At 68.8% G+C, this 55,770-nt stretch carries 57 protein-coding genes (1 of these 57 running past the window's edge); 34 read left to right on the top strand and 23 right to left on the bottom strand.

Features of this window, described 5'->3' with window-relative positions:
- Nucleotides 1–295: 295 nt before the first annotated feature.
- From BJ988_RS13195 to BJ988_RS13180, 4 genes are all read left to right on the top strand, one after another.
- Entirely contained in the window at nt 296–1,450 is a 1,155-nt protein-coding gene (locus BJ988_RS13195) for a 13E12 repeat family protein (RefSeq protein ID WP_179658413.1), read from the top strand.
- A 214-nt stretch (nt 1,451–1,664) separates the two neighbouring features.
- A complete protein-coding gene (locus tag BJ988_RS13190) occupies nt 1,665–2,750 on the top strand; it encodes an IS110 family RNA-guided transposase (RefSeq protein WP_179656809.1) in 1,086 nt (361 codons plus the stop codon).
- A 408-nt stretch (nt 2,751–3,158) separates the two neighbouring features.
- On the top strand, nt 3,159–3,914 hold the full coding sequence (locus BJ988_RS13185) for a methyltransferase domain-containing protein (RefSeq protein WP_179658412.1): 756 nt from the start codon (nt 3,159–3,161) through the stop codon (nt 3,912–3,914).
- A 61-nt stretch (nt 3,915–3,975) separates the two neighbouring features.
- Nucleotides 3,976–4,683, top strand: a complete 708-nt coding sequence (locus BJ988_RS13180; RefSeq protein WP_179658411.1) for an aspartate/glutamate racemase family protein — start codon at nt 3,976–3,978, stop codon at nt 4,681–4,683.
- On the opposite strand, the gene BJ988_RS13175 is transcribed toward BJ988_RS13180, so the two are convergent.
- Nucleotides 4,673–5,263, bottom strand: a complete 591-nt coding sequence (locus BJ988_RS13175) for a GNAT family N-acetyltransferase (protein WP_179658410.1) — start codon at nt 5,261–5,263, stop codon at nt 4,673–4,675. The genes BJ988_RS13180 and BJ988_RS13175 overlap by 11 nt on opposite strands.
- Entirely contained in the window at nt 5,260–7,359 is a 2,100-nt protein-coding gene (locus BJ988_RS13170) for a HelD family protein (protein WP_179658409.1), read from the bottom strand. The genes BJ988_RS13175 and BJ988_RS13170 overlap by 4 nt, the downstream gene beginning before the upstream one ends.
- Before the next feature lie 140 nt (nt 7,360–7,499).
- Here BJ988_RS13170 and BJ988_RS13165 point away from each other — a divergent pair, with 140 nt between their 5' ends.
- The 7 genes from BJ988_RS13165 to BJ988_RS13135 all read left to right on the top strand — a co-directional run bounded on the left by BJ988_RS13165 (nt 7,500) and on the right by BJ988_RS13135 (nt 13,209).
- Nucleotides 7,500–7,874: a hypothetical protein gene (locus BJ988_RS13165; RefSeq protein WP_343051598.1), complete on the top strand. Its 375-nt coding sequence runs from the start codon at nt 7,500–7,502 to the stop codon at nt 7,872–7,874.
- 56 nt (nt 7,875–7,930) lie between these two features.
- Nucleotides 7,931–8,860 carry an ABC transporter ATP-binding protein gene (locus BJ988_RS13160; protein WP_425490848.1) on the top strand — a complete coding sequence of 310 codons (930 nt, stop codon included), beginning with the start codon at nt 7,931–7,933 and terminating at the stop codon, nt 8,858–8,860.
- Nucleotides 8,860–9,690, top strand: coding sequence for an ABC transporter permease (locus tag BJ988_RS13155; RefSeq protein ID WP_179658408.1), 831 nt, complete (start codon nt 8,860–8,862; stop codon nt 9,688–9,690). Before BJ988_RS13160 ends, BJ988_RS13155 begins: the two co-directional genes overlap by 1 nt.
- 1 nt (nt 9,691) lies before the next feature.
- The gene (locus BJ988_RS13150) at nt 9,692–10,504 is read left to right on the top strand and encodes an ABC transporter permease (RefSeq protein WP_179658407.1); all 813 of its coding nucleotides are present in this window, start codon (nt 9,692–9,694) and stop codon (nt 10,502–10,504) included.
- A gap of 72 nt (nt 10,505–10,576) precedes the next feature.
- Nucleotides 10,577–11,743 carry a DinB family protein gene (locus tag BJ988_RS13145; RefSeq protein ID WP_179658406.1) on the top strand — a complete coding sequence of 389 codons (1,167 nt, stop codon included), beginning with the start codon at nt 10,577–10,579 and terminating at the stop codon, nt 11,741–11,743.
- A gap of 25 nt (nt 11,744–11,768) precedes the next feature.
- Complete coding sequence (locus BJ988_RS13140) at nt 11,769–11,963, top strand: DUF3046 domain-containing protein (protein WP_179658405.1); 195 nt, start codon at nt 11,769–11,771, stop codon at nt 11,961–11,963.
- A gap of 1 nt (nt 11,964) precedes the next feature.
- Nucleotides 11,965–13,209, top strand: coding sequence for an MFS transporter (locus BJ988_RS13135; protein ID WP_179658404.1), 1,245 nt, complete (start codon nt 11,965–11,967; stop codon nt 13,207–13,209).
- 50 nt (nt 13,210–13,259) lie between these two features.
- Here BJ988_RS13135 and BJ988_RS13130 read toward each other — a convergent pair whose 3' ends face one another.
- Both BJ988_RS13130 and BJ988_RS13125 read right to left on the bottom strand, forming a co-directional pair.
- The gene (locus BJ988_RS13130; RefSeq protein ID WP_179658403.1) at nt 13,260–13,901 is read right to left on the bottom strand and encodes a DUF305 domain-containing protein; all 642 of its coding nucleotides are present in this window, start codon (nt 13,899–13,901) and stop codon (nt 13,260–13,262) included.
- A gap of 94 nt (nt 13,902–13,995) precedes the next feature.
- Nucleotides 13,996–14,457, bottom strand: a complete 462-nt coding sequence (locus tag BJ988_RS13125; protein WP_179658402.1) for a DUF6153 family protein — start codon at nt 14,455–14,457, stop codon at nt 13,996–13,998.
- Between the two features lie 130 nt (nt 14,458–14,587).
- Here BJ988_RS13125 and BJ988_RS13120 point away from each other — a divergent pair, with 130 nt between their 5' ends.
- From BJ988_RS13120 to BJ988_RS13085, 8 genes are all read left to right on the top strand, one after another.
- Nucleotides 14,588–15,313, top strand: a complete 726-nt coding sequence (locus tag BJ988_RS13120) for a DUF4396 domain-containing protein (protein WP_246321472.1) — start codon at nt 14,588–14,590, stop codon at nt 15,311–15,313.
- Between the two features lie 249 nt (nt 15,314–15,562).
- Entirely contained in the window at nt 15,563–16,621 is a 1,059-nt protein-coding gene (gene recA, locus BJ988_RS13115; protein WP_179661481.1) for a recombinase RecA, read from the top strand.
- Between the two features lie 67 nt (nt 16,622–16,688).
- Nucleotides 16,689–17,393, top strand: a complete 705-nt coding sequence (locus BJ988_RS13110; protein WP_179658401.1) for a RecX family transcriptional regulator — start codon at nt 16,689–16,691, stop codon at nt 17,391–17,393.
- Nucleotides 17,390–17,890: a phosphoribosyltransferase family protein gene (locus BJ988_RS13105; RefSeq protein WP_179658400.1), complete on the top strand. Its 501-nt coding sequence runs from the start codon at nt 17,390–17,392 to the stop codon at nt 17,888–17,890. Before BJ988_RS13110 ends, BJ988_RS13105 begins: the two co-directional genes overlap by 4 nt.
- Nucleotides 17,891–17,914: 24 nt before the next feature.
- Complete coding sequence (locus tag BJ988_RS13100) at nt 17,915–18,610, top strand: GNAT family N-acetyltransferase (protein WP_179658399.1); 696 nt, start codon at nt 17,915–17,917, stop codon at nt 18,608–18,610.
- A 39-nt stretch (nt 18,611–18,649) separates the two neighbouring features.
- On the top strand, nt 18,650–19,492 hold the full coding sequence (locus tag BJ988_RS13095; protein ID WP_179658398.1) for a PPK2 family polyphosphate kinase: 843 nt from the start codon (nt 18,650–18,652) through the stop codon (nt 19,490–19,492).
- Nucleotides 19,493–19,571: 79 nt separating this feature from the next.
- A complete protein-coding gene (locus BJ988_RS13090) occupies nt 19,572–20,354 on the top strand; it encodes a HipA family kinase (protein ID WP_179658397.1) in 783 nt (260 codons plus the stop codon).
- Nucleotides 20,354–20,764 carry a DUF3037 domain-containing protein gene (locus BJ988_RS13085; RefSeq protein ID WP_179658396.1) on the top strand — a complete coding sequence of 137 codons (411 nt, stop codon included), beginning with the start codon at nt 20,354–20,356 and terminating at the stop codon, nt 20,762–20,764. The genes BJ988_RS13090 and BJ988_RS13085 overlap by 1 nt, the downstream gene beginning before the upstream one ends.
- A 119-nt stretch (nt 20,765–20,883) precedes the next feature.
- Here the strand turns inward: BJ988_RS13085 and BJ988_RS13080 are convergent, their stop codons facing one another.
- From BJ988_RS13080 to BJ988_RS13065, 4 genes are all read right to left on the bottom strand, one after another.
- Entirely contained in the window at nt 20,884–21,627 is a 744-nt protein-coding gene (locus tag BJ988_RS13080; protein WP_179658395.1) for a sirohydrochlorin chelatase, read from the bottom strand.
- A gap of 68 nt (nt 21,628–21,695) precedes the next feature.
- Nucleotides 21,696–22,439: a phosphoadenylyl-sulfate reductase gene (locus BJ988_RS13075; RefSeq protein WP_179658394.1), complete on the bottom strand. Its 744-nt coding sequence runs from the start codon at nt 22,437–22,439 to the stop codon at nt 21,696–21,698.
- On the bottom strand, nt 22,436–22,618 hold the full coding sequence (locus BJ988_RS13070; protein WP_179658393.1) for a hypothetical protein: 183 nt from the start codon (nt 22,616–22,618) through the stop codon (nt 22,436–22,438). The genes BJ988_RS13075 and BJ988_RS13070 overlap by 4 nt, the downstream gene beginning before the upstream one ends.
- Nucleotides 22,615–24,339, bottom strand: a complete 1,725-nt coding sequence (locus BJ988_RS13065; RefSeq protein ID WP_179658392.1) for a nitrite/sulfite reductase — start codon at nt 24,337–24,339, stop codon at nt 22,615–22,617. The genes BJ988_RS13070 and BJ988_RS13065 overlap by 4 nt, the downstream gene beginning before the upstream one ends.
- A gap of 463 nt (nt 24,340–24,802) precedes the next feature.
- Between BJ988_RS13065 and BJ988_RS13060 the strand changes: the two genes are divergently transcribed.
- Together BJ988_RS13060 and BJ988_RS31345 are read left to right on the top strand one after the other, a co-directional pair.
- The gene (locus BJ988_RS13060) at nt 24,803–26,260 is read left to right on the top strand and encodes a glycine hydroxymethyltransferase (protein WP_179658391.1); all 1,458 of its coding nucleotides are present in this window, start codon (nt 24,803–24,805) and stop codon (nt 26,258–26,260) included.
- 4 nt (nt 26,261–26,264) lie between these two features.
- Nucleotides 26,265–26,801: a GNAT family N-acetyltransferase gene (locus tag BJ988_RS31345; protein WP_179658390.1), complete on the top strand. Its 537-nt coding sequence runs from the start codon at nt 26,265–26,267 to the stop codon at nt 26,799–26,801.
- A gap of 15 nt (nt 26,802–26,816) precedes the next feature.
- Here BJ988_RS31345 and BJ988_RS13050 read toward each other — a convergent pair whose 3' ends face one another.
- Genes BJ988_RS13050 through BJ988_RS13040 form a run of 3 tightly spaced genes read right to left on the bottom strand, consistent with a single transcriptional unit; the run spans nt 26,817 to nt 29,897 of the window.
- Nucleotides 26,817–27,560 carry a class I SAM-dependent DNA methyltransferase gene (locus tag BJ988_RS13050; protein ID WP_179658389.1) on the bottom strand — a complete coding sequence of 248 codons (744 nt, stop codon included), beginning with the start codon at nt 27,558–27,560 and terminating at the stop codon, nt 26,817–26,819.
- Between the two features lie 43 nt (nt 27,561–27,603).
- Nucleotides 27,604–28,296 (bottom strand): response regulator, encoded by a 693-nt coding sequence (locus BJ988_RS13045; protein WP_179658388.1) that lies wholly within the window; start codon nt 28,294–28,296, stop codon nt 27,604–27,606.
- Complete coding sequence (locus tag BJ988_RS13040) at nt 28,293–29,897, bottom strand: sensor histidine kinase (RefSeq protein ID WP_179658387.1); 1,605 nt, start codon at nt 29,895–29,897, stop codon at nt 28,293–28,295. Before BJ988_RS13040 ends, BJ988_RS13045 begins: the two co-directional genes overlap by 4 nt.
- Before the next feature lie 143 nt (nt 29,898–30,040).
- Here BJ988_RS13040 and BJ988_RS13035 point away from each other — a divergent pair, with 143 nt between their 5' ends.
- Nucleotides 30,041–31,393 (top strand): cation:dicarboxylate symporter family transporter, encoded by a 1,353-nt coding sequence (locus BJ988_RS13035; protein ID WP_179658386.1) that lies wholly within the window; start codon nt 30,041–30,043, stop codon nt 31,391–31,393.
- A gap of 66 nt (nt 31,394–31,459) precedes the next feature.
- On the opposite strand, the gene BJ988_RS13030 is transcribed toward BJ988_RS13035, so the two are convergent.
- On the bottom strand, nt 31,460–31,795 hold the full coding sequence (locus tag BJ988_RS13030) for a hypothetical protein (protein WP_179658385.1): 336 nt from the start codon (nt 31,793–31,795) through the stop codon (nt 31,460–31,462).
- Between the two features lie 250 nt (nt 31,796–32,045).
- Here BJ988_RS13030 and BJ988_RS13025 point away from each other — a divergent pair, with 250 nt between their 5' ends.
- The 5 genes from BJ988_RS13025 (at nt 32,046) to BJ988_RS13005 (ending at nt 36,932) form a co-directional block, all read left to right on the top strand.
- On the top strand, nt 32,046–33,353 hold the full coding sequence (locus tag BJ988_RS13025) for an ABC transporter substrate-binding protein (protein ID WP_179658384.1): 1,308 nt from the start codon (nt 32,046–32,048) through the stop codon (nt 33,351–33,353).
- Complete coding sequence (locus BJ988_RS13020; protein ID WP_179658383.1) at nt 33,350–34,345, top strand: carbohydrate ABC transporter permease; 996 nt, start codon at nt 33,350–33,352, stop codon at nt 34,343–34,345. Before BJ988_RS13025 ends, BJ988_RS13020 begins: the two co-directional genes overlap by 4 nt.
- Nucleotides 34,345–35,190, top strand: a complete 846-nt coding sequence (locus BJ988_RS13015; RefSeq protein WP_179658382.1) for a carbohydrate ABC transporter permease — start codon at nt 34,345–34,347, stop codon at nt 35,188–35,190. Before BJ988_RS13020 ends, BJ988_RS13015 begins: the two co-directional genes overlap by 1 nt.
- 159 nt (nt 35,191–35,349) lie before the next feature.
- The gene (locus BJ988_RS13010; RefSeq protein WP_179658381.1) at nt 35,350–36,444 is read left to right on the top strand and encodes an NAD-binding protein; all 1,095 of its coding nucleotides are present in this window, start codon (nt 35,350–35,352) and stop codon (nt 36,442–36,444) included.
- 203 nt (nt 36,445–36,647) lie between these two features.
- On the top strand, nt 36,648–36,932 hold the full coding sequence (locus BJ988_RS13005; RefSeq protein WP_179658380.1) for a DUF3263 domain-containing protein: 285 nt from the start codon (nt 36,648–36,650) through the stop codon (nt 36,930–36,932).
- Between the two features lie 287 nt (nt 36,933–37,219).
- On the opposite strand, the gene map is transcribed toward BJ988_RS13005, so the two are convergent.
- From map to BJ988_RS12990, 3 genes are all read right to left on the bottom strand, one after another.
- Nucleotides 37,220–37,987, bottom strand: a complete 768-nt coding sequence (map, locus tag BJ988_RS13000; RefSeq protein ID WP_179658379.1) for a type I methionyl aminopeptidase — start codon at nt 37,985–37,987, stop codon at nt 37,220–37,222.
- Nucleotides 37,988–38,055: 68 nt separating this feature from the next.
- Nucleotides 38,056–39,336, bottom strand: coding sequence for an RNA polymerase sigma factor (locus tag BJ988_RS12995; RefSeq protein ID WP_343051596.1), 1,281 nt, complete (start codon nt 39,334–39,336; stop codon nt 38,056–38,058).
- Nucleotides 39,333–39,776: a YciI family protein gene (locus BJ988_RS12990; protein WP_218860833.1), complete on the bottom strand. Its 444-nt coding sequence runs from the start codon at nt 39,774–39,776 to the stop codon at nt 39,333–39,335. Before BJ988_RS12990 ends, BJ988_RS12995 begins: the two co-directional genes overlap by 4 nt.
- A 113-nt stretch (nt 39,777–39,889) precedes the next feature.
- On the opposite strand from BJ988_RS12990, the gene BJ988_RS12985 reads away from it, so the two are divergent.
- Complete coding sequence (locus tag BJ988_RS12985; RefSeq protein ID WP_343051595.1) at nt 39,890–40,663, top strand: GNAT family N-acetyltransferase; 774 nt, start codon at nt 39,890–39,892, stop codon at nt 40,661–40,663.
- On the opposite strand, the gene BJ988_RS12980 is transcribed toward BJ988_RS12985, so the two are convergent.
- Together BJ988_RS12980 and BJ988_RS12975 are read right to left on the bottom strand one after the other, a co-directional pair.
- Nucleotides 40,664–41,374 carry a transporter substrate-binding domain-containing protein gene (locus BJ988_RS12980; RefSeq protein WP_179658376.1) on the bottom strand — a complete coding sequence of 237 codons (711 nt, stop codon included), beginning with the start codon at nt 41,372–41,374 and terminating at the stop codon, nt 40,664–40,666. It lies immediately after the preceding gene.
- The gene (locus BJ988_RS12975) at nt 41,367–42,317 is read right to left on the bottom strand and encodes an NAD(P)-dependent oxidoreductase (RefSeq protein WP_179658375.1); all 951 of its coding nucleotides are present in this window, start codon (nt 42,315–42,317) and stop codon (nt 41,367–41,369) included. The genes BJ988_RS12980 and BJ988_RS12975 overlap by 8 nt, the downstream gene beginning before the upstream one ends.
- A gap of 99 nt (nt 42,318–42,416) precedes the next feature.
- On the opposite strand from BJ988_RS12975, the gene BJ988_RS12970 reads away from it, so the two are divergent.
- Together BJ988_RS12970 and BJ988_RS12965 are read left to right on the top strand one after the other, a co-directional pair.
- On the top strand, nt 42,417–43,049 hold the full coding sequence (locus tag BJ988_RS12970; protein WP_179658374.1) for a ClpP family protease: 633 nt from the start codon (nt 42,417–42,419) through the stop codon (nt 43,047–43,049).
- A 79-nt stretch (nt 43,050–43,128) separates the two neighbouring features.
- Nucleotides 43,129–43,734 carry a ClpP family protease gene (locus BJ988_RS12965; RefSeq protein ID WP_179658373.1) on the top strand — a complete coding sequence of 202 codons (606 nt, stop codon included), beginning with the start codon at nt 43,129–43,131 and terminating at the stop codon, nt 43,732–43,734.
- A 15-nt stretch (nt 43,735–43,749) separates the two neighbouring features.
- On the opposite strand, the gene BJ988_RS12960 is transcribed toward BJ988_RS12965, so the two are convergent.
- From BJ988_RS12960 to BJ988_RS12950, 3 genes are all read right to left on the bottom strand, one after another.
- On the bottom strand, nt 43,750–44,070 hold the full coding sequence (locus tag BJ988_RS12960; protein ID WP_179658372.1) for a helix-turn-helix domain-containing protein: 321 nt from the start codon (nt 44,068–44,070) through the stop codon (nt 43,750–43,752).
- A gap of 328 nt (nt 44,071–44,398) precedes the next feature.
- Nucleotides 44,399–44,611, bottom strand: coding sequence for a hypothetical protein (locus BJ988_RS12955; RefSeq protein WP_179658371.1), 213 nt, complete (start codon nt 44,609–44,611; stop codon nt 44,399–44,401).
- Entirely contained in the window at nt 44,612–44,788 is a 177-nt protein-coding gene (locus BJ988_RS12950) for a hypothetical protein (protein ID WP_179658370.1), read from the bottom strand.
- Between the two features lie 145 nt (nt 44,789–44,933).
- Between BJ988_RS12950 and BJ988_RS12945 the strand changes: the two genes are divergently transcribed.
- Complete coding sequence (locus BJ988_RS12945) at nt 44,934–45,443, top strand: hypothetical protein (protein ID WP_179658369.1); 510 nt, start codon at nt 44,934–44,936, stop codon at nt 45,441–45,443.
- Between the two features lie 25 nt (nt 45,444–45,468).
- On the opposite strand, the gene BJ988_RS12940 is transcribed toward BJ988_RS12945, so the two are convergent.
- Complete coding sequence (locus tag BJ988_RS12940; RefSeq protein ID WP_179658368.1) at nt 45,469–46,149, bottom strand: MBL fold metallo-hydrolase; 681 nt, start codon at nt 46,147–46,149, stop codon at nt 45,469–45,471.
- A 149-nt stretch (nt 46,150–46,298) separates the two neighbouring features.
- Here BJ988_RS12940 and uvrA point away from each other — a divergent pair, with 149 nt between their 5' ends.
- A complete protein-coding gene (gene uvrA, locus BJ988_RS12935) occupies nt 46,299–49,283 on the top strand; it encodes an excinuclease ABC subunit UvrA (protein ID WP_179658367.1) in 2,985 nt (994 codons plus the stop codon).
- Between the two features lie 77 nt (nt 49,284–49,360).
- Nucleotides 49,361–49,789, top strand: a complete 429-nt coding sequence (locus tag BJ988_RS12930; protein ID WP_179658366.1) for a Rieske (2Fe-2S) protein — start codon at nt 49,361–49,363, stop codon at nt 49,787–49,789.
- A gap of 41 nt (nt 49,790–49,830) precedes the next feature.
- On the opposite strand, the gene BJ988_RS12925 is transcribed toward BJ988_RS12930, so the two are convergent.
- Both BJ988_RS12925 and BJ988_RS12920 read right to left on the bottom strand, forming a co-directional pair.
- Nucleotides 49,831–51,114 (bottom strand): tetratricopeptide repeat protein, encoded by a 1,284-nt coding sequence (locus BJ988_RS12925; RefSeq protein ID WP_179658365.1) that lies wholly within the window; start codon nt 51,112–51,114, stop codon nt 49,831–49,833.
- A gap of 61 nt (nt 51,115–51,175) precedes the next feature.
- Entirely contained in the window at nt 51,176–52,222 is a 1,047-nt protein-coding gene (locus tag BJ988_RS12920) for a substrate-binding domain-containing protein (protein WP_179658364.1), read from the bottom strand.
- Between the two features lie 178 nt (nt 52,223–52,400).
- Here BJ988_RS12920 and BJ988_RS12915 point away from each other — a divergent pair, with 178 nt between their 5' ends.
- On the top strand, nt 52,401–55,770 hold the 5' portion of the coding sequence (locus tag BJ988_RS12915) for a GH92 family glycosyl hydrolase (protein WP_179658363.1). Its footprint extends 617 nt past the window's final position; only the first 3,370 of its 3,987 coding nucleotides appear in the window; its start codon is at nt 52,401–52,403; the stop codon falls past the right edge of the window.

Raw genomic sequence — 55,770 nt, 5'->3', positions numbered from 1 at the left:
GGGCGCCGGCTACGCCGGTCGCCTTCGGCGATCCTGGACACCGGACCACGTCGAGAAAAAATTTGGCTGGCTATCGGGGCGGCGGCCCGGGTGTGGCGCGGAGGGGTTCTTGCTTCGGAACGATGGTGCTTGTGGGGCGGGAGGGTGGCCCTCCGGGCCACTTACCATCCACAGGATCGAGGTCGTTCGCTAACCGCGAAAACATCTGTTGACCTGCATAAATAGGTGTTGAAGAAGGCTGGGTCGGAGTAGAATCGGAGGCACTACGACACACCTTTGAAGGGAGGTGGCAGCCATGAGCATCGACCACTGGGGCACCAACCCCGCCGACGTCATCGAGTCGGCTCTTGCTGCCATCGAAACCTCCCTGGAAGAGCTGCTCGCGATGGACCCGACCTACTGGCGCACCAGCCAGAAGAAGGACTTCCTGGCGAAGGTGGAGAAGCTTCAGGCCCAACAAGCGGCGTTGACGCTGCGGGTGCTGGCTGTCTCGGGTGATATCGCCGCAGAGACCGGTGACAAGGACGCCTCGGCCTGGATGCGTGCCGAGCTGCTGGTCGACAAAGGTGCCGCGAGGTCGCAGATCAAGCTCGCCAACGCGGTGACGAAGTACGAGTTGGTTGCCGCTGGCCTCGCTGAGGGTGTCGTCTCTGAGGCGAAGGCCCGAGTGATCACCAAGGCCCTCGACAAGGTCGAGACCGATCCCGTGGCCACTCCCGAGGACTTGGTTCTGGCTGAGAAGCTGTTGGTCGAGTACGCGACCCAGTTCACGGCCAAGGAACTGCGGGTCGTCGGCAGGCGGATCCTGGTCGAGGTCGACCCGGCCCGGTTCGAGGAAGCCGAAGCCAAAGCGTTGTTGGCTGAAGAGGAACGTGCTCAGCAGAAGACCGCGTTGCGTGTGTGGGACAACCACGACGGCACCATCGGCTTCGACGGAGTGCTGCCGACATCGATCGGGATGCGTTTCAAGAAGCAGGTCGAGGCCTGGGCTCAGCCCCGCAAACAGCAGCTCGTCGACAAAGGCGCCCCGCTCCCGCCGTGGGAACGACTCATGGGACAAGGCTTCGCCCGCCTGATCGAGACCATCGACCCGACTGTGCTGCCCCGACACGGTGGCGACGCGACCGTCGTGAATGTGGTGATCTCGCTCGAGGAGCTCCGCAAAGAGCTCGGCACCGCGACCCTGGGCTACGACGAGATCAACGGGACCACCATCACCGCAGCCGAAGCCCGCAAGATGGCATGCAACGCCACCACCATCCCCTGGGTCCTCGGCGGAAACAGCGAGATCCTCGACGCCGGCCGGGCCAGCAGATTCTTCCAGCCCGTCCAACGCAAAGCACTCCGGCTGCAGCAGAAGTGTTGCCAAGCCGAAGGCTGTGACATGCCACCGGAGTGGTGTGACGCCCATAGAGAGGATGTCGGTGCGTCATCTCGTGTGGCGGCCTGACTCTGAGCGCTCATTGACGGCGCGAGCATGAAGCGCGCCTGTCCTGAAATGGATTGGTCGACCGTTGCACGAGGTGGCGTGCTGTCAGACCACCGGCACGCTGGGCGTGACTTGATAGGAGCCTGCTAGGAACACGCCCATCTCTGTGTTGTCCGCCCTGGCGATGCCGGTGGTCTGTCCATCCACCCGACGAGGAGAGGACGGCATCACCAGCATGACGAATCGAAGCGAGGATCGCGAGGTGATCGGCGGCGTCGATACCCACGGCGCCACTCACCACTGCGCTGCGCTCGACGCGCGAACAGGGAAGTTGCTGGGCGACAGCGAGTTCCCAGCAACTGCGAAGGGCTACGCCCAAGCCCTCAAGTGGCTGCAGCGGTACGGGAGGGTCGAAGCGGTCGGGGTCGAGGGAACCGGGTCTTACGGAGCAGGGCTCACCCGGTACCTCACCAGCCGCGACGTGGTCGTCATCGAGGTCGTCCGCGCGAACCGTCAGGCCCGGTATCTGCAGGGCAAGTCGGACCCTCTAGACGCGATCAATGCTGCGCGCGCCGTGCTGGCCGGCATGGCCACCACGGTCCCCAAGACACGCAACGGGAACGTAGAAGCGATCCGAATGATCCAAACCACCAGGCGCAGCGCCTCGAAAGCACGCAAGGCCGCGATCAACCAGATGCACGGCCTGATCTACTCCGCTCCCGAACCACTGCGCGAACAGCTGCGAGGGCTCAACCGCGCCGCACTGGTTGCCCGCTGCTTACGCCTGCGACCAACGACCTCAACCCAGTCCGGGGAGCTGACAGTCATCGCCAAGACGATGCTGCGCCGACTCGCACGGCGCGTTCAAGCTCTCGATGAAGAGATCGAGGAAGCCAACCAGCAACTCACAGAACTCGTTCAACACGCAGCGCCCGCCCTGCTCCAGGTCTTCGGCGCCGGACCTGAAGCAGCTGCGCAACTCCTGACCACCGCAGGAGAGAACCGCGACAGGATCTCAACCGAGGCCTCACTCGCACGCCTCTGCGGTGTCGCCCCGATCCCAGCCAGCAGCGGCAACACAACCCGGCATCGACTCCACCGCGGCGGCGACCGGAGAGCCAACTCCGCGATTCACATGATCATCATCAACCGGCTCCGATGGCACGAACCCACCAAGGCCTACGTCACCCGCCGCACCGCCGAAGGAAAGACCAAAAGCGAGATCATCCGATGCCTCAAGCGCGCGGCCGTCCGCGAGCTCTACCGCGCTCTCCTGACAGACCTCAACAAACCAGCCGCAGAGCACGAACCCGCCGCTTGACATGCATAGGAGCATCCATCTAGATCCATGGGCTGCAGGTGGGAGAACGGATCTGAAGGACGGGGTCTTGCTCTGTCCGCACCATCACCGACTGGCGCACAACCCTGCCTATGTTCATGAGCGGTTGCCCGACGGCACGGTCCGGTTCACTCGTCGGCCCTAAACCGCCAGCGTGAGACCCACCCGTCAAGGCCCCGCCCACGCGGGCACCTTCCCCTGCCCTCGACCAAGCCGCTCCGCTCGGGCCGTCCCTTTCCACGCTCCGGAGGGTGGGGATGCCCTGTCTCAGGGCATCGGTGACGCTTGTGGGGAGTGTCGGCGTCTTGCGAAAACCATTGGTGAACCGACTTGTGCCGCTGATGTACTGATGTGCGACCGTGAGTCTGCCGCGCGACGGAGGTAGTAGCTGTGACGGGTTACAACGAGCTTGCCGAGGTGTACGAGTGGCTCATCTCGGATGCAAAGCTGGCTCCGGCCGAGTTCGCTGCGACGTTCGATGACGTCCTCAGTCTCCTGCCGTCGAATGCTCAGGTGCTCGATTGTTCGTGTGGAACCGGACAGCTGGCGGTTGGCCTCGCCGGTCGTGGCATGCGGGTGGCCGCGACTGACGCCAGCGAAGCGATGGTTCGTCGGACTGCGGAGCTGTCGGAGGAGTTCAGTGCATCTGTCCGGACGGTGCGGGCGGACTGGCAAGAGCTGCCCGACCATTTCGCTGACGACAGCTTCGACATGGTGTTCTGCGTCGGCAACTCGCTGCACCATGCCGAAGGCGCGCGAGGCAGGGTTGCTGCTCTGGAGTCGATGTCACGGCTTCTGCGCCGTGGTGGGCGCTTGGTACTCACTTCCCGGACCTGGGAGCTCGTGAGGGCCAGGGGTTCTCGGCTGGACATCAGTGACCGACTCGTCCGCCGGAACGGTCGCGATGCCGTTGTGGTCTACCGCTGGGAGATCGCGCCGAACTGGGAGGACGAGCACCATATCGAGATCGCGATCGCGCAAGTGGATACGACTGGGTCGGTCCTTGCCCGCTCGGAGCTGCTGTCGTGCTGGCCGTACCGACACGACGAGCTCGAAGCCGAGTTGCACCGGGTCGGGCTCCGGACGGAGACGAGCACGTTCAACCCTGATGCCGAGAACTACATGGTGGTGGCGAGCAAGATATAGGCAACGGGCGCTGGGGAAAGCGTCACTCACAAGAGTTGGTGGCACAGGGAGACTGAGTGACATGCGACGTATCGGCGTGCTGGGCGGGATGAGCTGGGAGTCGACGGCGGAGTACTACCGCCTGCTCAACGAGATCGCCTCGAAGCGGCTCGGTGGGCTGCACTCGGCGGACCTGCTCGTACGGTCGGTGGACTTCGCGGAGATCGAGGAGATGCAGGCCGGCGGGGCGTGGGAGCGGGCTGGGGCTCGCCTCGCCGCGGAGGCCGCCACGCTCAGCGACGCCGGGGCGGAGGTGATCGTGCTGGCGACCAACACGATGCACAAGGTGGCCGGGGCGTTGGAGGAGACGTACGGGGAACGGTTCCTGCACCTCGGCGACACGACGGCGGCAGCGGTCGGTGCGGCGGGGGTCGGGCGCGTCGGACTGCTCGGCACCGGGTTCACGATGTCGCAGCCGTTCTACGCCGACCGGCTCCGCGGCCACGGGCTCGAGGTCGTCGTCCCCGAGGAGCAGGACCAGGCGACTGTGCATCGGATCATCTACCAGGAATTGTGCCTGGGGACGTTCCTGGACAGCTCTCGGCAGGCGTACCTCGAGGTCATCGACCGGCTCGTCACCGAGGGGTGCGAGGGCGTGGTCCTCGGGTGCACCGAGATCGAGCTGCTGCTGCCGATGGAGACGTACGCGGAGGTGCCGCTGTTCCCGACGACCCGGCTGCACTGCGAGGCAGCGATCGCGGCTGCCCTCGGCCCTGGGATCAGCGAGTAGGCGCGGCCCACTCCTCGGCGAGGATCGCGTAGGAGAGGCCGTCGAGCCAGCCGCGGGTGCGGTGCAGCGAGTCCTTGATCGTGTGGGACTCGCGGCGCATCCCGAGGCGCTCCATGAGCCGCCAGGAGGCCTCGTTCTCGGCGAAGCACTCCGCGACGACCCGACGCAGACCGAGAGGGCCGAAGCAGGCGTCCAGCACGGTGCGTACGGCCTCGGTGGCGTAGCCGTTGCCCTGATGGGCGGGTGCGATGGTCCAGCCGAGCTCGGCCTGGGTGCCGTTGCCCTGCTCGCGCACCTCGGTCTGTGACCAGGGGTCGGTGATCCGCAGCATGAGGTCGCCGACGATGAAGCCGTGGTGCTCGATCACCAGGGAGGACTCGAGGATGTCGGGGCGCTCGAAGATCTTGCGGTAGGCGTCGAGGTCCGAGAACGCGGTCGTCACCCACTCGGCCACCTCGGGGAGACTGCGGAAGGCCCAGGTCGGCTCGATGTCGGCGAGCCCCATCCGGCGGATCACGAGACGTTCGGTACGCAGCGGCCAGTCGGCCTTCACCAGTGGGTCAGGACGGGTGTCGATCATGCGCTCACCTTGGCATCAACCGGCTCGGGGACGCCACCGAGTTCTTCGGGACCCAGCTCGTCGGGCAGGCCGTCGTGGCGTACGACCAGCGAGGTGACCGCGCGAGTGAGGCAGACGTAGAGGCGGCGCAATCCGGTGCCGCGGTCCGGCTCACCCGCGACGATCGCCGTCGGGTCGGAGACGACCACGTGGTCGAACTCGAGTCCCTTCGCCAGCGAGGCGGGGACCAGGTCGAGATGGGCGTCGAACTCGGTCTCCTCGTCGGCCACCCCGATCTCGGCGTAGGCGAGCCCGGCCTCGGTCAGCTCGGCGCGCACCTCCGGGAGCGAGGCGTCGGGCACGATCAGCCCCACCGACCCGGGGCGTTCCAGGGCGGCGGCGAGCGCCTCCACCACCGGCGAGGTGGTGAAGGTGAGGTCGCCTCGCGCCCGGCGTACCGCGACCGGCGGCTCCAGGTCGGGAGCGATGTGGGGGAGGAGCCGGGCGGCGTACGCGATCACGTCGGCCGGCACCCGGAAGCCGCGGGTCAGCTGCTCGACATGACCATCAGGCTTGCCCAGATGCGCCAGCGCGTCGGCCCAGGAGGACGAGGCCCACGGGGTGGTCGCCTGGGCGAGGTCACCGAGGATCGTCAGCGACCCCGTGGTCGAGCGGCGGCCGAGGGCGCGCAGCATCATCGCGGAGAGGTCCTGGGCCTCGTCGGCGACGATGTGGGCCACCGACGGCGTGCGGTCGAGCAGGTCGGTGATCTCGTCGAGGAGCACCAGGTCGGCCAGCGACCAGCGAGCAGCACCGGCCGAGCGGGGCGGCTTCGCCCACAGCAGCATCTCCTGCTCCGCGTCCGAGAGCAGCCCGTCGGCGATCTCCGCCAGCCAGGTCGCGTCGGTGAACAACCGGAAGAGCACCTTCGCCGGTTTGAGGTCCGGCCACAGCGCGGCCGCGTAGTCCTTGACCGGCTTGGCCCGCGCCACCGCGTCGTGCACCCGGTCGTCGGGTGAGTCGCCGGACCGCTCCATCTGCACCAGCACCCGGTGGGCCAGGGCGCGCGGCAGGAGCGCCCGGGCCGCGGCGTACCGAAGATCGTTGGCGCGCAACCCCGCCAGCGCCTCGTGCGCCTCTGAGGTCGGCACCCGCCACCGCCGCGAGCCGCGCGGGACGACCAGGGTCTCGTCCGGCTCACCGACGTGGGACCAGACCGCCCGGTGGAGCAGCTCGGCCATGCGTACGTCACCCTTCAGCGTCGCCACCGGAGCGGGCTCCTCGGCGCGGAGGGCGCCGTGGCTCTGCCCATTTCTGGTGACCAGCTCCGCGATCGTCGCCTGCTTGGCCTCGATCTCGCCGAGCGCGGGGAGCACGTCGCGGATGTAGCGCAGGAACGAGGCGTTGGGGCCGACGATCAGGACCCCGCGCCGGGTCAGCTGGTCGCGGTGCGCGTAGAGGAGGTACGCCGCGCGGTGCAGCCCCACCGCGGTCTTCCCGGTCCCGGGCGCACCCTGCACGACGATCGTCTGCGACAGGTCGGCGCGCACCAGGACGTCCTGCTCGGGCTGGATGGTGGCGACGATGTCGCGCATCGGTCCCACGCGGGGACGCTCGATCTCGGCCTCGAGGAGCGCCGAGTGCTCCTGCTCCGGTCCGCCGCCGGTCAGCGACTCGTCCTCGAACCCCGTCAGTTCGCCGTGGGAGAACCCGTAGCGACGCCTCCGCGCCAGGCCCATCGGCTCGGTCCGTGACGCCCGGTAGAACGGGACGCTGACCGGAGCGCGCCAGTCGACCACCATCGGGTCGCCCGCGCTGTCGGAGATGTGCCGCCGGCCGATGTGGAACGATTCGCCACCTACGGCGGCGGCCCGGTCGATGCGACCGAAGAAGAGCGGCACGTCCGGATCGTCGGCGAGCTGCTCGAGCCGACGGGCGAGGGTGGCGTCCAGGATCTCGGCGCTGACCCAGTTGCCGGCCGTGGACGAGTCCAGCGACTCCACCCGCTGCCGCATCCGGGCCAGATCCTGCCGGGACGCGGCCAGATGCGCCCGCTCCGCGTCGAGGTCGTCGGGGTCGTCGCGGTCGTCGGGGGAGTGGGTCCCGTCTATGGACATGGCTGGTTCATCGCTTCTCCGTCGGCGGCAGGGTTCGATGGGGGCGCGGGGTCAAAGGCTCCAACATAGGCGACCGTGGATCCGCTGCCCAACAGGTTTATCCGGACCTGCGACGGGCACCGGGATGCAACAATTGGTGCGTGAGCCTGTTCGATCGCTTCCGACGCCGCAAGACGCGCATGAGCCGTCCGACGGGCGAGAGCTACACCGGATCCACAAGGGTGCGCGCCGCGGACTCCACCGACCAGAAGCATCTCGTGCAGTTCGTGACGACCCGACGCGGTGTCGAGGGGTTCGTCGAGCCGCGCACCGTCGTCAGCGAGGTGACCCTGCTGCTGGTCGCCCACGATGGCGAGTGGACCAGGCGGCGCGTGCCGTCGGCGCAGTGGGCGCACAAGTTCGCCAACCAGCACCAGGTCCCGTCCTACGACGCCGCGGTGGTCGGCGTGCCGCAGCGGATGCGCGACTACAACCGGCGCCAGAAGCAACAGGGCCAGAAGCAACAGGATCAGTAGGCCCGGAGCCCGACCTCGGTCGAAACTGTCTGCGCTGCCATCTAGTCTTTGCCGACGTGGGTGAAGAGCTGATGATCTCGGCGCACGGGCTGCGCAAGTCCTTCGGCGACTTCGAGGCCGTGCGCGGCATCGATGTGACCGTACGGCCCGGTGTGGCCTTCGGCTTCCTGGGGCCCAACGGCGCCGGCAAGTCCTCGACGATGCGGATGATCTGCTGCGTCTCGCCGCCGAGCGCGGGCGAGCTGCGGGTCTTCGGGATGGATCCGGCCAAGGACGGCCCGAAGATCAAGGCGCGCCTCGGAGTGTGTCCGCAGGAGGACACCCTCGACGTCGAGCTCAACGTCTACGACAACCTCTACGTCTACGGCCGCTACTTCGGCCTGCCGAGAGCCGAGGTGAAGGGCCGGATCGAGGAGCTGCTCGACTTCGTCCAGCTCACCGACAAGGCCAAGGCGAAGGTCGACGACCTCTCCGGCGGGATGAAGCGACGCCTCACCATCGCCCGGAGCCTGATCAACCGGCCCGAGATCCTGGTCCTCGACGAGCCGACCACGGGGCTGGACCCGCAGGCCCGCCACGTCATCTGGGACCGGCTGTTCCGGCTCAAGCAGGCGGGCGTGACCCTGCTGCTGACCACCCATTACATGGACGAGGCCGAGCAGCTGTGCGACGAGCTCGTGGTCATGGACCAGGGCCGGATCGTCGCCCACGGCACGCCTCTGGGGCTGATCCAGGAGCACTCCACCCGGGAGGTCGCCGAGCTGCGCTTCGGCGTCGGCGAGCACGAGGCGCTGGCCGCCAAGGTCGATGACCTCGCCGAGCGGATCGAGGTGCTGCCCGATCGGCTGCTGCTCTACAGCGACGACGGCGAGGCGGTCATCGAGGCCGTCCACAGCCGCGGCCTGGCGCCGGTGGCCACCCTCGTGCGGCGCGCGTCGCTGGAGGACGTCTTCCTGCACCTCACCGGCCGGACGCTGGTGGACTGATGGTCGACTACGCCGGTTCGGGGCCGGCCACCCCGCCGACCGCGCCCTCGGGGCTGGTCTCCGGCGCGCTGCGGATGGGCGACTACTGGCTCACCGTCCTGGCGCGCACCTGGAAGGGCGGGGTGATCACGACCTTCGTGACGCCGTTCTTCTACGTGCTGGCGCTGGGTGTGCTGCTCGGTGGCTTCGTCGAGGCCGACCCGGCCACGCTCGAAGGCGCCGACTCCTACCTGGCGTTCGTCGCGCCGGGCATGGTCGCGGCCCATGCGATGACGATCGCCTTCTCCGAGATGACCTATCCCGTCTACGGGATGGTCAAGTGGCAGCGGATCTACTTCTCGATGATCGCCTCGCCGCTGACCGCCTCCCACATCGTGCTGGCCCAGCTGGGCTTCCTGATGCTGCGTACGCTGTTCGCCTGCGGCGTCTTCCTGCTGGTCCTGACCCCCTTCGGGGTCTTCGAGACGTGGTGGGGCGTGCTCGTGGCGTGGCTGGTCCAGGGGCTGGTGGTGCTGGCCTTCGGCACGCCGGTGATGCTGTTCTCGCTCTCGATCAAGGGCGAGGAGTCCTTCGCGCTGATCTTTCGGCTCGGGATGATCCCGCTGACTCTCTTCTCCGGCACGTTCTTCCCCGTCGCCAACCTCGGTCCGGTGCTGGAGAAGATCGCGATGGCCTCGCCGCTGTGGCAGGGCGTGAACCTGACCCGGATGCTCGCGCTGGGTGAGATCGACTGGGCCCTGGCCGCGATCCACGTCGCCTATCTCGGCGTGCTCGCGGGCGTGTGCTGGTGGCTCGCGGTGCGCCGGCTGGGCGAGAGGCTGGTGTCCTGACATGGCGCTCTTCAACGCTGCCCTGGGGGCCACGGTCGCCCGCCCGCTGCGCGGCGGCGAGGCCGCCCGGATGCTGCTGTGGCGCAACATCCTGGTCTACCGACGCGCCTGGCTCGTCTTCATCACCGGGTTCCTCGAGCCGGTCTTCTACCTGTTCTCGATCGGCATCGGCGTGGGCGCGATGGTGGTCGGCTTCGAGTACGCCGGGAAGCCGGTCGACTACCGCGAGTTCGTCGCTCCGGGAATGATCGCGGCCTCGGCGATGAACGGGGCGCTGCTGGATGCGACCTTCAACTTCTTCTTCAAGCTGAAGTACAACAAGCTCTACGACCAGATGCTGGCCACACCGCTGCGCACCGCCGACATCGCGATCGGCGAGATCCTCTGGAACCAGCTGCGCAGCGGGATCTACGTCACGGCCTTCCTGCTGATCATGGTGGCGATGGACCTGGTCCACTCCTGGTGGGCGCTCCTGGTGGTGCCGGCCGCGCTGCTCATCGGGTCGGCCTTCGGAGCCGTTGGCATGGCCCTGACGACCTACATGAGCTCCTGGCAGGACTTCGAGAAGGTCACCCTCGCGATGATGCCGATGTTCCTGTTCAGCGCCACGTTCTTCCCGGTCACCGCCTACCCGGAGTGGCTGCGCTGGATCGTGGAGTTCACGCCGCTCTACCGCGGTGTCGTGCTGTGCCGGGAGCTGACGCTCGGGGTGCCGTCGTGGGGCTCGCTGGTCTCGGTGGTCTACCTGCTGGCGTTCGGCGCGATCGGGCTGGTGGTCGTGCGGCGGCGGCTCGACTCCCTACTCCTCACCTGAGCGGCAGCAAGTCGCGTCTCAAGGGCAGGATCTCTCTCGTGACTGCCTTGGTGGGCCGTCAAGATGGATCACATGACATATGAGGCGCCTGCCGAAGCGGAGCTCGAGGAGATCGAGCCCGACACCAAGGACTGGACCTGGGTCCTGGATCGGCCCTGCCCCGAGTGCGGCTTCGTCGCCGGTGCCGTGACCGCGGACCGGCTCCCCGAGATCGTGCGGGACAACGCGACCTACTGGGAGATCTATCTCGCCGCCGACAACGCGCGCGAGCGCACACGGCCCGGGGTCTGGTCGGCGTTGGAGTACGGCGCCCACGTACGTGACGTCCACCGCGTCTTCGGCGAGCGGCTGCGGCAGATGCTGACCGAGGACGAGCCGCGGTTCGCCAACTGGGACCAGGACGAGGCCGCCCGCGAGGGCGACTACGCCGGCCAGGACCCGGAGGTCGTGGCCGAGGAGCTGATGGACGCCGCCGACGAGGTGGCCACGATCTACGAGAAGGTCCCGCCGGACGCGTGGGGCCGTCGCGGGACCCGTTCCAACGGCGACGTGTTCAGCGTCGAGTCGCTGGGCCGCTACCACCTCCACGACGTCGTCCACCACCTGTGGGACGTACGCGCCGCCGCCAAGCGAGCGACGGTCGCCGCCTACGACGCCAGCGTCACGACGTACGTCGAGAGCACCTCCTTCTCGGAGGAGAACCGCTCGCTCCTCGACCGTTTCCTGGCCGAGCTCGAGCCCGGCGACCACGTCCTCGAGATCGGCACCGGGCCCGGCCACGACGCGAAGGCGCTCGAAGCCGGGGGAGTGCGGGTGCGGCGTACCGACATCAGCGAGGGGTTCGTGGCGCACCTGCGGACGCAGGGCCACGCCGCGGCCTGCCTGGACCCGCTGACCGACGACCTGCGTGATCCGGTCCACCCGGACGTCCCCTACGCCGCGGTCTGGGCCTCGGCGACGCTGCTGCATGTGGCCCGCGACGACTTCGGGACCGTGCTCGGCAGGCTCGCCGAGGTCACTCGCCCCGGCGGTGCGCTGCACGTGTCGCTGAAGGAGGGGGACGGCGAGGAGTGGATCAACCGCGGCCACGTCGAGGCTCCCCGCCTCTTCGTCTACTGGGGTGAGTCCGAGCTTCGGGCTGCGCTGGACGAGGCCGGCTGGGACGTGCTCGAGGTCGGGCACGCCGACGGGCCCCTCGGGGACGTCTGGCTCGATGTGCTCGCTCGTCGGCGCGGCTGAGATCGGCTGAGTAGCATTCGGGGCGATGAGGCACACGGAGTTCTGGTCCCGGATGGAAGACGCGCTCGGCGCGGGCTATGCGCGTGCCTGGGCGCGCCAGTTCGTGATGGGAGAGCTGGGCGGGCGCACCGCGCAGGAGGCGCTCGACGACGGCGTCTCGCCCAAGGAGGTCTGGGCCGCGGTCTGGAAGACCCTGGAGCTGCCGGCACGGGAGCGGTGACGTGACCTCGGGCCTCGCCGCTCCGCGCTCGACCGCGGCGGTCCAGAAGCGCACCATCCTCACCCTGGTCGCCACCCAGGCGGTCGGCGCGATGGGCATCACCATCGGGATCGCGACCGCCTCCCTGCTGGCGCGTGACCTGTCCGGGTCGGAGTCGATGGCGGGACTGTCCCAGACGACCCAGGTGCTGGGCGCCGCGGTGGCCGCGTACGTCCTGGGGCGGGTGATGGACGCCCGCGGGCGCCGGATCGGGCTGCTGGCGGGATATCTGCTCGGTTCGGCCGGTGGTCTGCTGGCCGTCCTGGCGGGCGTGGTCGGCTCGATGACGCTGCTGCTGGTCGGCGCGGTGCTGCTCGGCGCGACCACCGCGGCGAACAACGGCGCCCGCTACGCGGCCACCGACCTGGCACCTGCGACCAGCCGCGCGCGAGCGCTGTCGGTCGTGGTCTGGGCGACCACGTTCGGCGCGGTCATCGGGCCCAACCTGACCGGTGTCGCCGAGCTCTTCACCGACGCCGTCGGGATCCCGGTGCTCACCGGGCCGTTCGCCCTCGGCTCGGTCGCGATGCTGGCGGCAGCGCTGGTGGTCGGGGTCTTCCTGCGACCGGATCCGCTGCTGGTCGCCCGGGAGGGGGCTCCGCCCGCGGAGACGCCGAAGGGAACGAGCTGGCGCCGGGCGCTCGCCGTGATCCGGGAGCGTCCCGCGCTCGCCGCGGCGGTCGTCGGACAGGCCGCGGCGCACGCCACGATGGTCGCGGTGATGGTGATGACCCCGCTCCACATGGAGCACGGCGGCGCCGGGCTGGAGGTCATCGGGTTGGTGATCAGCGGGCACGTCCTCGGCATGTTCGCCTTCGCTCCGGTCGCCGGCTGGCTCGCCGACCGCGTCGGCCGAGCCGACGTGATGGCGCTCGGCGGCGGGGTGCTCCTGGTGGCCCTGGTCCTGTGCGCCGCGGCGCCGCAGGGCAGCTCGGGGCGGATCTTCGTCGGGCTCTTCCTGCTCGGTCTCGGCTGGTCCCTGGCCACGATCGCTGCGGCCACCTCGGTGGCGGACCACACCCCGCTCGAGGTGCGCGCCGACGTCCAGGGCACCGCCGACCTGATCATGGGCGTCGCCGCTGCCGCCGCGGGAGCGCTGTCCGGAGTCGTCGTCGACGTGGCCGGATATCCAGCGCTCGCGCTCTGCGCGATCCTGCTGGTCGTGGTGCTGTTCGGAGCGGCGTACGTGGGGCGTCGGTCGGCCTGACACGCCTGTGACAGGGCAGGGCCGCTGGGCGGCCCTGCCCGTCAGCATCCTCAGCCGAGGAGCTTCTCCATGGTGTCGATCTCCTTCGTCTGGGACTCGATGATCGTCCCGGCCAGGTCGACGGCGGGCTTGAACCGGCCCTCGTCCTGCTCGGTCTCGGCCATCTCGACCGCGCCCTCGTGGTGCTCGATCATCATCTCCAGCCACATGTCCCGGAACTCGGCGTCGGAGGCGTTCTCGAGGGCGTCCATGTCCTCGGCAGACATCATCCCGGGCATGTCGTGGTCCATGCCCTCCATCGAGTCGGACGCGCTGCTGTCCTCGTCGCCGTGGCCCTCGTGGCCGCCGTTGACGTGGTCGCGCATGGTCGAAGGCACCTCCTCGCCCCACTCCTGGAGCCAGCCGGACATGGTCTCGATCTCGGGGCTCTGGGCCGCCCGGATCTCGTCCGCGAGCTCCTGGACCTCGGGCTCGAGCTTGCGGTCCATGGTCAGGTCGACCATCGACATCGCCTGGGCGTGGTGCTGGATCATGTCGGTCGCGAAGGTGACGTCGGCCTTGTTGTGCTCGGTCTCGGAGAGCTTTTGGGGCTGATCGGCCCCGTCGCTGCCGCCGCAGGCGGACAGCGTCAGCAGCACCGCCAGGCCGGCCGCGGCCAAGGTCGTGCGGGTGAGGCTACGTTGCGTACGCATCTGTTGTTTCTCCTTGTCAGGTGCTGTTTGCGGGCATCGCTGACCCAGCTGCGGACCGCGGGCGTGGCCCGGGTCGCGGCTGAGTCGAGACCGCTCAGCACCTGATGACGGAGTAGGCCCACACCGAGGGCGGGCCGGTCGCCAGACGTGTGATCAAGGGGGTGGATCCGGCCGTCCGGGACCAGCTGCGGCTGCGGCTGAGCCACCACACCGGCGTACGCCGCCACAACCTGCTCAGGAGCAGCACGCCCGCGGCGAGCAGGAACGCAACGCACAGCATCATCGCCGTGTGTTCCTCGCCTCCGGGGCCTCCGGCGTGGCCGGGCGCGACGGAGCCGGCGTGGCTGGCGTGCTCGGCGTGGTCCAGAGCGTGGGTGTGCCCCACGTGGACGGCCGGCAGGCTCAGTGAGGCGTGCTCGCCGTCGGCGCGGGTGCCGTGGAGGCTCAGCGCGTGCATGGCCAGCAGGCCGGAGACCGTGACGACGACCGCTGCGAGCAGACCGACGCGTACGACCATCCCGGTCGTCCGCCGCCGTCGTCCTGCTGCCGTCCACACACAGCACACCTTAAGGAGTCGATCGTCCGCGGACAAAGCGGGCTCGTAGCCCGGTTCCCCCTTGCGGTTCATACCCCCATGGGGTATGAATTGGGTATAGAGATCCTGAACGAACGAGCAAGGGAGCGACATGACGTCGCATGACGGGCACCTGCACGCCGGACACGACCACGCAGGACATCAGCACTCGACGCATGAAGGTCATGGTGAGCACGGCGACCACGGCGACCATGGGGGACACGCCGGGCACGGCGGTGGCGTGAACGCGATGGCGGCGAGCGCCACGCTGCACTGCCTCACCGGCTGTGCGATCGGTGAGATCGCCGGGCTGATGATCGGCACCGCGATCGGGCTCAGCACGGGGTGGACGATCGCCCTGGCGGTCTCGCTGGCGTTCGCCTTCGGCTACGCCCTCTCGACCCTGCCGCTGCTGAAGTCGGGCCTGGCCGTCGGTGCGGCGTTCAGCGTGGTGCTCGCCGCCGACACCCTCTCGATCGCGACCATGGAGCTGGTCGACAACCTGGTCATGGCGCTCATCCCCGGGGCCATGGAGGCAGGTCTGGTCAACGTGGTGTTCTGGCTCGCGATGATGATCGCCCTCTCGGTCGCCTTCGTGGCGGCCTTCCCGGTCAATCGATACCTGCTCCAGAGGGGCAAGGGACATGCGCTGACGCACCAGTACCACGGCGCGGAGCCGGTCCAGGAGGGCTTCCGGCGCTACCTCCCCTCGTTCTCGAGCGGTGGCTTGGCCGCGGTGATCGTCGCCTTCATGCTCGGCGGCCTGTCGGTCGCCGTCGCTGACGAGATCGCCGGCGACCCGACTCCCGCTGAGCAGGTCGAGATGGAGGGCCACTGAGGATCCCGGCAGGCTCGACACGCCCGAACAGGTGTTCACATCGAACGCTTGTTCGGGTTAGTGTGTGGTGGTAGGTGGAGTGTGTTTCATGCTTTCGCCCCACGCAGAACAGGGCTGTGAGACACCGTGCCGGAGGGTCCCGTTCAAAACTGTCGGTGGTCCCGTCTAGCGTCTGCCTTGATGACGACGAAGACACGTGGCCAAGCGGCAGGCAAGGGGAAGAAGTCTGCCCCTCAGGAAGGAAAGAACATGGCGGCAGGTGACCGCGAGAAGGCATTGGATGCCGCTCTCGCCAACATCGAAAGACAGTTCGGCAAGGGCTCGGTCATGCGGCTGGGCGATGAGACCCGGGCTCCGCTGGAGGTGATCCCGACCGGCTCGATCGCGCTCGACGTGGCGCTGGGTCTGGGCGGCCTGCCTCGCGGGCGGGTCGTGGAGATCTACGGTCCGGAGTCCTCGGGTAAGACGACGGTGGCCCTCCACGCGGTCGCCAGCGCGCAGCGCGCCGGTGGCATCGTGGCCTTCATCGACGCCGAGCACGCACTCGACCCGGAATACGCGAAGAACCTCGGCGTCGACACCGACGCCCTGCTGGTCTCCCAGCCAGACTCGGGTGAGCAGGCCCTGGAGATCGCCGACATGCTGATCCGCTCGGGCGCGCTCGACCTGATCGTCATCGACTCCGTCGCGGCGCTCGTGCCGCGGGCCGAGATCGAGGGCGAGATGGGCGACAGCCACGTCGGCCTGCAGGCTCGACTGATGAGCCAGGCGCTGCGAAAGATGACCGGAGCGCTCAACAACTCCGGCACGACCGCGATCTTCATCAACCAGCTGCGCGAGAAGATCGGCGTGATGTTCGGCTCGCCCGAGACCACGACCGGTGGTCGCGCGCTGAAGTTCTATTCCTCGGTGCGACTCGACGTGCGCCGGATCGAGACGCTCAAGGACGGCACCGACATGGTCGGCAACCGCACCCGCGTCAAGGTCGTGAAGAACAAGGTGGCCCCGCCGTTCAAGCAGGCCGAGTTCGACATCATGTACGGGAAGGGCATCTCCCGCGAGGGTGGCCTGATCGACGTCGGTGTCGAGGCCGGCCTGGTCCGCAAGGCCGGCGCTTGGTACACCTACGAGGGTGACCAGCTCGGTCAGGGCAAGGAGAACTCCCGCAACTTCCTCAAGGACAACCCCGATCTGGCCAACGAGCTGGAGAAGCGGATCCTGGAGAAGCTCGGCGTCCTGCCGACGGTCGACGCTCCGGCCGAGGGCGAGGCGCCCGTGGCCGAGCCCGCCGGTGTCGAGGACTTCTAGGTCCATAGGCACCGACTGACCCGTGGCTTCGTCAGAGCGCAACCGTTCGTCCACCCAGGATCCCTGGGTGGACGAACGGCCCGCGCCCGACTGGCTTCAAGTGAGCCAGCCGTTCGCGACGGAGGAGCGAAGGGCTGAGCGAGACGAGGTTGAGCAAGCGTCACCGCTGAGCTCGCGAAGCGGTGTAAGCGCGTCGAAACCAACACAGTCCCGTCGCCGCAAACCTCGCCCCGCAGACCCGGCGGACCCCAAGAACGACCCCGAGCCCGACCACGAGGCGATCGCCCGCAAGATCCTCCTCGACGCGTTGACCGGACAGGCGCGCAGCCGCAAGGAACTGGCCGACAAGCTGGAGAAGAAGGAGGTCCCGCAAGCCCTGGCGACACGGCTGCTGGACCGCTTCGAAGAGGTCGGCCTGGTCGACGACGAGGCCTTCGCCAGAGCCTGGATCGCCAGCCGACAGCCGGGCAAGGGCCTGGCGCGGCGTGCCCTCGCCCAAGAGCTGCGCCGCAAGGGCATCGACGACGAGGTGGCCCGCGAGGCGCTCGACGAGATCGACCCCGACGACGAGCGCGAGGCGGGCCGGCGGATGGTCCGGCGCAAGCTGCGCTCCCTGGAGCGATTCGACGACCAGACCAAGACCCGGCGTCTGGTGGGGATGCTCGCTCGCAAGGGATACGGCGCCGGTGTGGCCTTCGCCATCGTTCGCGAGGAGCTCGCGCTTGCCGATGAATATGACGCCGGTGATGTCGTGCCAGAATCCGATCTGTGAGTGAGCAGCAAGAGCGCGAGATCCTGACCTATGACCTGTTCGGCAGCGCCGTACGCGACATCGCCCAGCAGGTGGTGGACAGCGGTTACGAGCCCGACATCGTGCTCTCCATCGCCCGCGGTGGCCTGGCCCTCGGGATGGGCCTGGGCTACGCCCTCGATGTGAAGAACCTGTCCGCGGTCAACGTCGAGTTCTACACCGGCGTCAACGAGCGTCTCGAGGTCCCGATGATGCTCCCGCCGACCCCCGCGGCAGTTGATCTGACCGGGATGAAGGTGCTGATCGCCGACGACGTCGCCGACACCGGCAAGACCCTGGAGATCGTGCACGACTTCTGCGAGGGCCACGTGGCCGAGGCCCGCACCGCGGTGATCTTCGAGAAGCCGTGGACGGTGATCAACGCCGACTACGTCTACAAGAAGACCGACCGCTGGATCGACTTCCCCTGGTCCTCCCTGCCCCCGCTCGTCGACCGCCGCGGCGGCCTCGCCCACTGACGCATCGCCGCTAGCCTTGTAGCCATGTTCACACCGGTCGCCGTCCACACCGGGAAGCAGCGCCTCGGCGGGGTGACGCGCCCGGGGGAGAGCTGGGCATCGGCGGCGTCGAGGATCGCCGGGCGCCCTGCGTACGCTCTGGACCTCTCAGGTGAGGTGAAGGAGTTCTCCTCCGACCCGATGCCCGTGGTGGCGCTGCGGCCGATGACCCGTGGCGACCTGCCGCACCTGGTCCGTTGGCTGAACGCGGACCACGTGCACCGGTGGTACGCGGTGGACGGCGACCCCACCCCCGACTGGGTCGCCGAGAACTACGGACCCGACATCGACGGCAAGACGCCGGTGACCTTCTGGGTCATCGAGGTCAACGGCCGCTCGGTCGGCTTCTGCCAGGACTACCGGATCAGCGACGAACCGGACTACGCCCTGCTCACCCCCGACCCGGACGCGATCGGCTTCGACTACGCGATCGGGGAGCCGGCCTTCGTCGGCCGCGGCATCGGGTCGCGGACGGCCTGGGTCTGGCTCAGCTCGATCCCGCGACGCTACCCCGGCGCGACGGCCTGCTTCGCCGCACCCGACCACCGCAACGCTGGCTCGCTGCGGATGCTCGCCAAGGTCGGCTTCGAGCAGGGGACCTGGTTCGACGAGCCCCAACCCGACGGCTCGACGACCACGATGGTCGGCTGCTCGCTGGATCTGCGGCGCGTTCTCGGCTGACCCGCCCCGGTCGCCCGGTCGCGGGCCTATCGTCGAGGCATGAGCCTTCTCGATGAGCTACGGCTGCCGGCCGGACCGGTGGACCTGCGAACGTACGACACCAACTCCGCGCCCGGTGTCGGCGCCGACAAGGAGACCGGAAAGCAGGTCCTCGCCGAGCTCGGCCCGACGCTGATCGAGCTGCAGACCAAGCTGTTCGCCTCCAAGGAGAGCGACGACCCCAGGCGGATGCTGCTCGTCCTGCAGGGGATGGACACCTCCGGCAAGGGTGGCGTGCTCAAGCACACCGTCGGGCTCGTCGACCCGGTCGGCGTGAAGATCACCAGCTTCAAGGCGCCGACCGAGGAGGAGCGGGCCCAGGACTTCCTGTGGCGGATCGAGAAGGCGGTGCCGGAGCCCGGCTACCTGGGTGTCTTCGACCGCTCCCACTACGAGGACGTGCTGATCGGCCGAGTCCGCGAGCTCGCCGCCCCTGCGGAGATCGAGCGGCGCTACGACGCGATCAACGACTTCGAGAAGCGGTTGGCCGAGGACGGCACCGTCATCCTCAAGTGCATGCTGCACATCTCGCCTAAGGAGCAGAAGAAGCGGCTCCTGGCCCGGCTGGAGGACCCCGCGAAGCACTGGAAATACAGTCCGGGCGACCTCGACGAGCGTCAGCTGTGGGACCGATACCAGGAGGCGTACGAGATTGCGCTGGAGCGCACCAACACCGAGTACGCTCCGTGGTACCTCGTGCCGAGCGACAAGAAGTGGTACCGCAACCTGGCCATCGGCGAGCTGCTCCTGGAGACCCTGGACCGGCTCGGCCTCGACTGGCCCGCGCCCCGCTTCGACGTCGCCGAGGAGAAGAGACGACTGGAAGAGGACACCATCTCGTGAGTGAGCGCCAGCGAGCGAGCCATCAAGGCGTCACGTGGCCGCGTCCGTATTCTGGCGCTTGCGCTACGGATGTGGCCGCGTGAGTCTGGGGACGGTGCGGGTGACTCGGTATGTCACCCCGCTCCGGGAGGGCGGAAGCCTGCCCGGGATCGTGGAGGCCGATGATCTCGGCACCTATGTCTGCAAGTTCCGTGGCGCCGGGCAGGGGCTCCGGGTGCTGGTCGCCGAGGTGATCGTCACCGGTCTGTGCCGGGCGCTCGACATCCCGACGCCGGACCAGGTCGTGCTCGACCTCGACCCGGAGATCGCCCGCTACGAGGCCGACGAGGAGGTACAGGACCTCCTCAACGTGAGCGCCGGGCTCAACCTCGGCATCGATTTCCTGGCCGGAGCCTTCGGCTACGACGCCGCCTACGCTCCCGACCCGTCGCTGGCCGGGCGCATCCTGTGGCTGGACGCGCTGATCGCCAACGTCGACCGCTCCTGGCGCAACCCCAACATGCTGCTGTGGAACGGCGCGCTCTACGTCATCGACCACGGCGCCTCGCTCTACTTCCACCACGTCTGGCCCGGCGGTGGCGGCGACCCGGACCGCTACGCGGCCCAGCCGTACGACACCTCCGAGCATGTCCTGCGGGCCCACGCCACCGACGCAATCGACCAGAACGACGACCTGGCCGCGCGGCTCGACGACGCGGTGCTGGAGAAGGTGCTCGCCGACGTGCCCGACGAGTGGCTCGAGCCCGTGCCCGGCTACGACACCCCGGAGTCGCTGCGCGAGCGCTACGTCGCGTTCCTGCGCGCCCGCCTCGACGGCGGGCGTCCGTGGCTGCCCGCCGCCGAGCCGGCCCAGGAGTCGTGATGGACGCCTACCAGTACGTCGTCCTCCGCTGCGTACCTCGTCCCGAGCGCGAGGAGTTCCTCAACGTCGGCGTCGTCCTCCACTGCCCCGAGCAGAAGTTCCTCGCCGCCCGGTGGGCGCTCGGCGAGCAGCGCCTGGCCATCTTCGCCCCCGGCCTCGACCAGTCCCTCGTACGCGCCGCCCTGGAGTCGGTGGACCTGATCTGCGCCGGCGCCGCTCACGCCGGCTTCGGCGCGGGCATCCGCTCCACGGCGTACGGCATCCGTTCCCTCACCGACAACGAGTCGGCGAGGTTCGGCCTCCTCAAGGCCCCGAAGAGCACCGTCCTCCAGCCCGGCCCTGTCCACGGCGGCGTGACCGCCGACGCTCCCGCCGAGCTCGACCGGATCTTCGCCCACCAGATCGCCTGACCGCCGAGGCGTCACCCCCGTCGCCCGAGGCGTCAACTGCGTCGCCCGAGGCGTCAACTGCGTCGCCCGAGTGGTCACCGAAGTGACCACTCGGCCGACGCGAGTGACGTCTCGGCGGGTCAGACAGGGACGAGCTCGACGGCGCCGACCGCGTAGCGAGCCAGGATGGTGCGAGCGACCTCGGGGTGGGCGCCCATGGGGTCGCTGACCGCGACGGCACCGGCCTCGAGAGCGAGCTCCTTGGCGCGGTCGGGCAGCTGCCCGGGGGCCAGGAAGAGCATGCCGACGGCGATGTGGCGGCGGCCCTCGGCGCGGAAGGCACGGACGGCCTCGCCGGTGGCCGGGGGAGCGGCCGAGGCGTACGCGGCCACGACCGGCAGCTTGTGGTGGGCACCCCAGATCCGGGCGAGACGGGCCACGGACTGGTTGGCCAGCGAGTCCGAGGAACCGGCGGCGGCCAGGACGAGCGCGTCGAGCTCGCGCACCCGCGCCGCCTTCAAGGACGCCCGCAGACGCTCGTCGAGCACCTGCAGGAAGACGCTCTCGAGACCGAGGATCTCGCTGGTGTGGATGCGCAGACCGGAGTGGCGCGCGGTGGCCTCGGCGATGACCGAGGGTACGTCGACGCGGGCGTGGAACGCCTCGGTCAGCAGGAGGGGCACGACGACGATCTCGTCGTGGCCGGCCTTGACCAGCTTGTCGACGACCGCCTGGAAGCGCGGTCGAGAGTGGTCGAGGAAGGCGGCTTCGATGCGCAGATCGGGACGCAGGGCGCGTACCTCGGCGATCAGGGCGTTGATCGTCGCGGCCGACTGCGGATCGCGGCTGCCGTGAGCCAGGGCTACCAGAGCGGGAGCTGCCATTGTCTTCATCCTTCGGTGTTGCAGGTCTGTGTTGTTTTGCGCCCTCCGGGCGCGGGCTGTGGCCGGGATCAGGCGTGGATGCCGCACTCGGTCTTGCCGGTGCCGGCCCATCGCCCGCTGCGCGGGTCCTCGCCGGGGGCCACCCGGCGGGTGCACGGCGCGCAGCCGATCGAGGGATAGCCGTCATAGACGAGCGGGTTCACGAGCACTCCGTTGTCCTCGATATATCGCTCGACCTGCTCGTCGGACCATCGCGCCATCGGCGAAACCTTGACCTTCTGGCGTTTGGCGTCCCAGCCGATCACCGGTGCGATGACCCGGTTCTTCGTCTCCGCGCGGCGCAGGCCCGTGGCCCAGGCGTCGTAGGAGGCGAGCGAGTCGGCCAGCGGCTTGACCTTGCGCAGCGCGCAGCACAGGTCGGGGTCGGTCCGATAGAGGTCCTTGCCGTACTCCGCATCCTGCTCGGCGACGGTCTGCGCAGGCGTGATCGTCAACAGGTTGACCGGCATCGTCGCCTCGACCGCGTCGCGGGTGCCGATCGTCTCGATGAAGTGGTAGCCGGTGTCGAGGAAGACCACGTCGATGCCGGGTACGACCTTCGCGGCGAGGTGCGCGAGGACGGCGTCACCCATCGAGGACGTGATCGCGAACCGGTCGCCGAACGTGGCCGCGGCCCACTCGATGATCGTCTCGGCCGGGGCGAGCTCGAGCTCGGCTCCCCAGTGGGAGACGATCTCGCGCAGCTCCTCGGGCGTACGGCCTTCGGTGTCGACGGCGCGGTTGGCCCGCGCGGCTGCAGTGCTGACACTCATGCCTGTGCCTCCTTCGTGACTCGAGAGATCTGTGGCCGAGAGAGCTGGCCCAGCGACTTCAGCTGGAAGGCCCGCAGGCAGCCGCGGCACTCCCAGGACCCGTGCGTGGCCTCGTGGGGCCACAGGTCGGTCTCGCCGCAGAAGGGGCAGTGGTACGGGGTGCTGGCTCGCCCACTCATACCGGCACCTCGCTCAGGGTCTTCTCGCCGCGCAGCAGGACCTCGTCTGCCCGGGCGGTCCAGGCCGCGAAGGTCTCGCCCTCCTCGCGGTCGGCGAGGTAGTTGACCACCAGCGCGGAGATGTAGTCGTCGAGCCCGGCCGAGGTCACCTTGTGCGCCCGCAGCTTGCGACCGAAGTTGGCGGTCAGCCCGGTCGCACCGCCCAGGTGCACCTGGAAGCCCTCGACCTGGTTGCCGTCGTCGTCGAGGACCAGCTGGCCCTTGAGCCCGATGTCGCCCACCTGCGTACGAGCGCAGGCGTTGGGGCAGCCGTTGACGTTGACGGTGATCGAGGCGTCGAGCTCGGGGAACCGCGACTCGAGCGAGGCGATCAGGTCGCGCGCCCGGTCCTTGGTGTCCACGATCGCGAGCTTGCAGAACTCGATCCCGGTGCAGGCCATCGTGTTCTGGCGCCAGTTGGAGGGCCGGGCCGAGAAGCCGATGCCGTCCAGCTCGGTGACCAGCTCCTCCACGACCTCCGGCGAGACGCCGATGAGCACGATCTTCTGGTACGGAGTCAGCCGGGCGCCCTCGACGGCGAACTTCTCCATGACGCCGGCGAGCTCGACCAGGTGGGTGCCGGAGATGCGTCCGGCGATCGGTGCCAGGCCGACGTACTTCTTGCCGTCCTTCTGGTCGTGGATGCCGACGTGGTCGCGGTGGCCCAGGGGCGACTCGGGGGAGGGGTTGGAGACGAGCGGACGCTCCAGGTACTCGTTCTCGAGCACCTCGCGGAACTTGTCCTTGCCCCAGTCGGCGACCAGGAACTTCAGCCGTGCCCGTGAGCGGAGCCGGCGGTAGCCGTAGTCGCGGAAGATGCCGGCGACGCCGGCCCACACGTCGGCGACCTCGTCGAGCGGCACCCACACGCCGAGCTTCTCGGCCAGACGCGGGTTGGTGGACAGACCGCCGCCTACCCAGACGTCGAAGCCGGGGCCGTGCTCGGGGTGGACGGTGCCGACGAAGGCGATGTCGTTGATCTCCGGCGCCACGTCGTGCGAGGGGTGGCCGGTCAGCGCGGTCTTGAACTTGCGCGGGAAGTTCGAGAAGGCCGGGTCACCCAGGTAGCGGGACTCGATCTCGCGCAGCGCCGAGGTGCCGTCGATGATCTCGTCGGCGGCGACACCGGCGACCGGCGAGCCCAGGAACGGACGCGGCGAGTCACCGCACGCCTCGGTCGAGTGCAGCCCGACCTCCTCCAGACGCGACCAGATCTCGGGGACGTTCTCGACCTCGATCCAGTGGTACTGGATGTTCTGACGGTCGGTGATGTCCGCGGTGTCCCGCGCGAAGTCGACGCCGATCTGACCCAGCGTGCCCACGGCGGCGGGGGAGAGGAGCTTGCCGTCGGAGCGTACGCGCATCATGAAGTAGCGGTCGTCGAGCTCCTCCTCGTCGAGGATGGCGGTCTTGCCACCGTCGATTCCCGGCTTGCGCTGGGTGTAGAGACCGAACCAGCGGAAGCGGCCGCGCATGTCGGCCGGGTCGATCGAGTCGAACCCGCGCTTGGAGTAGGTGTAGAGGATCCGGTCGCGAACGTTGAGCGGGTCGTCGTTCTTCTTCGACTCCTCGTTCTTGTTCAGCGGCTCGGTGTAGCCGAGGGCCCACTGACCCTCGCCCTTCTTGGGGCGGGGGATCTCGGTTCGGGTGGCGCGCTTGGCCTGAAACCGGTTGTCGCTCATGTCAGAGAAACCTTTGCGTCGGTCGTGGACGCACGGCGGAGCAGAGACGTGCTCGCGGCGGGCGCCCGGGATGTCTGTCGGGCGGCGGGCCAGGGCTCGACGCGTGAAAATTGCGGAGCGCTGGGCGTCAGTGGCGCCAACAGATCGAGCTGCGGATGCGGCAATAGTCCACGTGGCGTCGAACCACGAGGTGCGCATGTGTTGCAGCAGTGACCATGTCAAGGAGTCTCAGGTAGCGGACGGCCGGTACGCAATCAGGAATCCCGATATCTGAGACGTCGGTCCGTCATGTGGGACGTTCCCGCTTGTTCACGCGGCCGGTGTGGCCGAGGTCACCATCTGGTCACGGTCCCTGAACCACGCAGAGCGGCCGACCATTCCCGCGGACGGTGGTAGAAGTCGTACGCAATGCACCGGGACCACGATGCTGCTCTCTCCCGCACGGCTGACTACGCTGTGACCCATGAGCGATCTGTCTGCCCCGGCAAACGCAGGGACTGTGAGTTCTGCCTACAACCAAGCCCTCGAGGTCATCGCCTCCGTGGAGCCCCGCATCGCCGAGGCGACCAGGCAGGAGCTCGCCGACCAGCGAGCCAGCCTCAAGCTGATCGCGAGCGAGAACTACGCGAGCCCCGCCACGCTGATGACGATGGGCACCTGGTTCTCCGACAAGTACGCCGAGGGCACCGTCGGCCACCGCTTCTACGCCGGCTGCCAGAACGTCGACACCGTCGAGCAGATCGCCGCCGAGCACGCCAAGGAGCTCTTCGGCGCGGAGTACGCCTACGTCCAGCCCCACTCCGGCATCGACGCCAACCTGACCGCGTACTGGGCCATCCTCGCCCACCGGGTCGAGGGCCCGTGGTTGGAGAAGATGGCCGTCAAGAACATGAACGAGCTCTCCGAGGCCGACTGGGAGACGCTGCGTGGTGAGCTCGGCAACCAGCGCCTGCTGGGCATGTCGCTCGACGCCGGCGGCCACCTCACCCACGGCTTCCGCCCGAACATCTCCGGCAAGATGTTCCACCAGAACCAGTACGGCACCGACCCGGAGACCGGCCTGCTCGACTACGACTCGCTGCGTGCCAAGGCCAAGGAGTTCCAGCCGCTGATCATCGTGGCGGGCTACTCCGCCTACCCGCGCCGGGTGAACTTCGCCAAGATGCGCGAGATCGCCGACGAGGTCGGCGCCACCCTGATGGTCGACATGGCCCACTTTGCTGGCCTCGTGGCCGGCAAGGTGTTCCAGGGCGAGGAGAACCCGGTTCCCTACGCCGACGTCGTCACGAGCACCTCGCACAAGTCGCTGCGCGGCCCGCGCGGTGGGTTCATCCTGGCCACCGAGGAGTACGCCCCGAGCGTCGACCGCGGCTGCCCGATGGTCCTCGGCGGCCCGCTGTCCCACGTGATGGCCGCCAAGGCCGTCGCCTTCGCCGAGGCGAAGCAGGAGAGCTTCCAGACCTACGCCCAGGACGTGGCCGACAACGCCAAGAGCCTCGCGGAGGGCTTCCTCAAGCGCGGCGCGAAGCTGGTCACCGGCGGCACCGACAACCACCTCGTCCTCCTCGACGTGACCTCGTTCGGCCTCACCGGTCGTCAGGCCGAGACGGCGCTGCTCGACTCCGGCGTGGTCACCAACCGCAACTCGGTCCCGGCCGACCCCAACGGCGCCTGGTACACCTCCGGCATCCGTCTCGGCACCCCGGCCCTGACCACCCGCGGCTTCGGCGCCGACGAGTTCGACCGCGTCGCCGAGCTGATCGTCGACGTGCTCTCCAAGACCACCCCGGGCACCACGAAGGCCGGTGGTCCGTCCAAGGCGTCCTACGCCATCGAGGACGGCGTCGCCGACAACACGAAGGCCGCCGCGGCGGAGCTCCTCGCGAAGTTCCCGCTGTACCCCGGTCTCGACCTCGCCTGAGCTCGTGCCTGCTCCGAAGCGACCCAGCTCGATCCCCGGCGTCGGGGCCCCTGAGAAGGTGGTCCCGACGGCGGAGGTGCGCGTCGTCGTCGAGGACGAGTGGCCGGCGCTCAAGAAGGTGCGCCTCGCGGCTCTCCAGGACACTCCTCGTGCGTTCTGGGCGTCCTACGACGAGGTGGTCACCTGGCCCGACGAGCGTTGGCGGCTGTGGGCGGCCTCCGGTGCGGCCTACATCGCCTGGCTGGGCGAGAAGCCGTCAGGTCTCGCCGCCGGGATCATCCACGACGACGAGCACCACCTGATCAACATGTGGCTTGCCCCGGAGGCGCGTGGTCACGGTCTGGCCGAGGGCCTCATCCTGGCCGTAGCGGGCTGGGCGCGTCGTGACGGTGCCTCCGTGCTGACCCTGTGGGTCGTCGACGGCAACGAGTCCGGGCGCCGCCTCTACGAGCGCCTCGGCTTCGAGCTCACCGGTGAGACCCAGTCCTTCCCCGAGGGCGACCCGCGCACCGAGTCGAAGATGGCTCTGCGCCTCACCTGACCTGCCGGCCCAGCGCTACACCGGTCTGCGCCAGATGGACACGTGGCTCGTGGACTCGCTGGTGAAAGCGGAGCGTTCCCAGCCGCCGTAGCGCGCCTCCAGCGTCATCCCAGAGAGCCGGGCCATCAGGTCGAGCTCGGAAGGCCACACGAAGCGGAAGTTGTGCTTTCCGTACTGGAAGCGGCCGTCTGGCTCGCGGCCGTAGTGGTGAGAGATCGCCTGCTGGGTGACCAGGTCGTAGGTGTCGAACCCGAGGTGCGAGGGGGAGACGTCGAACGGGATCGCCGGGCTTCCCGGCGGGAGCCTCCGCAGCCCGGGCACCCCGACCTCGACCACGAAGCGTCCGCCTGGAGCCAGATGACGGGAGGCGTTGGCGAAGCACGCGACCTGCTCCTCCTGCGTACGCAGGTTCCCGATCGTGTTGTAGACCAGATAGACCAGCGCGTACGTCCCTACCCCGGGCGCCTCGGCAGCGGCCATGTCGCCGACCACGACCGGGATCTCCTCGTCGCTGACCTTGCGTCGCAGGACGTCGACCATCGGCTGGGAGAGCTCGATGCCCGTGACCGGCACGCCCAGCTCCCGCAGCGGTACGCCGATCCGACCCGTCCCGATGGCGAGCTCGAGCGCTGACCCGCCGTCGGCGACCTCGGCGAGGAACCGGGTCACCGGACCGGTCACCTCGGGTGAGTTCACCCAGTCGTCCGGGTCGTCGTAGCTCTCGGCCGTCTCGCGGGTCCACAGATCACTGCTGGTCATAGACATCGACTCTGCCCGCTCGAGCGCCCCGGGCGCGAACCATTTACCGCCAGGAGTAGCCGACCTCCGGCCGGCCGCCGCTGGGGCCATAGCGGACCCCGCGCGCGGCCAGGCCCTTGTCGGCGAGGTGCTCGAGGTAGCGCCGCGCGGTGACCCGCGAGGCACCGACCACGGCGGCGACCTCGCTGGCGGACAGGTCGCCGTCGGCCTCGCGCAGCGCCGCCGTCACCGCCCGCAGGGTCTCCGGGCTCATGCCCTTGGGCAGCGGTGTGCTGGAGGTGGCCCGCAGCGACCCCAGCAGCTGGTCGACCTCGTCCTGGACAACCTCGTCGGGGGCTGCGTCCAGCCGAGCATGGTAGTCGGCGTACTGCTCGAGCTTGGCCCGGAAGGTCGCGAACGTGAACGGCTTGAGCAGGTAGAGCACGACCCCCTGGACGACGGCCTGCCGCACCACCTTCGTGTCGCGCGCTGCTGTCACCGCGATCACGTCGCACAGGTGCCCGGCGGCACGCAGCCTGCTGAGCAGCCCGAGCCCGTGCCCGTCGGGCAGGTTCATGTCGAGCAGGATCAGGTCGACCGGGGTGCCCGCCTCGCGGGCCGCGTCGAGCGCGCGGACCGCCTCCCGTGCCGACCGCGCGATCCCGGCCAGCGCGAAGCCCGAGACCCGGCCGACGTACGCCGCGTGAGCCTCGGCGGCGAGCGCCTCGTCCTCGACGACCAGCACCTTGACACTCATGCCCCAACCCCCGTGCCGAGGGTGACGGTGAACTCGGCCCCGCCGAGGTGCGAGCGGCCGATGACGACCTCGCCACCGTGACGCCGGGCGATCTGGCCGACGAGCGCGAGGCCCAGGCCGCGGCCCGTGCCGGGCTCGGCCTTCGTCGTCCAGCCGCGGTCGAGGACGCGCGCCGAGTCGGCGTCGTCGAGGCCGGGGCCGCTGTCGCCCACGCGCACCGTGAGGGTGTCGTCGTCGCCGGTGAGGTGGACCTCGACCTGGCGGTGCTCGAAGCCGGAGACGGCGTCGAAGGCGTTGTCGACGAGGTTGCCCAGCACGGTCACCAGGTCGCGGGGCGGGATGCCCGTGCCCGGTGGCACCTCGCCGGCGATGCGGAACTCGACGCCCTGCTCGGCCGCCTCGGCGGACTTGCCTAGCAGGAGCGCGGCGACGACGGGATCCTCGACCGCGCCGACCACCCGGTCGGTGAGGAGCTGGGCGACCTGGAGCTCCTCGGTGGCGAACTCGACCGCGTCCTGTTCCCGGCCCATCTCGATGAGGGACACGACCGTGTGGAGCCGGTTGGCCGCCTCGTGGTTCTGCGACCGGAGCGACTCGGTGAGGCGGCGTACGACCTCGAGCTCGCCGGTCACCGACCGTAGCTCGGTGTGATCGCGCAGCGTCACCACGGCGCCGACCTCGCGGCCGTCCCACCGGGCGGGGGCGGAGGAGACCACCAGGATCCGCTCGCCGGCGAGGTAGAGATCGTCGGACTCGGCGGTGCGGCCGCGGGCGGCGGCGACCAGCCCGGGCGCCAGGTCGAGATCCTCGATCCGGGTGCCGATGACGCCGTCCGGGAGCGCCAGCAGGCGCCGCGCCTCGTCGTTGACCAGCTGCACGCGCCCATCCCCGTCGAGCAGGAGCAGACCCTCGCGGACCGAGTGGAGGACGGCGGAGTAGTACTCGTACATCCGGGCCAGCTCGCGCTCGCCCATGCCGTGGGTCAGCCGGTGCAGGCGGCGGCTCAGCAGCCAGGCGCCGAGCAGGCCGACGGCCAGCACGATGCCGCCGCACAGCAGCACGATCCCGACGTCACGCTTGAGCCCGCGGTTGATGTCGCTGAGCGTGATGCCGACGGAGACGAGCGCGACGACCTCGTCGCCGTCCTCGACCGGCACCACCGACCGCACCGACGGGCCGAGCGTGCCGGTGTACTGCTGGGTGAAGACCTCGCCCTCGGGCGCGTCGCCGAGGTCGCCGACGAACTTGCCGCCGATCTCGTCGGGGTCGGTGTGGGTGTAACGGGTGCGGTCCAGACCCATCACGACGACGAAGTCGGTGTCGGTGTCGCGACGTACCTCCTCGGCCCAGGGCTGGAGCGTCGCCGTCGGGTCGTCGCCGCGCAGCGCCGTGCGGACGGCCGGGGAGTCGGCGACGGTCTGGGCCACGGCCACGGCACGTTGGGTGGCGCGGCTGTAGGAGTCGCGCTGGGCGTCGTAGGCGGCCATCAGGATCCCGGTGACCACGAGCAGGAGCACCGTGCCGAGCTGGAGGAGCAGCACCTGCTGCGCCACCGGACGGTCGCGCAGCAGGCGGTGTCGGACCGGTCGGGTGCGGGACATCTCGTCATTCTCACCCACCTGAGCGTCGTTGTGACCCCGGCCACGAACACAACGAACACAACAGTGACGGTCGTCACGATCTGCTGGAGAGTTGCCGCGGTTGCCCGCCGGGGCGCCGGACACACACCGGACCAGGAGGAACGATGAGCACGATCACGAGCGGGGCGCCACCGAAGAAGGACCGGACCCACTATCTCTACATCGCGGTGATCGCGGCGGTGTGTCTGGGTATCGCCGTCGGACTGCTGTTCCCCAGCTTCGCCGTGCAGCTGAAGCCGATCGGCACGGCGTTCGTGAATCTGATCAAGATGATGATCCAGCCCGTCATCTTCTGCACCTTGGTGATCGGCGTGGGTTCGGTTGCCAGTGCTGCGAAGGTCGGCAAGGTCGGCGGCCTGGCGCTGTTGTACTTCATCACGATGTCGACGGTCGCACTGGCCATCGGCATGGTGGTCGGCAACCTGATCGATCCGGGCAGCGGTCTCCAGATCAGCTCCGAGTCGTCGCAGGTCGGCCAGGAGGCCGCCTCTGAAGGACACGGGAGCACCACCGACTTCCTCCTCGGCATCATTCCGACCAGCATGTTCTCGGCGCTGACCTCGGGTGTCGTGCTCCAGACCCTGTTGGTCGCGCTGCTGGTCGGGTTCGCGCTGCAGCGGATGGGCGAGTCGGGCAAGCCGATCCTGAACGTGATCGTCTGGGCCCAGAAGCTCGTCTTCCGGGTGCTCGCGATGATCATGTGGGCCGCACCCGTCGGCGCTTTCGGTGCCATCGCCGGCGTTGTCGGCGAGACCGGCGTCGACGCGCTCAAGAGCCTGGCCGTGATCATGGTGGCCTTCTACATCACCTGCGTGCTGTTCGTGTTCCTCGTGCTCGGCCTGCTCCTGAAGCTGGTCACCGGGGTCAACATCTTCAAGCTCTTCAAGTATCTCGCCCGCGAGTTCCTGCTCATCTTCTCCACGAGCTCCTCGGAGTCGGCGCTGCCGCGTCTGATCGCGAAGATGGAGCACGCAGGCGTGGAGCAGGCGACGGTCGGTGTGGTGGTTCCGACGGGCTACTCGTTCAACCTGGACGGCACCGCGATCTACCTGACGATGGCCTCGATCTTCATCGCGGACGCGATGGGTGACCCGCTGAGCATCGGTGAGCAGATCGGGTTGCTGCTGTTCATGATGGTCGCCTCGAAGGGTGCCGCCGGCGTCACCGGCGCTGGTCTGGCGACGCTTGCCGGTGGTCTGCAGTCGCATCGACCGGAGCTGGTCGACGGGGTCGGCCTGATCGTGGGGATCGACCGGTTCATGTCAGAGGCTCGGGCGTTGACCAACTTCGCGGGCAACTCGGTCGCGACCGTGCTCATCGGTCACTGGACCAAGACCGTGGACCGGCCTCAGCTCGACCGGGTCCTGGACGGTCAGGATCCGTTCGACGAGACCAGGATGATCGACGACCACGCTGCCCCGCCGCCCGCGGCGGAAGGTGAGAAGGCACTGGTATAGCCCCAGCGCCACGGGCCGTACGCAGCGCATCAAGGCGCTGCGTACGGCCAGAGGTCGCACGACCTGTCACCTGTTGCGGTAGAGGATCCGCGCCAGCTCGAACGGCGCGACGCGCCACGACCCGATCGGCCCGTCGTCGAGCCCGATCCGGCCGAGCGCTGCGACGATCCACGAGAATGCGAAGCAGCCGATGCCGGCGACGGTCCAGATCCCGACCATGCGCCAGGACAGGTCCCCGCCGAAGGCCCGGAAGATGCCGACGACGGCGCCGATGATGGCGATCGCTGCGATCAGCCAGAAGACGATCGAGCAGATGACGGCCGCCAACCGGCCGGCCACGGCCAGCGGGTCGCGAGGGTGCTCGTGATGAGGCCCCTGATGGGGAGCGTGGGGATAGTTCATTTGGTCGCTGATTCTGGCCTACGCGGGGCGTCGGAGTCACGCCGGCCCGGTGGGTCCGCCTGCCGCCCGAGTGCGTGACCGGTATCCTCCTGCGCGTTCTCGGGTGAATGTTCGACAATTTGCCCGGGACATCGATGGACCGTAACGGCTAATGTTACGGAGATCACATAACGAGGCGCTGCCTCGTGGACCCGACGCGGCCTGCGTGGCACGACTCCGTGGATCAAACGACGATGGAGGGTGCAATCCAATGCACGTACGCAAGTGGCAAATCGGAGCAGTAGCAGCGGGCCTGCTCGCCGTGACCGGCTGTGGGGTGCCGGGTGGCGGTGGCAGCGACGATGCCGGCGAGACCAAAGAGGGCGACGGCAGCATCCAGATCCTCGGTGCGATCCCCGAGGGCGAGGCGGTGGGGCTCAACGCGGCCCTCGAGACGTTCACCAAGGAGACCGGGATCAAGGTGACGTACACGCCTTCGACGGACTTCACCACCGAGATCCGCACCAAGGTCAACGGTAACGATGCGCCCGACATCGCGCTCTTCCCGCAGCCTGGTCTGGTCAACGACCTGACCGAGTCGGGTGACACGCTTCCCCTCGACGACCTCATGGACGTCGGCGCGCTCGAGGACACGATGATCCCGGGTCTGACGGACTCGGTGAAGATCGACGACAAGACCTACGGAGTGCCCGTCCGGGTCTCGATGAAGTCGCTGGTCTGGACGCCCAAGAACTTCGAGCAGTCCGGCTACAAGACGCCCACGACCTGGGACGAGCTGATGACGCTCCAGGACCAGATCATCTCCAAGGGTCAGACCCCGTGGTGCCTCGGCGCCGAGGCCGGCGCCGACACCGGCTGGGTCTACACCGACTGGGTCGAGGAGATCGTCCTGCGCCAGGAGGGCCCGGAGTTCTACGACAAGTGGACCAGTCACGAGGTCCCCTTCAACGACCCGGCGATCGTCCAGGCGATCGAGACCATGGGCGAGATCATCAACAAGCCGAAGAACGTACGCGGCGGCGCCGACGGCACCCTGAGCGAGCCGTTCGGTGACTCCCCGACGCCGCTGTTCGACGCCAAGCCCGGCTGCCAGCTGCACCGCCAGGCCAACTTCATCACCACCTTCTTCCCGAAGGAGGTCCAGGCGGACCTTGCCGGCAACGTCGGCGTCTTCGCGCTGCCGGGCAGCATGGAGGGTGGCTTCGAGGGCAACCCGGTGCTCGGTGCCGGTGACATGGCGACCGCCTTCACCAACGACACCGACGTGGTGGAGCTGATGGAGTTCTTCGCATCCCCCGACTTCGGCGCCGAGTGGGCCAAGTCCGGCGGCTGGCTCTCCCCGAGCGTCGAGTTCGACAACTCCAACTACTCCGACCCGATGTTCGGAGAGATCGCGACCCTGCTGCAGGACGCCGACACCTTCCGTTTCGACGGCTCGGACCTGATGCCCGCGCAGGTCGGCGCCGGCACCTTCTGGAGCGAGATGAACGCCTACGTCGGAGGTGAGAAGAGCGCTCAGGAGGCTGCCGACGCGATCGAGGAGAGCTGGCGCGGATGAGCGATGACCCTTTCCTGAAGATCGTCAACGGCCTCGTCGCGATCGTCCTGGGGGTCGGCGGCACCGCCGCGCTGTACTGGGTGCTGAACTTCCTGGTGGGTCTCCTGCCAGGCAAGTGGGACAAGCGGATCAAGCCGTTCGTCTTCATCGGCCCGGCCATCTTGGTGGTCACCGTCTTCCTGGTCTACCCGGCTCTGGTGACGGTGATGTACAGCTTCGCCGACGCCAACAGCATCGACTGGGTGGGCTTCCAGAACTACATCGACCTGTTCCAGGACGACGAGTTCATCGGCACGCTGGTCAACAACCTGCTCTGGATCCTCATCGTCCCGGCGGGGAGCGTGATCGTGGGTCTGCTCGTGGCGGTGCTGGCCGACCGGCTCAAGGCGGTGCCGGAGCGGATCGCGAAGTCGGTCATCTTCATGCCGATGGCGATCAGCTTCGTCGGGGCGAGCACGATCTGGACCTTCGTCTACACGACCAGGTTCGCGCAGGGCGACAAGCAGATCGGGCTCCTCTCGGCGATCTCGACGAGCCTCGGGTTCGAGCCGGTCGCCTGGCTGCGGATCTCCGACTACAACCTCAACGACCTGCTTCTGATCGTCATCATGATCTGGCTGCAGGCGGGGTTCGCGATGGTGCTGCTCTCCTCGGCGATCAAGGGAGTCCCCGAGGACACCGTGGAGGCCGCGCGCATCGACGGGGCCAGCGAGATCCAGATCTTCTTCAAGGTCGTCGTGCCGCAGATCTGGCCGACGGTGATCGTGGTGTTCGTGACGATCCTCATCCTGGTCCTGAAGGTCTTCGACATCGTCTACGTGATGACCGGTGGCCGGTCCGGCACCTCGGTGCTGGCCAACACCTTCTTCGTCGAGCTCTTCGAGTTCGGTGACGCCGGTCGAGCGGCAGCGGTCGTGGTTGTCCTGATGATCGCCGTGATCCCGGTGATGATCTACCAGATGCGCCAGTTCAAGAAGCAGGAGGCCCGCTGATGAGGAACCTCACTCTGGGCGGCGTCGCTGTTCGCGTGGGCGTCGTCCTGCTGTGCGTGCTCTGGTTCATCCCGACCCTCGGTCTGCTGGTCTCGTCGTTCCGCGACGAGGCCGATGTGAAGTCGAGCGGTTGGTGGACGGTCTTCACCGACCCGTTCGACGTGTCCCGGTGGACGTTCGACAGCTACAGCCAGGTCCTCGAGAGCGGGATGGCCAACGCCTTCGTGAACTCGCTCGTGGTCTCCGTGCCCGCGACGGTGCTGCCGATCATGATCGCTGCGTTCGCTGCGTACGCGTTCACGTTCATGCGGTTCCCGGGGCGCAACGTGCTGTTCATGCTGATCGTCGGTCTGCTGGTCATTCCGTTGCAGGTTGCCTTCGTGCCGCTGCTCAGCCTGTTCAGCGACTACGACCTCAACGGCACCTTCCTCGCGGTGTGGCTGGCCCACACCGCGTTCGGGATGCCGCTGGCGGTCTACATCCTGCGCAACTACATGGCCGGCCTGCCGCAGGAGATCATCGAGTCCGCCGAGATCGACGGTGCCTCGCACTTCCAGACGTTCTGGAGGCTGATCGTGCCGATGTCGGTGCCCGCGCTGGCCGCGTTCGCGATCTTCCAGTTCCTGTGGGTCTGGAACGACCTGCTGGTTGCCCTGATCTTCCTGGGCGCCGGCGACAACGAGGTCGTCACGATCACCCTGCGTGACCTGATCGGCGACCGTGGGCAGGAGTGGCACCTGCTCACCGCCGGTGCGTTCATCACGATGACGGTGCCGCTGCTGGTGTTCTTCTCGCTGCAGCGCTACTTCGTCCGTGGGCTCACGGCTGGATCTGTGAAGGGCTGATCGGCGGGACGGCTCTGACCGAACGGGCGCCATGTCGGTGACATGGCGCCCGTTCGCGTGGTCCACGCCGCCTGCCGACGCGGTGCCGGCCCGTGACACGGCGGATGTCGGAGGCACGCATGCGACGGACGACAGACGGTGGCGGATAAGGTCTGTGACGTGTCCGAGACATCCGCGTACGCCCCCAAGTGGGCCGGGGTCGAGCAGGTCGCTCTTCCCGAGACGGTGCGGTCGCCGTGGTGGCAGCTCGGGCGACGGCTGCTGGCGGCGCTGGCGATCATGGTCGGGACGGTTCTCCTGGTCTACCTCGACCGCGATGCGTACGCCGACAACAACGACCCGACGGGTCAGATCAGCCTCATCGACGCGATCTACTACACGACGGTGACCCTGAGCACGACCGGCTACGGCGACATCGCGCCGGTCGCGGATCACGCCCGGATGATCAACGCGTTCATCATCACGCCGGCGCGCATCGCTTTCCTGGTGCTGCTGATCGGCACCACGCTCGAGGTCCTCACCAAACAGGGCCGTGACCTCATCCGAGTCGCTCGCTGGAGGAAGAAGATGGCTCAGCACATCGTCGTCGTGGGCTACGGCACCAAGGGCCGCAGCGCCGTGGAGACGCTGCTCACCAGCGGTCTGAGCCCTGAGGAGTTCGTGGTCGTCGATCCGGACCCGGTGGCACGCTCCGATGCCCACTCCGACGGGCTGGCGGTCGTCACCGGCGACGCGACCCGGCGTGAGGTGCTGATGCGTGCCGGCGTCACGGACGCCGAGCAGGTCATCATCACCACCAACCGTGACGACTCCAACGTGCTCACGATCTTGACGGTGCGCCAGATCAACCCGGAGGCGTGGATCGTGGCCGCAGCCAGGGAACGCGAGAACGCGCCCCTGATGAAGCAGTCCGGGGCCGACTCGGTGATCACCTCGGCCGATGCGGTGGGCCGGCTGATGGGCCTGTCCACCATCTCGCCGACCTTGGGTGCGGTCATGGAGGACCTGCTCAACTCGGGCCTCGGGCTGGAGGTCGCCGAGCGCGACCTGCTGGTCAACGAGGTCGGCAAGCAGCCCCAGCAGCTGTCCGACCAGGTGATCGCGGTCGTACGCGACGAGAAGGTCTTCCGCTACTTCGATCCGGTCGTCGGCACCCTGTCGCGAGGGGACCGGCTGGTCGTCGTGCGGGCGGCGAAGGAGCTGCCGTGGGCGCCACGTCCGGGGACGCACGGCGAGGACACCGCAGACGCGTAAATAGAAGTCAGCCGCCGGAGTCTCGGGTCTCCAGCGGCTGACATGGAAGAGACTAACCGACGTCTCGGCGCGCATCAAAGAGTTGACCTGCACTTTTATGAAGATGGCCCAGTTGGGCTATGCCGGATAGTCCGAGACGGTGGTGCGTGGCGGTGGAGCGTGGCGGTTTCGGCGGCGTGCACCATGCCTGGGATGATGTCCTCATGACCGAGGCGCCCCACAGCCCCGGGTCTGCCGACGAGCAGCCGGGCCTTTCCGAGAACGAGAAGCGACTGCTCGACTTCGAGCGCTCCTGGTGGTCGGCAGGCGTCGGACGCGACGAGGCGGTCCGCGAGCAGCTGAGGATGAGCGCGGCCGACTACCACCGCTCCGTCAACGACCTGATCGACAAGCCCGAGGCGCTCGCCTATGACGGCGTCCTGGTGCGCCGGCTGCGACGGCAGCGCGACTCGCGGCGTACACAGCGCTCGAAGGGCCCGCGCCAGTAGCTCATTCGGGCAAGTCGGGTAGCCCGAAGGGGCTGTTTGCAGTCTCTTGCATTGCAGGTGCTTGCACGTTCTTGGAATCGTGGGCTAATATTTTTCTTGTCAGCCGCTGGTGACCCGAGACGCCGGCGGCTGACTTCTATTTTGCCCAAGCGTCACTCGCGTCGGCCGAGACGTCAGGCGCGTCGGCCGAGACGTCAGGCGCGTCGGCCGAGACGTCACAGGGCTGCCACGTCGGCCGACGCGAGTGACGCTTCGACCGACGTACGTGACGCTTCGATCGAGTTTGGTCAGTCGCGAGCGGTCAGGATGAGCGGGCCGTCCTCGGTGACCGCGATGGTGTGCTCCATGTGAGCACCGCGGGAGCCGTCGGCGCTGCGCAGGGTCCAGCCGTCGGGGTCGGTGAAGATCTCGTCGGTCGTGTGCAGGAACCACGGCTCGATCGCGATGACGAGTCCGGGCTGCAGCTTGAAGCCACGCCCGGGGCGGCCGTCGTTGGCGATGTGCGGGTCGCCGTGCATGGTGCGGCCGACGCCGTGGCCACCGAACTGGGTGTTGATCTTGAGGCCCTTCTCGCGCGCGACGCTGGCGATCGCGTGGGAGATGTCGCCGATCTTGTTGCCGACGCGTGCGGCGTCGATGCCGGCGGCGAGCGCCCGGGTGGTGGTCTCGATCAGATCGAGGTCCTCCTGGCGCGGTGTGCCGACGACGACGGAGAGGGCCGAGTCGGCGACCCAGCCGTCGACGCTGGCGGCGAAGTCGACGCTGAGCAGGTCGCCGTCCTGGAGCTTGTAGTCGAAGGGCAGTCCGTGCAGCACCCCGTCGTTGACCGAGGTGCAGAGCACCTTGCCGAACGGCATCGCGCCGAAGGTCGGGTGGTAGTCGATGTAGCACGACTCCGCGCCGCGGTCCTTGATCATCTTGTGCGCCAGCTCATCGAGCTCGAGCAGGTTCACACCCACGGCAGCGTGCTCGCGGAGTGCGGTCAGGACATCGGCCACGAATCGGCCGGCAGGCTTCATCTGCTCGATCTGGGTCGGGGTGCGCAGTTCGATCACAGGCACAGCGTAGCCTGAGAACGGTTCTCAGTAGAACTCAGCAGTGCTCTATCGCTTCGGGCTCCGCTTCAGCAGCGGGCATCGCGCAGCGCGGCTGCCTTCGACGTCAGGAATCGACGCTCGGCGAGGTTGGTGGCCAGCGCCGAGGCCAGGTCGTACGCAGCGGCAGCACCGTCCAGGTCGCCGGCGAGCTCCAGCAGATGAGCGCGCACGACGGGCACCCGCGGATGGTCGGCGAAGCCGGCGGCGCCGTTCTGAGCACAGTCGCGCAGGAGCTCGTCGAGCAGCGCGAGCGCGGGACCCGGGCCGTCGGCGTACCCGACCGCGACCGCCTTGTTGAGCGTCACGATCGGTCCGGGCGCGACCTTCTCCAGCAACCCGTAGAGCGCGGTGATCTGCAGCCAGTCGGTCTCCTCCGCCGAAGGCGCGCGATTGTGGAGCGCGGCGATGGCGGCCTGGATCTGGTAGGTCCCCGGCCGCCCGGTGCCGATGGCGGAGTCGATCAGCGTGATTCCCTCGCGGGTGGTCTCGTCCCGCCACAGGCTCCGGTCCTGGTCGGCCAGCGGCACGATCGCCCCGTGCGCGTCGATCCGGGCAGGACGACGGGCATCGAGCAGCAGCATCAGCGCCAGCAGCCCGACGAGCTCGCCATGGGCGGTTCCCGTCATCCGGGCGAGCGCGGTGCGGGCGAGACGGGTCAACCGGATCGCCTCGGCGCACAGGTCGACGCGTTGGAGCTGGTCACCCTCGGTCGCGACGTACCCCTCGTTGAAGAGCAGGTAGAGCACCTTCATCATCGCCGGGATCCGCGCGGCGAGGTCGGCGGTGCCGTCGAGCCCGAGCGACCTCCCTCGGATCGTCGCCTTAGCCCGGGAGATCCGCTGCGCCATCGTCTTCTCCGGGACGAGGTAGGCGCGCGCGATCTCCCGGGTGGTGAGCCCGCCGACCGCCCGCAGGGTCAGCGCCACCGCGGAGGCCGGGGTGAGGCTGGGGTGGCAGCAGAGGAGGAGTACGTCGAGGGAGTCGTCGGTCGCTGAAGCGAGGCCCGAAGCGGTCGGATCCGCGTACGTCTCGTTGGCCTCGGGCTCGGCGATGTGGTCGGCGTGCTCGCGGTCGCGGCGACGCGACTCGCTGCGCTTGGCGTCGACGAGGCGGTGCATCGCGGTGGTGACCAGCCAGCCCCGGGGCTGGTCCGGAAACCCACGTTCCGGCCACGTGCGCACCGCCTCGACCAGCGCCTCCTGCACCGCGTCCTCGGCCGCGTAGAAGTCACCGGAACGGCGGGTGACGATGGCGACGACCTGCGGCGTGAGGTCACGCAGCAGGTCAGCGGGCAGCGCCTCGGTCACTCGATGCTCGCCTCGCCGAACGCGATGGTGTCGTCGACCGAGGAGCCGTCGGTGCCGTGGTACATCCGGCGGACCTGGATCGGCTGCTGGATCGGCCGGCCGCCGGCACCGGGTGCGGCTGAGTAGAGCCCGGCGATCTCCAGGGCACGCCCCTCGGTCTCGGCGTCGATGATCATGTAGCCGGCGACCCACTCCTTGAACTCCTGGAACGGCCCGTCGGTGACGGTCCGGTCGGTGCCGTCGGAGATCACCACGAACGCCTGGTCGGGCGGCGTCAGCGCCTCGACGTGCACCAGCTCGCCGGACTCGGACAGGGCCTTGTTGAGCGCTTCGTAGTAGCTCATGTGACCCTGCAGCTCCTCCGGCTTCCATCCGGCCATCCCGCCCGGAGTGTCGTCGGTGCCGCCTTGGTAGTCGAGGATCATCAGATAGCGAGGCATGTCCTCACCCTTCCACTTCGGGCGCTCCTTGTAAGCGCCATTCACTGGGGAACGGAGCCGACCGCTCGATAACTACATGCTTCGGCATGCGACTTCGGCGTAGGTTTCGCGCTGTGCTGAAAGCCTATGACGAGCAGTTGCGAACCGACGCCGAGACTTCCGGGGCGGTGTCGGTGGCCCGGCACGGGCCGCTGCGCCTGGCGACCTTCGACGGTGGGCGAGGGTTCATCTCCTACCAGGATCTCGGTGGGGCCGACCAGGCGGGAATCGAGGCGCTGGTCTCGGCTGCGGTGGCGCACTTCGGTGCCGATCCCGCGATCGAGGAGATCGAGTGGAAGACGCGTGGGCACGACCACGCCCCCGGATTGCACGAGACGCTGCTGCAGCACGGGTTCGAGCCAGAGGATCCCGAGTCGATCATGGTCGGCGAGGCGCGACTCCTCGCTGTGGACGTGGCCCCGCCCGACGGGGTCGGTCTGCGCGCCATCACCAGCGAGGAGGACGTACGCGCTGCCAGCACCATGCAGGACGGTGTCTTCGGTTCCCCGGTTCTGGAAGCTCGCGTGGTCAGCCTGATGCGTGGGCTCGCGGCGGGGGAGTCCGAGATGTGGGTCGCCGAGGCAGCCGGAGAGATCGTCAGTGCCGGCCGGATCGACATGGTGCCGGGGTCGGAGTTCGCCGGCATCTGGGGCGGTGCGACGCTGGAGAAGTGGCGCGGCCGCGGCATCTACCGTGCCCTGACCGCTGCTCGTGCCCGCACCGCCATCGCTCGCGGCAAGCGCTACATCCACAGCGACTCGACCGAGTTCTCCCGGCCGATCCTCGAGCGCTCGGGGCTGGTCAAGGTCGGCACCACCACGCCCTACGTACGGCGCAGCCCTCGGTGATCAGGGAGCGACCGTCGCGTCCTGCCCCGAGCTGGCCAGCGACTCGGCGATCCGGCCGCTCGCCTTCAGGTGCTCGACCAGCTCGTGCACGAAGCTCACGGTGGCTGGACGGTGGTCCTGCGCGACCGCCACGGCCTGCCGGATCTGCATGAACCGGGGCTCGACCAGCCGCAGGCCGGGGTCGGCGGCGACGTGTCGGGCAAGGGGCTGCCGGATCCCGGCGGCGACATCGAGCCCGAGGTCGCGGAATGCGTCGATCCCGTCGGCGCCGCGTACGACCTCGGCGTTCTCCAGCGTGCGGGTCAGGAAGAGGTCGTAGGCCGAGCCCTCCTTCACGCCCACCCGCACGCCGGGACGGTCGACGTCGTCCGCCGTCTGGATCGGGGAGTCGGCCGCGACGGCGTAGACACCCTCGATCAGGACGTACGGCGCAGTGAACTCGACGTCGGCGGCCCGGGCGGGCTCGACCGCGAGGAAGGCGACGTCTGCGGCCCCGCTCCGCAGCGCCTCGAAGGACTTGCGGGCGGCGTCGAAGCATTGGAAGGAGACCGGTACGCCGAGCCGGCTCGCCAGCTCCCGGGCGATGTCCACGGTGACCCCGCTCGGCGCCTCGGGGGTGCCCTGGGCGAGGACCGGGTTGCCGAGGTTGATCGAGGCGCGCAGGGTTCCGGTCGGAGCGAGATCGGCGGCGTGGTGAATCGGGTCAGACATCGGGATCCTTCGGCAGGAGGGTGCGGGTCGGGTCGCCGGCCAGCCAGGCGGCGATGTCCTCGACCGCGCCGCCGTAGAAGCGGCGGTAGTTGTCCTCGGTGACGTAGCCGAGGTGCGGGGTCGCGACCACGTTCGGGAGGTGGCGCAGCACGTCGTCGGCGGGCAGCGGCTCGACGTCGAAGACGTCCAGGCCCGCTCCGGCGATCGTGCCGGAGCCGAGGTGGGCGACCAGCGCCTCGGTGTCGACCAGTCCGGCACGCGAGGTGTTGACCAGGTGGGCGGTCGGCTTCATCGAGGCCAGCTCGGCATGTCCGACGATGTGCCGGGTGGTCTCGGAGAGGACGAGATGGAGCGAGAGGATGTCGCTGGTCTCGAACAGGGTGGCCTTGTCGACCGCGTGCACCCCGGCCGGCTCGGCGCGCTCGGCGGTGAGGTGAGGACTCCAGGCGATCACGTCCATCCCGAACGCCTGCCCGACCGCCGCGACCCGGGTCCCGATCTTGCCGAGCCCGAGCAGACCGAGGGTCCGGCCGTGGAGGTCGCTGCCGACGGTCCGCTGCCAGGTGACGCTGCTCGCCTCGGTGACGATGTGGCGGGTCAGCGCGTGGATCAGCGCCCAGGTCAGCTCGACCGGCGGGTGCGGGCTCGACGGCGTGCCGCACACCGTGACGCCGAGCCGCTCGGCCGCGGCGAGGTCGATCGAGGCGTTGCGCATCCCGGTCGTGACCAGCAGCTTCAGGTTCGTCAGCCGTTCCAGGACCGCGGCCGGGAAGGGCGTCCGCTCTCGCATCGCCACCACGATCTCGACACCGTCGAGCGCCCGGACCAGGGCATCCGGGTCGAGATGCTCGGTCACCGAGGTGACCTCGACCCCGTCGAGAGAGTCCCAAGCGGCGTACGTCCTCGCCACGTCCTGATAGTCGTCGATAATCACGCAGCGCACGACCGTGAATCTATCGGGGTCCCCGCGTTCTGCTGTGAGCGGATCTGCCTGCGGCGGATCCGCTGGTACGTGGCCTCGGGCTCGGTCAGAGTCGATGGCATGACTCAGACACCCATCAGTGCCGGGCCGCTCGACGAGCAGCTGACGGCAAGACTCCAGAACCAGCGGATCATCGTGCTCGGCCAGGAGGTGGACGACGCGATCGCCAACCGGATCTGCGCGCAGCTGCTCCTGCTCAGTGCCGAGGACCCGCACCGTGACATCTCCCTCTACATCAACTCGCCCGGCGGCTCGGTGACGGCCGGGATGGCGATCTACGACGTGATGCACCTGATCCCCAACGACGTCTCCACGCTCGGGATGGGGATGGCTGCGAGCATGGGGCAGTTCCTGCTCACCGCAGGCACGCCGGGGAAGCGCTACGTCCTGCCGCACACCGAGGTGCTGCTCCACAAGGGGTCGGCCGGGATCGGCGGGTCCGCGGCCGACATCGAGGTGCAGGCGGCGCGGCTGGCGCGGATGACCGAGCAGATGCTGCGGATCACCGCCTCACACACCGGCCAGAGCGTCGAGCAGATCGACAAGGACTCGCTACGGGACCGATGGTTCACCGCGGAGGAGGCGCGCGAGTACGGGTTCGTGGACGAGGTGCTCAACGACGTGCAGTCGGTGACGCCGGTGCAGCAGCGCGGCGTCGCCTTCGGCCTGTCCCCTGCCGGTGGTGCCCGATGAGCGAGCGTCAGCGAGCGAACGTCGGATCGTTCATCGGGCCGCGTCCGTATTCTGGCGCTTGCGCTACGGAGGTGGCCCGATGAGCTCGTACACGATCCCCTCGGTCGTCGAGAAGACCCGCAACGGCGAGCGTGCGGTCGACATCTACAGCCGGCTGCTCTCGGACCGGATCATCTACATCGGCACTCCGATCGACGACGGCGTCGCCAACGTCGTCATCGCGCAGCTGCTGCACTTGGAGTCGGAGTCCCCGGACTCCGAGATCAACCTCTATCTCAGCTCGCCCGGCGGGGACCCGACCGCGATGTTCGGCATCTACGACACGATGCAGTTCATCCGGGCCACGGTCGCGACCACGTGCGTGGGCCAGGCGGCCGGCTCGGCGGCGGTGCTCCTGGCCGCGGGGGAGCCGGGGCGGCGTACGGTGCTCCCGCATGCGCGGGTGGTGCTGCAGCAGCCGGGACAGGGCGGTCAGCGGGGCGACGTCACCGACCTGCAGGTCGCGGCGAAGGAGATCAGCCGGGTGCGCGCCGAGATGGACGCGCTGCTCGCGCGCCACACCGGCCACAGCCTGGACAAGGTCCACACCGACACCGAGCGCGACCTCGTCCTGGGCGCCGAGGAGTCTGTGGCGTACGGGCTGGCGGACGGGGTGCTGGAGAGCCGCAAGCTCGCGGCGCTCTGAGCCGAGCCGACCGGGTCAGGCGGCGAGAGCCAGGGGGCCGGAGAGGCGGGCGCCCGCGCGCAGCGTGCGGGTGACCCGCTCGGTGAGGTCGACGAGACCCAGACCGAGGGCACCGCCCACGGCCTCGAGCATCTCGGAGCTGGGCTCCTTGCGGCCGCGCTCGATCTCGGAGAGGTATTGCGTCGAGACGCCGGCATCGCCGGCGACGTCGGCGAGCGTACGCTCCTGGCGGGACCGCTCCTCGCGGATCACCTGGCCGGCTGCCTCACGCCACAGCGGCGCCGGCTTGTCCTCGTCCGGCAGCGGGTGGCCGGGAAACCTGATCAATTCGCCCATGACCCCACCTTAGCGCTGCGCGGATGGGCCGAGCGGGCCGTTCGCCCGGGGCGAACAGAGGTCCTACCAGGAGTTATATCGGTCGAACGATAGATGCCGAGGACTTGCCAGCGAGGCTCGACACTCCGATAGTGGTCGCACAGTTTCGATCTTTGTGGGTCTACTGTGCACGACCAGAGAACTTGTCGAGTCGTTGGTATCACGGGGGAATCGTGTTGCACCGCAAGCAGATCGCCTTGGCCGGTATGGCTACAGGGCTGGCCATGACGAGCATCGGGATCGGTGGGTTGATCGTCGGAAACGCCGGAGCCGAGGAGCCAGGCCACAGCTACGCCACAGACGAGTCCGGGGTCAGCCTGATCTCACCGGTCTCGCCGGTGGCACCGCTGGAGAAGTCTTCCTCGACGCCGACGCAGAGCGGTCCGTTCAGTCGGGCTCCAGGGAGCGAGGCGCCGGAGGCCGGCGAGTCGGTCCCGGCGAGCCCGCGTGCGGTCGAGGAGTCGGCGCCGGGCTCGATGTCCCCGGTCCCGGCACGCCCCACTCAGATTCCGTCGGAGCCCAGGCCGACGGGCAGGCCGGGCGGACCCGGCGGGTCGCCCAGCGAGCCCGGTGAGTCGCCGAGCCAGCCGACCGAGTCGCCGAGCCAGCCGACCGAGTCGCCGAGCCAGCCGACCGAGTCGCCGAGCGAGCCGACCGAGTCGCCGAGCGAGTCGGACACCGGCGAGCCCGACCCCTCGGACCCGCCCACTGACTGATCTCGGCTCCTGAGTGCCGGTCGCGATGCCCCGGGGAGGGTAACGCTCGAGGCCTCGCTGCCCTAGGCTGTGCGCCACACCACGCGCGGGGCGGGTACAGGAGTCGAGTTGCACATCAAGCAGGTCGCCATTGCGGGCATCCTGGCCGGCGCGGTCATGACCGGTCTCGGGGCGATCGTCCTTGTCGCTGGTCTGGCCGGGGGCGAGCGCCCTGATCGTGACCCGCTCACCGGGTACGAGGGTGTCGAGGACACGTACCCCGATGTGGATCCGCTGCCGCCGATCCCCGCCGCGAAGCTGTCCGAGGAGCCGTCCACCGGCGCGCCCGCGCGTCCGGGTGGTGCCGCCGAGGATCACCACGGCACGATCGACGATCCTGGCGAGCCCAGCCCGACCATGGGTGCGGACCCGAACCGTCCGAAGCCTCCGCGCGAACTGGCCGAGCCCGGTCGGACCGCCGGCTCGACGCCCACCTCGGACCCCACGCGCACCTCAGAGCCGGAGCCGACGGCCGAGCCCACCGATCCCGCCGAGCCGACCGCGGAGCCGACGCCGACCGAGACAGCGAGTCCCAGCGAGGAGCCGCAGTCGCAGTCGCTCGGTCGGACCGGGGGCTAGCCGTTCGGGGCTGTTCGGGTCGGCGTCACCACCCCCGCGAGCGCCACTCCGCGAGATGGGGCCGCTCCGCGCCGAGCGTGGAGTCGTCGCCGTGACCAGGGTAGAACCACGTCTCGTCCGGCAGGCGACCGAAGATCCTCGTCTCCAGGTCGTCCATCAGCGATCCGAAGTCCTCGGGAGTTGTTGTCCGCCCAGGACCCCCTGGGAAGAGGCTGTCGCCCGTCCACAGGTGAGGCGTGCCCTCGGGGTCGTGGTAGACGAGCGCGACCGACCCGGGCGTGTGACCGCGCAGCGCGATCACCTCGAGGTCGCAGCGGCCGACGGTGACGGTGTCGCCGTGGGAGAGAGGGCGAGAGACAGGTACGCCGGTGGCCTCCGTGATCGCGGCGGCATCGGGCTCTCCGGCCAGGACCACGGCGCCGGTCGCGGCGACGACCTCCGCCAGGGCTCGATGGTGGTCCCAGTGCTGGTGGGTGGTGACGACGGTGGCCAGCTCCTCTCCGATGAGGGGGAGCAGGGTCTCGGGCTCGGCCGCGGCGTCGATCAGGAGCTGCTCGCCGGTGGACCGGCAGCGCAGCAGATAGCAGTTGTTGGACATCTGCGCGTCGACGGCCACCTTGGTGACGGTCAGGCCGCCGAGCTCACGCACGTCGGCCGGGCCGCCCGGTTTCACGGCGCCTGTATAAGTGGAGGGGACATCGCTCATGCCCCCATGCAAGCACGTCTGAAGCCGGCGCAAGCAAAATTGTCGGTGCTCCGTGAGAGGGTGCAATCTGAAGCCTTCTTGGCGTCGTATGATGCGAACATCAGTTCGACGCGGTAGCGCGATGCGATAGCACTGAACGAGGAAAGAACGTGGCGGAGCAGCAACTGATCATCCGGGGAGCCCGGGAGCACAACCTCAAGGACGTCTCCCTTGACCTGCCCAGGGACTCGATGATCGTGTTCACCGGCCTGTCCGGGAGTGGCAAGTCGAGCCTGGCGTTCGACACCATCTTCGCGGAGGGCCAGCGTCGCTACGTCGAGTCGCTGTCTGCGTACGCTCGACAGTTCCTCGGCCAGATGGACAAGCCCGACGTCGACTTCATCGAGGGGCTCTCCCCGGCGGTCTCGATCGACCAGAAGTCGACCTCGAAGAACCCGCGCTCGACGGTCGGCACGATCACCGAGGTCTACGACTACCTGCGATTGCTCTACGCACGGGCCGGCCGTCCGCACTGCCCGACCTGCGGGGCGCCGATCGAGCGGCAGACACCGCAGCAGATCGTCGACCACGTGCTCACTCTGGAGGAGGGGCGCCGCTTCCAGGTGCTCAGCCCGGTGATCCGGGCGCGCAAGGGGGAGTACGTCGAGCTCTTCAGCCAGCTGCAGCAGCAGGGCTACTCCCGCGTGCGGGTGGACGGCGAGACCCATCAGCTCGACGCGCCGCCCAAGCTGGAGAAGCAGAAGAAGCACACCATCGAGGTGGTCATCGACCGGCTCGCGGTCAAGGAGTCCTCCAAGCGGCGGCTGACCGACTCGGTCGAGACCGCGCTGGAGCTGGCCGGCGGCCTGGTCGTCTTCGACTTCGTCACTGGGCCCGATGGCGAGGGTGGCGAGCAGATGAAGTTCTCCGAGCGGATGTCGTGCCCCAACGACCACCTGCTCGACACCGACGAGCTCGAGCCGCGCTCGTTCTCGTTCAACTCGCCCTTCGGCGCGTGCCCGGCCTGCACGGGGCTCGGCACCCGGATGGAGGTGGACCCGGAGCTGGTCGTCCCCAACCCGGCCGCCACCCTCGCCGAGGGCGCCCTGCAGCCCTGGTCTCAAGCCCACGTCGCCGACTACTTCCTGCGTCTCCTGGAGGCTCTCGGCGGTGAGCTGGGCTTCGATCTCGACACCCCGTGGGACGAGATCCCGGCCACCGGTCAGAAGGCGATCCTCGACGGTCACGCACGCAAGGTGCACGTGGTCTCGGTCAACCGCTACGGCCGCCGCCGCTCCTACGACGCGGAGTTCGAGGGCGTGCGCCGGTGGGTCGAGCGCCGTCACAAGGAGGCGGAGTCCGACACCACCCGTGAGCGCTTCGAGGGCTACATGCGCCAGGTGCCGTGCCCGACCTGCAAGGGCACCCGGCTCAAGCCCGTCTCCACCTCGGTGACGCTGGGAGAGCGGAGCGAGGGTGGACTCAACATCGCCGAGCTGTGCGCGCTGCCGATCAACGAGGCCGCCGACTGGCTCGACCAGGTCGAGCTGTCCGGGCGGGAGCGGCAGATCGCCGAGCAGGTCCTCAAGGAGATCCAGGCGCGGCTGCGCTTCCTCCTCGATGTCGGCCTGGACTACCTCTCCCTGGAGCGGCCCTCGGGCTCGCTCTCCGGCGGAGAAGCCCAGCGGATCCGGCTGGCGACCCAGATCGGCTCCGGCCTGGTGGGCGTCCTCTATGTGCTGGACGAGCCTTCCATCGGCCTCCACCAGCGCGACAACCATCGCCTGATCGAGACCCTCGAACGGCTCAAGCGTCTCGGCAACACCCTGATCGTGGTCGAGCACGACGAGGACACCATCAAGGTCGCCGACTGGGTCGTCGACATCGGGCCCGGCGCGGGCGAGCATGGCGGCCAGGTGATCCACTCCGGCACGGTCGAGGACCTGCTCGCCAACGAACAGTCCCTGACTGGCCAGTATCTGGCCGGCCGCCGCGAGATCGCCGTCCCGGCCGTACGCCGCCCGCGCACCGCCGGGCGCGAGCTGACCGTCCACGGCGCCAAGGAGAACAACCTCAAGGACGTCGACGTCACCTTCCCGCTGGGGCTCTTCCTCGCCGTCACCGGCGTCTCGGGCTCGGGCAAGTCGACGCTCGTCAACGACATCCTCTACACCGCGCTGGCCAAGGAGTTCTACCGTGCCCGCACGGTCCCGGGCCGGCACACCAAGATCTCCGGCCTGGACAACGTCGACAAGGTGATCCACGTCGACCAGTCCCCGATCGGGCGTACGCCGCGGTCCAACCCGGCCACCTACACCGGCGTCTTCGACCACGTCCGCAAGCTCTTCGCCTCCACGCCGGAGGCCAAGATGCGGGGCTATCTGCAGGGTCGGTTCTCGTTCAACGTCAAGGGCGGACGCTGCGAGGCCTGCTCGGGCGACGGCACGATCAAGATCGAGATGAACTTCCTGCCCGACGTCTATGTGCCGTGCGAGGTCTGCCACGGTGCGCGCTACAACCGCGAGACGCTCGAGGTGCACTACAAGGGCAAGTCGATCGCCGAGGTGCTCGACATGCCGATCGAGGAGGCGGTCGAGTTCTTCGCGGCCGTGCCCGCGATCGCGCGCCACATGAAGACCCTGATGGAGGTCGGTCTGGGATACGTGCGTCTCGGGCAGCCCGCGACCACCCTGTCCGGCGGCGAGGCGCAGCGCGTCAAGCTCTCCGCCGAGCTGCAGAAGCGCTCGACCGGCAAGACGCTCTATGTCCTCGACGAGCCCACCACAGGCCTCCACTTCGAAGACATCCGCAAGCTCATCGGCGTGCTCTCCTCGCTGGTCGACAAGGGCAACACGGTGCTGGTCATCGAGCACAACCTCGACGTCGTCAAGACCGCAGACTGGATCATCGACATGGGCCCGGAGGGCGGCAACCGCGGTGGCACCGTGATCGCCGAGGGCACGCCCGAGACCGTCGCCGCGACACCTGGCAGCCACACCGGTGGCTTCCTCGCCCCGCTGCTCGACGGCAAGGCCGCCGAGCAGCCGCCGGACAAGCCGGTGAAGGCGAAGGCGGAGCCGGCCGCGAAGACAGCGGCCAAGAAGCCGGCAGCCAAGAAGAAGCCGGCGGCGCGCAAGAAGGTCAGCGCGAGCTGATCCGAGAGACCGAGAATTGCCTGAGGGTTGCGCTCGGCGAGCGACGCGGCTCGCCGAGCGCGCCTATCCTTGGCGGCATGAGCGAATCTGGAATCACCCGGCGCAGGGTCGTCACCGGCACCGCGGTGGGCGCAGTCGGCGTGCCTCTTCTGGTCGCGTGCGGTAGCGGTGACGGCGGCTCAGGTGCCGACTCCTCGGGTGACACCGAGCCGGCTGGCAGCGGCCCCCTGGTCGCGGTCAGCGAGGTCCCGGTCGGCGGGGGAGTGGTCGTCGCCGACCGCAACCTGGTGGCCACCCAGCCCACCGAGGGCACGTTCAAGGTCTTCTCCGCCATCTGTCCGCATCGCAGCTGCCCGGTCACGAAGGTCGCCGGGGGCAGCATCGACTGCCCGTGCCACGGCAGCCGCTTCTCGATCGAGGACGGCTCGGTGATGCAGGGCCCGGCGACGAGTCCGCTGGAAGAGGTCTCCTTCGAGGTCACCGACGGCGAGATCGTCCCCAGCTGACCCTCCCCGCCGAGTCCTGACCGATGGCGGCGGGAGCGGGGTCAGGTGTGCGCGAGAGCCCGTTCCCGCCACAGCTCGTCGCGCGGGGAGCGGCGGCGGTCGAGGCGGGCATCGAGCAGCACCCGGGCCTCGTCCCAGCGGTCGGCGCGGAGCAGCGCGGCGATGCGAGCCTCCTCGATGATCTCTCGCTGAGCGTCGGATCCGCCGAGGCGACGGATCGACGGTGCGAGGAAGGCGAGGCGGTCGGCGGCAGCGGAGTTCGCGTCGCGGGCCATCATCCCCAGCGCCTCGGCGAGCGGAGAGACGACGGTGGCCATGGTCGGGTGTGCGTGCCCGGCCGCCCATGACCGCAGCTCGTCGAGCGCGCCGGCGTCGCCGGCGGCGAGGTGGGTCACCGCGGTGTGCATGGCCAGGAACGGCGTGGCAGGCCGGACCATGGTCTCGCGGCCGGTGACGCGTACGACCTCGGCGATGTCGGGTACGTCGCGCGCGCCCGGTGTGAGCGCCCAGCGGAACAGCAGCGAGCCGGAGTCGACCAGTGCCCGGCAGCCGAGGGCATGTCCGGGCTGGAGCTGGTTCTGGTAGCGGCGGCGTACGGCATCGAGGTCGCCCAGGGAGAGCTCGTGCAGCGCGGCGTGCCAGGAGAAGTGGGAGAGCGAGTCGATCTCGGCACCGTCGCCGAGCACCCACGAGGACATCCAGGCGAGGCCGGCCTCATGGTCGCCGGTCTCGTAGTGCGCGTGCGCCCGGGCGTGGGCGGAGTGGCCGGCGCCGGGCTCCACCGCCAGCGAGGCGCAGGAGAGCGACATCGCGTCGTCGAAGCGGCGCTGCTCCTGGCGTACGAACGCGAGCAGGCCCGTGAACCACCAGTCGTCACCGTACGCGGGCGCGGCACGCTCCACGATCGCCCACGCCTCCTCGGGCACCTCGGTGGCCCCGGCGAAGGCGATGGTCGGCACGGCGACCGAGAGCAGCAGCGCGTCGCGCGGGAAGGCCGCCAGGTGGTCGATCAGCGGTCGGGGATCGCCGCTGATGTGAGCCTCGACCGCGTGGACATGGCTACGCTCCCGCTCGGTCGCCCGCCGGGCGTGCAGCCGGGCCTGCCGCAGCCGTGCTGCGACATCGACGGGGGCGCACATCTCATGGCCGAGCAGCGCCAGCGCGGCGTGCCCGAGCGCAAAGGTCGGGTCGAGCACGATCGCGGTCGCGAACGAGGAGAGGGCGCCGTCTCGCAGACGAAGCACGTCCAGGAGCCCCTGGCGGTAGCTCCGGGCGGCTTCGTCGCTGGTGGTCAGCGCGTATCCATAGCGATCACGACAAGGCACATAATCATACTAGACCGCTAGACTTAAAAAGTCAGTGCAGCGGTGGCGGATTTCCCCAGACTCAGGGATCCATGAGCTCTCCGGAGCCTCGGGGGATCAGCCGGGTGCCGATCGTGACGGTCTGGGGTGGGCCGGCGGCTGGACCAGCTGCATCGCCCGCGATGCGCTGGAAGAGCAGCCGTGCGGCGGCCGCCCCCATGGCGCCAGGATCCTGTGCGACGACGGTGAGCCCGGGCTGGAGGAGGTCGCCGAGCTCGACGTCGTCGAACCCGACGAGCGCGAGTCGCGTCGAGCGCCGGGCTAGCTCGCGGAGGACGCTGACGGTGGTGCGGCTGTTGCCGCAGAAGAGCGCGGTCGCCGGTGTCTGCCCGGCGAGCAGTCGGTCAAGTGCCTCCGCGGTCGACGCGGGTGTTGGCGTGGCCTGCGCGACGAGCGTGTCGGAGAAGGGGATCCCAGCGGACTCCAGGGCCTCTCGGTAGCCACGCAGCCGCTCGCCGGCGGTGTAGATCTCCGGCGCGTCACCGATGAAGCCGATGCGACGATGGCCGTGGGAGAGCAGATGCTCCACTCCGCGCCGGCTGCCACCACGGTTGTCGGTGAGGATCATGTCGGCTTCGATGTCGCCGGGCGGGCGGTCGACGAACACGGCCGGGATGCCGGCCCGTATCTCCGGGAGCAGGTAGGAGTGGCTGGAGCCGGCCGGAACGATGATCAGGCCGTCCACACGCCGCTCGCAGAACGCGAGAGCGAGCTCGCGCTCCCGGTCGGCGTCCTCGGCGGAGGAGCCGGCGAAGACCATCGTCCCGTGCTCCCGGGCCACATCCTCGACTGCGCGAGACAGGATCGAGTAGAACGGGTCGGCCACGTCTTCGAGCAACAGGCCGACGGTGCCCGACCGTCCCTGTCGAAGATCGCGGGCGCTGGCGTTGCGGCGGAACCCGAGCCGGGTGATCGACTCGAGCACCGCTGCCCGGAGGTCGTCGTTCACGTTCGACTCGCCGTTGACCACCCGCGAGACGGTCTTCAGGCTCACCCCGGCAGCCGCCGCGACGTCCTTCATGGTCGGGCGGCGCTGCTGACGGGTCTGGTCGGACGGGGGTGATGCCACGTGCACAGCGTAGACGCAGATCCGAGCGTGACAACGATGTCCCCGTTCTTCTGTGTGAGCCCGCCAAAATTTCCCGTACCCCTCCGAGCGATCGGGTAAAGCCTGCGCAAACTCGTTGACAACGTTGTCATCGCACGGTTCCATCTGGGGTGGCCCCCATGTGAAGGAGATCACACCGATGCACCGTTGGGACGCACTCCCCAGAACCCGAGGCCGGTCTGCCCGCCGCCTGGCCGCGACGATCGCCGCGACGGCGGCGCTGATGGTCGGGATGAGCGGCACCGCGCCCGCGCTCGCGACGCCGGAAGCGCCCGAGCCGTCGGCCCCGAAGAGCAACACCGCCGACCCCCAGCGCGCCGCCGAAGGCGGTGACTGGTCGACCTCCTTCGAGGACGAGGACCCCCAGCCCAGCTGGGCCGACCTCGTCGACACCGACGATGACGGCAAGCCCCGCACCGCAGGCGTCGCCGGGCCGGACCCCTTCGGCATCCCCGGCGACATCGCCGAGCACATCACCGGCGCCACCGCCAGCGGAGAGAACAGCGGCTCCGGTGAGGGCGCTGCCGAGCTCGTCGACGGTGACATCAACACCAAATGGCTCACCTTCGCGACCACCGGCTGGGTGCAGATCCAGCTCGACCAGCCCGTCAGCGTCGTCAGGTACGCCCTCACCTCGGCCAACGACGCGGCCGAGCGCGACCCCAAGGACTGGGTGATCCAAGGCTCCGCCGACGGCCAGACCTGGACGACCGTCGATCGGCGCACCGGCCAGTCCTGGGAGGAGCGCTTTCAGACGAGAGAGTTCGAGATCGCCTCTCCGCAGGCGTACTCCCACTACCGCATCGACATCTCCGCGAACCAGAGCGGCGGCATCATCCAGCTCGCCGAGTGGCAGCTCTCCGACGGCTCCGAGCCTCCGCCGCCGCTGAAGAACATGACCAGCCATCCCGATGACGGCCCCGCCTCGGCGTACGCGGCGAAGTCGAAGGTCGGCTTCACCGGAGTGCACGCCTTCGAGTACGCAGGCAAGATCACCGGCGACAAGGGCCACTCCTACAACCGCGTCTTCGACGTCGACATCCCGGTCGGCAAGGAGACCGAGCTGTCCTACCTGGTCTTCCCGGAGTTCATCGAAGGCGACCTGAGCTACCCGAGCGCCTACACGGCGGTCGACCTGGCCTTCACCGACGGCACCCTCCTCTCCGAGCTGGGCGCGCTCGACGCGCAGGGCTACGTACTGTCCCCGGAGGGCCAAGGCGAGTCGAAGTCGCTCTACACCAACCAGTGGAACAAGAAGACCTCCGTCATCGGCGAGGTCGCGGCAGGCAGGACGATCGACCGCATCCTGGTCGCCGTCGACGCTCCGAGCGGCCCGACGAAGTTCCGCGGCTGGTACGACGACATCGCGATCACGGCCTCCCCGGACGAACCACAGATCACCAGCCGTGTCGACTACGCGGTCACGACCCGTGGCACCCAGTCCAGCGGCAGCTTCTCGCGAGGCAACAACATCCCGGCGACCGCGGTCCCGCACGGCTTCAACTTCTGGGCGCCGATGACCAACGCCGGCTCGCTGTCGTGGTTCTACCGCTACCACCAGGACAACGACGCGCAGAACCGGACCAGCCTGCAGGCGCTGACGCTGAGCCACGAGACCAGCCCGTGGATGGGGGACCGGCAGACCTTCCAGGTGATGCCGTCGTCCGCCGAGGGCGTCCCCGACCCGGGGCGCAAGGCACGCGCGCTCACCTTCGAGCACGACAACGAGATCGCCCGGCCCCACCACTACAAGGTCGACTTCGACAACGGCCAGAGCGCCGAGATCGCGCCGACCGACCATGCCGCCGTGTTCCGGTTCACCTACCCCGGTGACTCCGCGCGGCTGGTGTTCGACAACGTCAACAACAACGGCGGACTGACCCTCGACCCGGCCACCGGGACGCTGTCGGGCTTCACCGACACCCGCAGCGGCCTGTCCAACGGCGCCACTCGGATGTACGTCTACGCGACGTTCGACCAGCCGGTCACCGGCGGAGGCAAGTACGCCTCCGGGGAGCGTCCGAACGTACAGGGCCATCTCGAGTTCGACGCCGGTGCGGACAGGACCGTCACGATGCGCATCGCGACCAGCCTCATCGGCATCGACCAGGCCAAGCGCAACCTCGAGCTCGAGGTCGCCGACGCCTCCTTCGACACGGTCAAGGAGAGGGCGAAGGCGCTGTGGCAGGACAAGCTCGACGTCCTCGACATCCAGGGCGCGACCAAGGATCAGAAGACCACCGTCTACTCCAACCTCGCGCGTCTGTTCCTCTACCCCAACTCGGGCCACGAGAACGTCGGCACCGCGGACGAGCCGGCCTGGAAGCACGCCGTGCAGTCCACCTCCGGTGACACCAACCCGCCGGGCACCACCCCCACCCACACCGGGGCCGAGGTCAAGGACGGCAAGGTCTACGTGAACAACGGCTTCTGGGACACCTACCGCACCACCTGGGCGGCCTACTCGCTCTTGGAGCCGAGCCAGGCGGCCGAGATGGTCAACGGCTTCGTGCAGCAGTACAAGGACAACGGCTGGATCTCGCGCTGGTCCTCGCCGGGCTACGCCAACCTGATGACCGGGACCAGCTCGGACGTCTCCTTCGCCGACGCGTACGTCAAGGGTGTCGAGGGCATCGACGCGGAGGCCGCCTACGCGGCCGCCGTCAAGAATGCCACCGTCCGTCCGCCGGGCAGCGCGACCAACTCCAACGTCGGTCGCAAGGGCATGCAGACCTCGGTGTTCCTCGGCTACACGCCCGCGGCCGTGAGCGAGGGCGTCTCCTGGGGCCTCGAGGGCTACATCAACGACTACGGCATTGGGAACATGGCCGCGAAGCTGGCCGAACGTGACGGCATCACCTCGGCCGAGCGGAAGCGGCTGCGTGAGGAGTCGGAGTACTTCCTCGGCCGGGCTCGCAACTACGTCAACACCTTCGACACCAAGGTGGGCTTCTTCCAGGGCCGCAACGCCGACGGCACCTTCAAGAAGTCGCCGGCGGACTTCAACCCGCTGGTGTGGGGCAGCGACCACGACTACACCGAGACCAACGGGTGGAACTTCGCGTTCCATACCCCGCAGGACGGCCAGGGCCTGGCCAACCTCTACGGCGGCCGCGGTGGGCTCGCGAAGAAGCTGGACACCTTCTTCTCGACGCCGGAGACGGGGGAGTACCCGGGCTCCTACGGCGGGATCATCCACGAGATCCGTGAGGCCCGCGACGTACGCATGGGGCAGTGGGGCTTCTCCAACCAGGTCAGCCACCACATCCCGTGGATGTACAGCTACGCGGGCCAGCCCTGGAAGACGCAGGAGATCGTCCGCGAGACCCTGCGCCGCATGTACACCGGCTCCGAGATCGGGCAGGGCTATGCCGGCGACGAGGACAACGGCGAGACCTCGGCCTGGCATCTCTTCGCCTCGCTCGGCCTCTACCCGCTCCAGATGGGCAGCGAGAACCTCGTGCTCGGCTCGCCGCTGTTCACCAAGGCCACGCTGCACCTCGAGGGCG

It is taken from the genome of Nocardioides panzhihuensis, from assembly GCF_013408335.1.
Taxonomy (GTDB): domain Bacteria; phylum Actinomycetota; class Actinomycetes; order Propionibacteriales; family Nocardioidaceae; genus Nocardioides; species Nocardioides panzhihuensis.
This window is presented reverse-complemented; position numbering and strand designations above follow the sequence as displayed.

Excerpts from the sequence above, each read along its gene's own strand:
- BJ988_RS12970 (WP_179658374.1), top strand. The coding sequence starts at position 42,417 with ATGACTCAGACACCCATCAGTGCCGGGCCGCTCGACGAGCAGCTGACG.
- recA (WP_179661481.1), top strand. The coding sequence starts at position 15,563 with ATGGCGGCAGGTGACCGCGAGAAGGCATTGGATGCCGCTCTCGCCAAC.
- BJ988_RS13130 (WP_179658403.1), bottom strand. The coding sequence starts at position 13,901 with ATGCGTACGCAACGTAGCCTCACCCGCACGACCTTGGCCGCGGCCGGC.
- BJ988_RS13195 (WP_179658413.1), top strand. The coding sequence starts at position 296 with ATGAGCATCGACCACTGGGGCACCAACCCCGCCGACGTCATCGAGTCG.
- BJ988_RS13085 (WP_179658396.1), top strand. The coding sequence starts at position 20,354 with ATGGACGCCTACCAGTACGTCGTCCTCCGCTGCGTACCTCGTCCCGAG.
- BJ988_RS13015 (WP_179658382.1), top strand. The coding sequence starts at position 34,345 with ATGAGGAACCTCACTCTGGGCGGCGTCGCTGTTCGCGTGGGCGTCGTC.
- BJ988_RS13100 (WP_179658399.1), top strand. The coding sequence starts at position 17,915 with ATGTTCACACCGGTCGCCGTCCACACCGGGAAGCAGCGCCTCGGCGGG.
- BJ988_RS12960 (WP_179658372.1), bottom strand. The coding sequence starts at position 44,070 with ATGGGCGAATTGATCAGGTTTCCCGGCCACCCGCTGCCGGACGAGGAC.
- BJ988_RS12965 (WP_179658373.1), top strand. The coding sequence starts at position 43,129 with ATGAGCTCGTACACGATCCCCTCGGTCGTCGAGAAGACCCGCAACGGC.
- BJ988_RS13005 (WP_179658380.1), top strand. The coding sequence starts at position 36,648 with ATGACCGAGGCGCCCCACAGCCCCGGGTCTGCCGACGAGCAGCCGGGC.
- BJ988_RS13065 (WP_179658392.1), bottom strand. The coding sequence starts at position 24,339 with ATGAGCGACAACCGGTTTCAGGCCAAGCGCGCCACCCGAACCGAGATC.
- BJ988_RS13030 (WP_179658385.1), bottom strand. The coding sequence starts at position 31,795 with ATGAACTATCCCCACGCTCCCCATCAGGGGCCTCATCACGAGCACCCT.
- BJ988_RS13190 (WP_179656809.1), top strand. The coding sequence starts at position 1,665 with ATGACGAATCGAAGCGAGGATCGCGAGGTGATCGGCGGCGTCGATACC.
- BJ988_RS13025 (WP_179658384.1), top strand. The coding sequence starts at position 32,046 with ATGCACGTACGCAAGTGGCAAATCGGAGCAGTAGCAGCGGGCCTGCTC.
- BJ988_RS13150 (WP_179658407.1), top strand. The coding sequence starts at position 9,692 with ATGGCGCTCTTCAACGCTGCCCTGGGGGCCACGGTCGCCCGCCCGCTG.
- BJ988_RS12990 (WP_218860833.1), bottom strand. The coding sequence starts at position 39,776 with ATGCCTCGCTATCTGATGATCCTCGACTACCAAGGCGGCACCGACGAC.
- BJ988_RS13020 (WP_179658383.1), top strand. The coding sequence starts at position 33,350 with ATGAGCGATGACCCTTTCCTGAAGATCGTCAACGGCCTCGTCGCGATC.
- BJ988_RS12930 (WP_179658366.1), top strand. The coding sequence starts at position 49,361 with ATGAGCGAATCTGGAATCACCCGGCGCAGGGTCGTCACCGGCACCGCG.
- BJ988_RS13075 (WP_179658394.1), bottom strand. The coding sequence starts at position 22,439 with ATGAGTGTCAGCACTGCAGCCGCGCGGGCCAACCGCGCCGTCGACACC.
- BJ988_RS13095 (WP_179658398.1), top strand. The coding sequence starts at position 18,650 with ATGAGCCTTCTCGATGAGCTACGGCTGCCGGCCGGACCGGTGGACCTG.
- BJ988_RS13180 (WP_179658411.1), top strand. The coding sequence starts at position 3,976 with ATGCGACGTATCGGCGTGCTGGGCGGGATGAGCTGGGAGTCGACGGCG.
- BJ988_RS13155 (WP_179658408.1), top strand. The coding sequence starts at position 8,860 with ATGGTCGACTACGCCGGTTCGGGGCCGGCCACCCCGCCGACCGCGCCC.
- BJ988_RS13040 (WP_179658387.1), bottom strand. The coding sequence starts at position 29,897 with ATGTCCCGCACCCGACCGGTCCGACACCGCCTGCTGCGCGACCGTCCG.
- BJ988_RS12980 (WP_179658376.1), bottom strand. The coding sequence starts at position 41,374 with ATGTCTGACCCGATTCACCACGCCGCCGATCTCGCTCCGACCGGAACC.
- BJ988_RS13140 (WP_179658405.1), top strand. The coding sequence starts at position 11,769 with ATGAGGCACACGGAGTTCTGGTCCCGGATGGAAGACGCGCTCGGCGCG.
- BJ988_RS13145 (WP_179658406.1), top strand. The coding sequence starts at position 10,577 with ATGACATATGAGGCGCCTGCCGAAGCGGAGCTCGAGGAGATCGAGCCC.
- BJ988_RS13175 (WP_179658410.1), bottom strand. The coding sequence starts at position 5,263 with ATGATCGACACCCGTCCTGACCCACTGGTGAAGGCCGACTGGCCGCTG.
- BJ988_RS12940 (WP_179658368.1), bottom strand. The coding sequence starts at position 46,149 with ATGAGCGATGTCCCCTCCACTTATACAGGCGCCGTGAAACCGGGCGGC.
- BJ988_RS13045 (WP_179658388.1), bottom strand. The coding sequence starts at position 28,296 with ATGAGTGTCAAGGTGCTGGTCGTCGAGGACGAGGCGCTCGCCGCCGAG.
- BJ988_RS13170 (WP_179658409.1), bottom strand. The coding sequence starts at position 7,359 with ATGTCCATAGACGGGACCCACTCCCCCGACGACCGCGACGACCCCGAC.
- BJ988_RS13035 (WP_179658386.1), top strand. The coding sequence starts at position 30,041 with ATGAGCACGATCACGAGCGGGGCGCCACCGAAGAAGGACCGGACCCAC.
- BJ988_RS13120 (WP_246321472.1), top strand. The coding sequence starts at position 14,588 with ATGACGTCGCATGACGGGCACCTGCACGCCGGACACGACCACGCAGGA.
- BJ988_RS13070 (WP_179658393.1), bottom strand. The coding sequence starts at position 22,618 with ATGAGTGGGCGAGCCAGCACCCCGTACCACTGCCCCTTCTGCGGCGAG.
- BJ988_RS13060 (WP_179658391.1), top strand. The coding sequence starts at position 24,803 with ATGAGCGATCTGTCTGCCCCGGCAAACGCAGGGACTGTGAGTTCTGCC.
- BJ988_RS13080 (WP_179658395.1), bottom strand. The coding sequence starts at position 21,627 with ATGGCAGCTCCCGCTCTGGTAGCCCTGGCTCACGGCAGCCGCGATCCG.
- BJ988_RS13050 (WP_179658389.1), bottom strand. The coding sequence starts at position 27,560 with ATGACCAGCAGTGATCTGTGGACCCGCGAGACGGCCGAGAGCTACGAC.